This is a genomic window from Nocardioides psychrotolerans (genome assembly GCF_943371775.1).
GTDB lineage: Bacteria > Actinomycetota > Actinomycetes > Propionibacteriales > Nocardioidaceae > Nocardioides > Nocardioides psychrotolerans_A.
Genome location: NZ_CALRWD010000027.1, coordinates 1 through 47,605 on the forward strand (window position 1 = coordinate 1; position 47,605 = coordinate 47,605).

General features: G+C 71.5%; 54 protein-coding genes and 2 tRNA genes. 36 read left to right on the forward strand and 20 right to left on the reverse strand.

Annotation, left to right across the window (positions count from 1 at the left end):
• Positions 1-74: 74 nt before the first annotated feature.
• Positions 75-1,082, forward strand: a complete 1,008-nt coding sequence (locus tag AAG827_RS09790; protein WP_341925750.1) for a DUF3048 domain-containing protein — start codon at positions 75-77, stop codon at positions 1,080-1,082.
• Positions 1,083-1,085: 3 nt separating this feature from the next.
• On the opposite strand, the gene AAG827_RS09795 is transcribed toward AAG827_RS09790, so the two are convergent.
• Positions 1,086-1,793 carry a TetR/AcrR family transcriptional regulator gene (locus AAG827_RS09795; RefSeq protein ID WP_341925751.1) on the reverse strand — a complete coding sequence of 236 codons (708 nt, stop codon included), beginning with the start codon at positions 1,791-1,793 and terminating at the stop codon, positions 1,086-1,088.
• A 140-nt stretch (positions 1,794-1,933) separates the two neighbouring features.
• Here AAG827_RS09795 and AAG827_RS09800 point away from each other — a divergent pair, with 140 nt between their 5' ends.
• The 6 genes from AAG827_RS09800 (at position 1,934) to AAG827_RS09825 (ending at position 6,511) form a co-directional block, all read left to right on the forward strand.
• On the forward strand, positions 1,934-2,461 hold the full coding sequence (locus AAG827_RS09800; protein WP_341925752.1) for a hypothetical protein: 528 nt from the start codon (positions 1,934-1,936) through the stop codon (positions 2,459-2,461).
• A 44-nt stretch (positions 2,462-2,505) separates the two neighbouring features.
• Positions 2,506-3,063, forward strand: coding sequence for a YqgE/AlgH family protein (locus AAG827_RS09805; RefSeq protein WP_341925753.1), 558 nt, complete (start codon positions 2,506-2,508; stop codon positions 3,061-3,063).
• A 123-nt stretch (positions 3,064-3,186) separates the two neighbouring features.
• Positions 3,187-3,741: a M23 family metallopeptidase gene (locus AAG827_RS09810; RefSeq protein ID WP_341925754.1), complete on the forward strand. Its 555-nt coding sequence runs from the start codon at positions 3,187-3,189 to the stop codon at positions 3,739-3,741.
• 52 nt (positions 3,742-3,793) lie between these two features.
• A complete protein-coding gene (locus AAG827_RS09815) occupies positions 3,794-4,042 on the forward strand; it encodes a DUF3039 domain-containing protein (protein WP_309649939.1) in 249 nt (82 codons plus the stop codon).
• A 125-nt stretch (positions 4,043-4,167) separates the two neighbouring features.
• The gene (locus tag AAG827_RS09820) at positions 4,168-5,865 is read left to right on the forward strand and encodes a DEAD/DEAH box helicase (protein ID WP_341925806.1); all 1,698 of its coding nucleotides are present in this window, start codon (positions 4,168-4,170) and stop codon (positions 5,863-5,865) included.
• 10 nt (positions 5,866-5,875) lie between these two features.
• The gene (locus tag AAG827_RS09825; RefSeq protein ID WP_341925755.1) at positions 5,876-6,511 is read left to right on the forward strand and encodes a helix-turn-helix domain-containing protein; all 636 of its coding nucleotides are present in this window, start codon (positions 5,876-5,878) and stop codon (positions 6,509-6,511) included.
• A gap of 40 nt (positions 6,512-6,551) precedes the next feature.
• Here the strand turns inward: AAG827_RS09825 and AAG827_RS09830 are convergent, their stop codons facing one another.
• Positions 6,552-7,028: an Lrp/AsnC family transcriptional regulator gene (locus AAG827_RS09830; protein ID WP_341925756.1), complete on the reverse strand. Its 477-nt coding sequence runs from the start codon at positions 7,026-7,028 to the stop codon at positions 6,552-6,554.
• An 81-nt stretch (positions 7,029-7,109) separates the two neighbouring features.
• On the opposite strand from AAG827_RS09830, the gene hppD reads away from it, so the two are divergent.
• Together hppD and AAG827_RS09840 are read left to right on the forward strand one after the other, a co-directional pair.
• The gene (hppD, locus tag AAG827_RS09835) at positions 7,110-8,327 is read left to right on the forward strand and encodes a 4-hydroxyphenylpyruvate dioxygenase (RefSeq protein ID WP_341925758.1); all 1,218 of its coding nucleotides are present in this window, start codon (positions 7,110-7,112) and stop codon (positions 8,325-8,327) included.
• 60 nt (positions 8,328-8,387) lie between these two features.
• Positions 8,388-9,068: a hypothetical protein gene (locus AAG827_RS09840; protein WP_341925759.1), complete on the forward strand. Its 681-nt coding sequence runs from the start codon at positions 8,388-8,390 to the stop codon at positions 9,066-9,068.
• 88 nt (positions 9,069-9,156) lie between these two features.
• On the opposite strand, the gene AAG827_RS09845 is transcribed toward AAG827_RS09840, so the two are convergent.
• Complete coding sequence (locus AAG827_RS09845) at positions 9,157-9,798, reverse strand: TetR/AcrR family transcriptional regulator (RefSeq protein WP_341925760.1); 642 nt, start codon at positions 9,796-9,798, stop codon at positions 9,157-9,159.
• Positions 9,799-9,871: 73 nt separating this feature from the next.
• Here AAG827_RS09845 and AAG827_RS09850 point away from each other — a divergent pair, with 73 nt between their 5' ends.
• Both AAG827_RS09850 and AAG827_RS09855 read left to right on the forward strand, forming a co-directional pair.
• On the forward strand, positions 9,872-11,227 hold the full coding sequence (locus AAG827_RS09850; RefSeq protein ID WP_341925761.1) for a cytochrome P450: 1,356 nt from the start codon (positions 9,872-9,874) through the stop codon (positions 11,225-11,227).
• A complete protein-coding gene (locus AAG827_RS09855) occupies positions 11,224-12,060 on the forward strand; it encodes an SDR family oxidoreductase (RefSeq protein ID WP_341925762.1) in 837 nt (278 codons plus the stop codon). Before AAG827_RS09850 ends, AAG827_RS09855 begins: the two co-directional genes overlap by 4 nt.
• Positions 12,061-12,070: 10 nt before the next feature.
• Here AAG827_RS09855 and AAG827_RS09860 read toward each other — a convergent pair whose 3' ends face one another.
• Positions 12,071-12,724, reverse strand: a complete 654-nt coding sequence (locus tag AAG827_RS09860; RefSeq protein ID WP_341925764.1) for a TetR/AcrR family transcriptional regulator — start codon at positions 12,722-12,724, stop codon at positions 12,071-12,073.
• 52 nt (positions 12,725-12,776) lie between these two features.
• Here AAG827_RS09860 and AAG827_RS09865 point away from each other — a divergent pair, with 52 nt between their 5' ends.
• Positions 12,777-13,307 carry a DUF1697 domain-containing protein gene (locus tag AAG827_RS09865; protein WP_341925765.1) on the forward strand — a complete coding sequence of 177 codons (531 nt, stop codon included), beginning with the start codon at positions 12,777-12,779 and terminating at the stop codon, positions 13,305-13,307.
• Here the strand turns inward: AAG827_RS09865 and AAG827_RS09870 are convergent.
• Positions 13,270-14,526 (reverse strand): MFS transporter, encoded by a 1,257-nt coding sequence (locus tag AAG827_RS09870; protein WP_341925766.1) that lies wholly within the window; start codon positions 14,524-14,526, stop codon positions 13,270-13,272. The two genes, AAG827_RS09865 and AAG827_RS09870, sit on opposite strands and share 38 nt — an antisense overlap.
• A gap of 40 nt (positions 14,527-14,566) precedes the next feature.
• The gene (locus AAG827_RS09875) at positions 14,567-15,343 is read right to left on the reverse strand and encodes an enoyl-CoA hydratase (protein ID WP_341925768.1); all 777 of its coding nucleotides are present in this window, start codon (positions 15,341-15,343) and stop codon (positions 14,567-14,569) included.
• A 68-nt stretch (positions 15,344-15,411) separates the two neighbouring features.
• On the opposite strand from AAG827_RS09875, the gene clpS reads away from it, so the two are divergent.
• The 8 genes from clpS to AAG827_RS09915 all read left to right on the forward strand — a co-directional run bounded on the left by clpS (position 15,412) and on the right by AAG827_RS09915 (position 20,346).
• On the forward strand, positions 15,412-15,720 hold the full coding sequence (clpS, locus tag AAG827_RS09880; RefSeq protein WP_309649932.1) for an ATP-dependent Clp protease adapter ClpS: 309 nt from the start codon (positions 15,412-15,414) through the stop codon (positions 15,718-15,720).
• A 5-nt stretch (positions 15,721-15,725) separates the two neighbouring features.
• A complete protein-coding gene (locus tag AAG827_RS09885; RefSeq protein ID WP_341925769.1) occupies positions 15,726-16,310 on the forward strand; it encodes a DUF2017 domain-containing protein in 585 nt (194 codons plus the stop codon).
• Positions 16,311-16,338: 28 nt separating this feature from the next.
• Positions 16,339-16,839, forward strand: a complete 501-nt coding sequence (locus AAG827_RS09890; RefSeq protein ID WP_341925770.1) for a hypothetical protein — start codon at positions 16,339-16,341, stop codon at positions 16,837-16,839.
• 43 nt (positions 16,840-16,882) lie between these two features.
• A complete protein-coding gene (locus AAG827_RS09895) occupies positions 16,883-17,317 on the forward strand; it encodes a M67 family metallopeptidase (protein WP_341925772.1) in 435 nt (144 codons plus the stop codon).
• A 23-nt stretch (positions 17,318-17,340) separates the two neighbouring features.
• A complete protein-coding gene (locus AAG827_RS09900) occupies positions 17,341-17,613 on the forward strand; it encodes a MoaD/ThiS family protein (protein ID WP_341925773.1) in 273 nt (90 codons plus the stop codon).
• 5 nt (positions 17,614-17,618) lie between these two features.
• On the forward strand, positions 17,619-18,173 hold the full coding sequence (locus AAG827_RS09905) for an NYN domain-containing protein (RefSeq protein ID WP_309649937.1): 555 nt from the start codon (positions 17,619-17,621) through the stop codon (positions 18,171-18,173).
• Positions 18,174-18,219: 46 nt separating this feature from the next.
• Positions 18,220-19,167, forward strand: coding sequence for a cysteine synthase (locus AAG827_RS09910; protein ID WP_341925775.1), 948 nt, complete (start codon positions 18,220-18,222; stop codon positions 19,165-19,167).
• Positions 19,168-19,248: 81 nt separating this feature from the next.
• The gene (locus tag AAG827_RS09915; protein ID WP_341925776.1) at positions 19,249-20,346 is read left to right on the forward strand and encodes a DUF3152 domain-containing protein; all 1,098 of its coding nucleotides are present in this window, start codon (positions 19,249-19,251) and stop codon (positions 20,344-20,346) included.
• Positions 20,347-20,366: 20 nt separating this feature from the next.
• Here the strand turns inward: AAG827_RS09915 and AAG827_RS09920 are convergent, their stop codons facing one another.
• Positions 20,367-21,413: an alkaline phosphatase family protein gene (locus tag AAG827_RS09920; protein WP_341925777.1), complete on the reverse strand. Its 1,047-nt coding sequence runs from the start codon at positions 21,411-21,413 to the stop codon at positions 20,367-20,369.
• A gap of 30 nt (positions 21,414-21,443) precedes the next feature.
• Here AAG827_RS09920 and murI point away from each other — a divergent pair, with 30 nt between their 5' ends.
• Together murI and AAG827_RS09930 are read left to right on the forward strand one after the other, a co-directional pair.
• Positions 21,444-22,265 (forward strand): glutamate racemase, encoded by an 822-nt coding sequence (gene murI, locus AAG827_RS09925; RefSeq protein ID WP_341925778.1) that lies wholly within the window; start codon positions 21,444-21,446, stop codon positions 22,263-22,265.
• The gene (locus AAG827_RS09930) at positions 22,262-23,017 is read left to right on the forward strand and encodes an MBL fold metallo-hydrolase (protein ID WP_341925779.1); all 756 of its coding nucleotides are present in this window, start codon (positions 22,262-22,264) and stop codon (positions 23,015-23,017) included. Before murI ends, AAG827_RS09930 begins: the two co-directional genes overlap by 4 nt.
• Here the strand turns inward: AAG827_RS09930 and AAG827_RS09935 are convergent.
• Both AAG827_RS09935 and AAG827_RS09940 read right to left on the reverse strand, forming a co-directional pair.
• Positions 23,005-23,697, reverse strand: a complete 693-nt coding sequence (locus AAG827_RS09935) for a response regulator transcription factor (protein ID WP_341925780.1) — start codon at positions 23,695-23,697, stop codon at positions 23,005-23,007. The two genes, AAG827_RS09930 and AAG827_RS09935, sit on opposite strands and share 13 nt — an antisense overlap.
• Entirely contained in the window at positions 23,694-24,860 is a 1,167-nt protein-coding gene (locus tag AAG827_RS09940) for a histidine kinase (RefSeq protein WP_341925781.1), read from the reverse strand. The genes AAG827_RS09935 and AAG827_RS09940 overlap by 4 nt, the downstream gene beginning before the upstream one ends.
• Positions 24,861-24,991: 131 nt before the next feature.
• On the opposite strand from AAG827_RS09940, the gene AAG827_RS09945 reads away from it, so the two are divergent.
• The 4 genes from AAG827_RS09945 to rdgB are packed head-to-tail and all read left to right on the forward strand — an operon-like array spanning position 24,992 to position 28,081.
• The gene (locus AAG827_RS09945; protein WP_341925782.1) at positions 24,992-25,906 is read left to right on the forward strand and encodes an ATP-binding cassette domain-containing protein; all 915 of its coding nucleotides are present in this window, start codon (positions 24,992-24,994) and stop codon (positions 25,904-25,906) included.
• On the forward strand, positions 25,903-26,676 hold the full coding sequence (locus tag AAG827_RS09950) for an ABC transporter permease (RefSeq protein WP_341925784.1): 774 nt from the start codon (positions 25,903-25,905) through the stop codon (positions 26,674-26,676). Before AAG827_RS09945 ends, AAG827_RS09950 begins: the two co-directional genes overlap by 4 nt.
• A gap of 59 nt (positions 26,677-26,735) precedes the next feature.
• Positions 26,736-27,458: a ribonuclease PH gene (gene rph, locus AAG827_RS09955; protein ID WP_341925785.1), complete on the forward strand. Its 723-nt coding sequence runs from the start codon at positions 26,736-26,738 to the stop codon at positions 27,456-27,458.
• On the forward strand, positions 27,455-28,081 hold the full coding sequence (gene rdgB, locus AAG827_RS09960; protein WP_341925786.1) for an RdgB/HAM1 family non-canonical purine NTP pyrophosphatase: 627 nt from the start codon (positions 27,455-27,457) through the stop codon (positions 28,079-28,081). The genes rph and rdgB overlap by 4 nt, the downstream gene beginning before the upstream one ends.
• Here the strand turns inward: rdgB and AAG827_RS09965 are convergent.
• On the reverse strand, positions 28,051-28,929 hold the full coding sequence (locus AAG827_RS09965; protein ID WP_341925787.1) for a bile acid:sodium symporter family protein: 879 nt from the start codon (positions 28,927-28,929) through the stop codon (positions 28,051-28,053). The genes rdgB and AAG827_RS09965 overlap by 31 nt on opposite strands.
• Before the next feature lie 60 nt (positions 28,930-28,989).
• Here AAG827_RS09965 and AAG827_RS09970 point away from each other — a divergent pair, with 60 nt between their 5' ends.
• Positions 28,990-29,580 (forward strand): 1-acyl-sn-glycerol-3-phosphate acyltransferase, encoded by a 591-nt coding sequence (locus AAG827_RS09970; protein ID WP_341925788.1) that lies wholly within the window; start codon positions 28,990-28,992, stop codon positions 29,578-29,580.
• An 11-nt stretch (positions 29,581-29,591) separates the two neighbouring features.
• Here AAG827_RS09970 and AAG827_RS09975 read toward each other — a convergent pair whose 3' ends face one another.
• The 3 genes from AAG827_RS09975 to bcp form a co-directional block, all read right to left on the reverse strand.
• A complete protein-coding gene (locus tag AAG827_RS09975) occupies positions 29,592-30,818 on the reverse strand; it encodes a hypothetical protein (RefSeq protein WP_341925789.1) in 1,227 nt (408 codons plus the stop codon).
• Between the two features lie 30 nt (positions 30,819-30,848).
• Positions 30,849-30,930, reverse strand: a tRNA-Leu gene (locus AAG827_RS09980).
• 10 nt (positions 30,931-30,940) lie between these two features.
• Positions 30,941-31,414, reverse strand: a complete 474-nt coding sequence (gene bcp / locus AAG827_RS09985; protein WP_341925790.1) for a thioredoxin-dependent thiol peroxidase — start codon at positions 31,412-31,414, stop codon at positions 30,941-30,943.
• 79 nt (positions 31,415-31,493) lie between these two features.
• Here bcp and AAG827_RS09990 point away from each other — a divergent pair, with 79 nt between their 5' ends.
• From AAG827_RS09990 to AAG827_RS10020, 7 genes are read left to right on the forward strand one after another with little or no spacing between them, the layout of a single operon-like run.
• Positions 31,494-32,180, forward strand: a complete 687-nt coding sequence (locus tag AAG827_RS09990) for an energy-coupling factor ABC transporter permease (protein ID WP_341925791.1) — start codon at positions 31,494-31,496, stop codon at positions 32,178-32,180.
• The gene (locus tag AAG827_RS09995; RefSeq protein ID WP_341925792.1) at positions 32,177-32,509 is read left to right on the forward strand and encodes a PDGLE domain-containing protein; all 333 of its coding nucleotides are present in this window, start codon (positions 32,177-32,179) and stop codon (positions 32,507-32,509) included. The genes AAG827_RS09990 and AAG827_RS09995 overlap by 4 nt, the downstream gene beginning before the upstream one ends.
• Position 32,510: 1 nt before the next feature.
• Positions 32,511-33,179, forward strand: a complete 669-nt coding sequence (cbiQ, locus tag AAG827_RS10000) for a cobalt ECF transporter T component CbiQ (protein WP_341925793.1) — start codon at positions 32,511-32,513, stop codon at positions 33,177-33,179.
• A 24-nt stretch (positions 33,180-33,203) separates the two neighbouring features.
• Complete coding sequence (locus AAG827_RS10005; RefSeq protein ID WP_341925794.1) at positions 33,204-33,959, forward strand: ABC transporter ATP-binding protein; 756 nt, start codon at positions 33,204-33,206, stop codon at positions 33,957-33,959.
• On the forward strand, positions 33,956-34,204 hold the full coding sequence (locus tag AAG827_RS10010; protein WP_341925796.1) for a DUF3618 domain-containing protein: 249 nt from the start codon (positions 33,956-33,958) through the stop codon (positions 34,202-34,204). The genes AAG827_RS10005 and AAG827_RS10010 overlap by 4 nt, the downstream gene beginning before the upstream one ends.
• Before the next feature lie 40 nt (positions 34,205-34,244).
• A complete protein-coding gene (locus AAG827_RS10015) occupies positions 34,245-34,544 on the forward strand; it encodes a co-chaperone GroES (RefSeq protein ID WP_341925807.1) in 300 nt (99 codons plus the stop codon).
• A gap of 58 nt (positions 34,545-34,602) precedes the next feature.
• Positions 34,603-37,047 (forward strand): penicillin acylase family protein, encoded by a 2,445-nt coding sequence (locus AAG827_RS10020; RefSeq protein WP_341925797.1) that lies wholly within the window; start codon positions 34,603-34,605, stop codon positions 37,045-37,047.
• Here AAG827_RS10020 and AAG827_RS10025 read toward each other — a convergent pair.
• From AAG827_RS10025 to AAG827_RS10040, 4 genes are all read right to left on the reverse strand, one after another.
• A complete protein-coding gene (locus AAG827_RS10025) occupies positions 37,007-38,494 on the reverse strand; it encodes an MFS transporter (RefSeq protein ID WP_341925798.1) in 1,488 nt (495 codons plus the stop codon). The two genes, AAG827_RS10020 and AAG827_RS10025, sit on opposite strands and share 41 nt — an antisense overlap.
• 71 nt (positions 38,495-38,565) lie before the next feature.
• The gene (locus AAG827_RS10030) at positions 38,566-39,189 is read right to left on the reverse strand and encodes a response regulator transcription factor (protein WP_341925799.1); all 624 of its coding nucleotides are present in this window, start codon (positions 39,187-39,189) and stop codon (positions 38,566-38,568) included.
• A complete protein-coding gene (locus AAG827_RS10035; protein ID WP_341925800.1) occupies positions 39,186-40,469 on the reverse strand; it encodes an ATP-binding protein in 1,284 nt (427 codons plus the stop codon). Before AAG827_RS10035 ends, AAG827_RS10030 begins: the two co-directional genes overlap by 4 nt.
• A gap of 34 nt (positions 40,470-40,503) precedes the next feature.
• Complete coding sequence (locus AAG827_RS10040; protein ID WP_341925801.1) at positions 40,504-40,911, reverse strand: hypothetical protein; 408 nt, start codon at positions 40,909-40,911, stop codon at positions 40,504-40,506.
• A 165-nt stretch (positions 40,912-41,076) separates the two neighbouring features.
• Between AAG827_RS10040 and AAG827_RS10045 the strand changes: the two genes are divergently transcribed.
• Positions 41,077-42,651: a SpoIIE family protein phosphatase gene (locus AAG827_RS10045; RefSeq protein ID WP_341925802.1), complete on the forward strand. Its 1,575-nt coding sequence runs from the start codon at positions 41,077-41,079 to the stop codon at positions 42,649-42,651.
• Positions 42,652-42,674: 23 nt separating this feature from the next.
• On the opposite strand, the gene AAG827_RS10050 is transcribed toward AAG827_RS10045, so the two are convergent.
• The 3 genes from AAG827_RS10050 to AAG827_RS10060 form a co-directional block, all read right to left on the reverse strand.
• Positions 42,675-43,508, reverse strand: coding sequence for an SGNH/GDSL hydrolase family protein (locus AAG827_RS10050; protein ID WP_341925803.1), 834 nt, complete (start codon positions 43,506-43,508; stop codon positions 42,675-42,677).
• A gap of 78 nt (positions 43,509-43,586) precedes the next feature.
• Positions 43,587-43,662 (reverse strand) — tRNA-Lys (locus AAG827_RS10055).
• 77 nt (positions 43,663-43,739) lie between these two features.
• Positions 43,740-45,311 carry an NAD(P)/FAD-dependent oxidoreductase gene (locus AAG827_RS10060; RefSeq protein ID WP_341925804.1) on the reverse strand — a complete coding sequence of 524 codons (1,572 nt, stop codon included), beginning with the start codon at positions 45,309-45,311 and terminating at the stop codon, positions 43,740-43,742.
• A gap of 103 nt (positions 45,312-45,414) precedes the next feature.
• On the opposite strand from AAG827_RS10060, the gene AAG827_RS10065 reads away from it, so the two are divergent.
• The gene (locus AAG827_RS10065) at positions 45,415-47,439 is read left to right on the forward strand and encodes an ATP-binding protein (protein ID WP_341925805.1); all 2,025 of its coding nucleotides are present in this window, start codon (positions 45,415-45,417) and stop codon (positions 47,437-47,439) included.
• The last annotated feature ends 166 nt before the right edge of the window (positions 47,440-47,605 follow it).

Genomic DNA, 47,605 nt, shown 5'->3' on the forward strand with positions numbered 1-47,605 from the left:
GAGGTCCCCCCGCGGGGACCTCGGCGCCCGCACACTTGAAGTCGAGTGAATTGCTACACGTAGGGAGTTCCACCGTGCGCTCAACCCGCCTGCTCGCCACCGTCCTCGTCACCGGGAGCCTCGTCCTCGCCGCGTGCGGGGGCGACGAGAAGAGTCCCGCGAGCGACACCCCTGAGGCGCAGGCCGGCGCGGCCGCCGAGGAGCCCCAGACCTGGCCCCTGACCGGCCTCGAGGTCGCCGACGGAAAGAACGCCGAGCAGAAGCACCCGGTGCTCGTGCTGAAGATGGACAACACGCCCTCCAGCGCTCCCCAGGTCGGGCTCGGTGAGGCCGACCTGGTCGTGGAGGAGCTCGTCGAGGGCGGGGTGACCCGCCTGGCGGCGTTCTACTACTCGCAGGTGCCCGGCGACGTCGGCCCCGTGCGGTCGATGCGCGCCAGCGACATCGGCATCGTCAGCCCGGTCGGGGCCGCCATGGTCACCAGCGGCGCTGCCCCGGTGACCATCAGCCGCATCAAGGACGCCGGCATCACGTTCTTCGCCGAGGGCGCCAAGGGGTTCTACCGCGAGAGCAGCCGGTCGGCGCCCTACAACCTCTTCACCAACCTCGCCGACACCGCCTCCCTCATCCAGCAGGGCGCCGAGCGACCCCAGGACTACCTCCCCTGGGGCGACCCGGAGGACCTGCCCGCGGGGCAGCCGGCCACCGAGATCTCCGCGAGCTTCTCCGGCGGCCACACGACGACCTGGTCGTTCCGCGACGGTGGCTACGTCAACGACAACTCCTTCGCCGCCGAGGGCGACCGCTTCCCGGCCGACACCGTGCTCGCGCTCCGGGTCGAGGTCGGCGACGCGGGCTACCGCGACCCGGCCGGCAACCCGGTGCCCGAGACGATCTTCGAGGGCAAGGGCGACGCGATGCTCTTCCACGACGGGCGCCTCGTGCGGGGCACCTGGTCCAAGAGCTCCTTGAAGGCCCCGATCGAGCTGTCGACGCAGGCCGGTCCGCTCACCGTGCCCGCCGGCCGGGTCTGGATCGAGCTGGTGCCGCGCGACGGCGGGGACGTCACGTTCACGCGGTGAGCGCTAGGACGTCGCCGCGTCACCCTCGGTGAAGGCGTTGGGCAAGGTGACGTCGTTCTCGACGAGCACCTGGAAGCCCGAGAGGATGAAGCCGATCGCGGTCTCCACGCGCACGGCGGCCGCGATCGGGTCGTCGGCGCTGGAGACGGCCTCGCCGGCCGACGACATCGCCCCGAAGAAGATCCGCGCGAAGGTCTGCTGCATCTCCTCGTCGAGCTCCCAGTCGCCTGCCGTCAGCACCGACTTGACGATCTCGAGCACGTTGGCGAACGTCGAGCGCTCCTCCTGCTCGCGGTAGCGCTCGTAGCCGAGCACCGCGGGTCCCTCCTGGATCACGATCCGCCGGTAGCGCGGCTCCTGGACCACCTCGAGGAACGCGCGCAGCCCTGCCAGGGCCTTCTCCCACGGGTCGGCCCGGTGGCCCTTGAGCGCCTTCTTGACCGCTTTCGAGGCGTCGCTCTCGACGCGCTCGAAGACGGCCTCGAACAGTGCCTGCTTGCCGCTGAAGTGGTGGTAGAGCGCGCCCTTGGTGACCTGCGCGCCCGCGACGATCTGGTCCAGCGACGCCGCGGCGTAGCCGTGATCGGTGAACAGCTGCTCGGCGACGTCGATCAGGGCGCGCTTGGTCGAGGCGGAGTAGGCGGCGCGCCTGCTGGCGCCCGGGACGCTGGGCACCTTGGGGACGAGCTTGGAGACCGAGGACTTGCTCATTGGACGAAGCATAGGTGTGACGGTCGGCACTGGTGGTCAGGATCACCCGCCGCGCGCTTGGAATACCGACGGTCGGCTCCATACTCTGGGTACGTACTCGCAGTATGTGAGTGCCGCAGACACACAGAAGAGGCCTGACCATGACCTGGACGACCTTTCACAACCGGGGCGAGCTCCTCCGCCTCGTCACCACGACCGTCGACGCGCGCCGCGACGGCATCCTCCCGATGGACCTCGAGGGTGTCGCCGACTCCTTCGGCGACGAGCTCACCCTGCTCGCCGCCCTCCAGCTGAAGTGGCACACCCGCCTGGCCGGCGCCATCGAGCGCGCACTCGCCGACCAGCCGATGGACCTCGACGACGCCATCGAGCGCGCCTGGGGCGAGACCGCCGACAGGCTGCCCGGCATCCGCCTGGTCCTTGACCACTACCGCGCCGAGCCCCTCGACGACGCCATGGCCACCGCCATGACGAAGGCGACCGGCAAGGAGCACGTGATGCTGGCCGTGATGGCCGGACGCTCCAGCGTCGGCGACCCCACCTCGGCCAGCGTCGGTGCCTGCCTCGAGGAGGCGGCCCGCCTGCGTCACCGCGGCGCGCCCGCCGTGGTCCTGCACCCCGCCCGCCCCAGCCTCCTCGAGCGGCTCAAGGCGGTCGTCGCGGCCTGACGGTCGACCACCCGGCGCAGCCGGGGCTGGTGCATGATGGCGAGGTGACCGACGTGCAGGCAGGGATGCTGCTCGTGGCCACGCCTGCCCTGCTGGACCCCAACTTCGCCTCGACGGTCGTCCTGATGCTCGACGTGGACGACAGCGGCGCCCTGGGCGTGGTGCTCAACCGCCCCTCGGGGCTGCCGGTGGCCGAGGTGCTCGAGCCGTGGCGCGACGTCGTGGCCGAGCCCGAGGTGCTCTTCCAGGGTGGCCCGGTCGGCACCGAGGGCGCCCTGGCCGTCGCGCTCCTGCGAGCCGCCATCGCCGCACCGGTGGGCTTCCGCGAGGTGACCGGACAGCTCGGCCTGGTCGACCTCGACACCCCGGTCGAGCTGCTCGAGGGCAGCGTGGCGGAGATGCGGATCTTCGCCGGATACGCCGGCTGGGGTGCCGACCAGCTCGCCGGCGAGATCGAGGAGGGCAGCTGGTACGTCGTGCCTGCGCGGGCCGACGACATCTTCCGCGATGACCCCAGCGACCTGTGGCGTGACGTCCTGCGCCGCCAGCCGGGCGACCTGGCGTGGCACTCGACGCGCCCGGCGGACCCCGACCTCAACTGACGTGATCTGCCTCGCGTGGCTTTACCGTCCTGAGCGTGCGGCCGCTCGTGACCATGTGACCCCCGTCATCCGGGCCCGCCTGGGGATTTGAGTCCGCTCCGGCGCCTCTGCCTCACTGGATCGATGCCCACCCGACATCGACTGGCCGCGATGGCCCTGACCGTGGCCGCAGCTTCTGCCGGAGCGCTGCAGGCGACGCCCTCCGACGCCGTGGCCCACGGTCCCGCGACGCCGCAGGTCGCGCCCCTCCTCGTGCGCGAGGGGGAGCGACTCGAGCCGCGGCCCTGGGTCGCGCCCGTGGCGGACTACCGCCTGACGGGCCGCTTCGGCGCCTCCGACCCGCTGTGGGCCTCGCGCCACACCGGGCTCGACTTCGCGGCGCCGGAGGGTGCCCCGATCCGCGCCGTCGCTCCCGGCGTCGTCACCTCCGTGTCGTACGACGGGGCTTACGGCTACAAGACCGTCCTCGCCCTGCGCGACGGCACGCAGCTGTGGTTCTGCCACCAGTCCGAGCAGCACGTCGCCGTCGGCGACCGGGTCGGTGCCGGTCAGGTGATCGGCCTGGTGGGGTCCACGGGCAACGTCACCGGCCCCCACCTGCACCTCGAGGTCCGTCCGGCCGGCGGTGCTCCCGTCGATCCCCAGCAGGCACTGGCCGCTCACGGTCGCCGGGTGTGAGTCGATCTGACCTGGGACCCGAAGTCGTCGTAGAGTTGGAGCCGTGACCACCATCGGCTTCTCGACCACCACGGACGCAGGCGTCGAGCAGGACCGTCGCACGGTCCCGACCGACGAGGGTGACCACGAGCGCTTCTCGCACTTCGTCGAGAAGGAGAAGCTCACCGAGGCGATGGTGATGGGCACCCCCGTCGTCGCGCTCTGCGGCAAGGTCTGGGTCCCCAGTCGCGCACCCGAGAAGTTCCCCGTGTGCCCCGACTGCAAGGACGTCTGGGAGAACCTCAAGGACGACAAGGAGTGACCGGCGGCGACCAGTCTGCCGCCGCCTCGCCTCCGCACGGTCCCGACACCGGCCTCGACGCCGGGCTCGCCCCCGGGCTCACGCCTGCCTGGCCGGACCGCGCGGCCTGGGGCACGGCACCCTCGCTGCGCGCGTGGCAGACCGCTGCGATGCGCGACTACCTCACCCGGATGCCACGCGACTACCTCGCGGTGGCCACGCCCGGCGCCGGCAAGACGACCTTCGCGCTGTCCCTGGCTGCGGAGCTGATCGGTCGCCGGATCGTCGACCGGGTCGTCGTGGTCGCCCCGACCGAGCACCTCAAGCTCCAGTGGGCGGAGGCGGCTGCCAAGGCGGGCATCCCCATCGACCCGACGTACTCCGCCGGCAAGGGCAAGATCTCCAGCGACTTCCTCGGCGTCGCGGTCACCTACGCCGGGGTCGCGGTCAACCCGCTCGCGATGCGCATCCGCACGGAGCGCTTCAAGACCCTGGTCATCCTCGACGAGGTGCACCACGCCGGTGACGCCCTGTCCTGGGGTGAGGGCGTGCGTGAGGCCTTCCAGCCCGCCGCCCGGCGCGTGGCGCTGACCGGCACGCCGTTCCGCTCCGACGTCAACCCGATCCCGTTCGTCACCTACGCACCGGGCGACGACGGCATCCCGCGATCGCTCGCCGACTACACCTACGGCTATGCCCAGGCCCTGGCCGACCACGTCGTGCGGCCGGTGCTCTTCCTCGCCTACTCCGGCGAGATGCAGTGGCGCACGCGCGCCGGCGACGAGATCGTCGCCCGGCTCGGCGAGCCGCTCACCAAGGACCTGACCTCCCAGGCGCTGCGCACGGCGCTCGACCCGGCCGGGTCCTGGATCCCCTCGGTGCTCGAGGCCGCCGACCGTCGCCTCTCGGAGGTGCGTCGCCACGTGCCCGACGCCGGCGGGCTGGTCATCTGCACCGACCAGGAGTCCGCGCGCGCCTATGCCAAGGTGCTGCGGCGCATCAGCGGCGAGGCGCCGGTCGTGGTGCTCTCCGACGAGAAGGCGGCGTCGAAGAAGATCTCGGAGTTCTCCACCAGCCAGGCACGGTGGATGGTCGCGGTGCGGATGGTCTCCGAGGGCGTCGACGTGCCCCGCCTGGCCGTCGGTGTCTACGCCACGACCACCTCGACGCCGCTGTTCTTCGCCCAGGCTGTCGGTCGGTTCGTCCGGGCGCGCTCCCGCGGCGAGAGCGCCTCGGTGTTCGTGCCGTCGGTCCCCGCCCTGCTCGGCTTCGCCTCCGAGATGGAGGTCGAGCGCGACCACGTCCTGGGCCGCAAGGTCAGCGACGAGGGCGACATCTTCGCCGCCGAGAAGGAGCTGATGGCGGCCGCCGAGGCCACCCAGAGCGAGGGCGACGACGAGGGCCTGCCCTTCGAGGCGCTCGGCTCCGAGGCGCGCTTCGACCGGGTCCTCTACGACGGCGGTGAGTTCGGCCACGCCGGCGAGGTCCACGTCGGGTCCGACGAGGAGATGGACTTCCTCGGCATCCCCGGCCTGCTCGAGCCGGGCCAGATGCGCGAGCTGCTCCAGCAGCGCCAGAGCGACCGCGCCAAGAAGCAGAAGAGCGCCACGCCGGAGCCCGACACCGTCGCCGAGGTCTCCACGCACGAGCAGCTCGCGGTGCTGCGCCGCGAGCTCAACGGGCTGGTCGCCGCCTGGCACCACCGCACCGGCAAGGCCCACGGGATCACCCACGCCGCGCTGCGCAAGGAGTGCGGCGGGCCGGCGGCGGCCGTGGCCAACGCCGAGCAGCTGCACCTGCGCATCGACCGCATCCGCGAGTGGGCCGCCCGCAAGTCCTCCTAGACTCGCGGGCATGCCCACCGAGACGTCGCAGACCCTCGACCGGGGCCTGCGCGTGCTCGAGGTGCTCGCGTCGTCACCCGGGGGTCTGACGATCACCGAGCTCTCGGGGCGGCTCGAGGTCAACCGCACGGTGGTCTACCGGCTCGTCACCACCCTCGAGCAGCACGCGTTCCTGCGCCGCGACGCCCGCGGGCGCCTGCACGTGGGCCTCGGTCTGCTGCACCTCGCCTCGGCCGTCCACCCGCTCGTGCGCGACGTCGCGGTGCCGGTGCTCCGCGAGCTCGCGGAGGGCGTCGGCTGCACGGCCCACCTCACGGTCACCGAGGGCGAGGAGGCGGTGGCCCTCGCGGTGGTCGAGCCCTCGTGGACGGACTTCCACGTGGGCTACCGCGTCGGGTCGCGACACCCCCTCAGCAGCGGTGCCGCCGGCAAGGCGATCCTGCTGGGACGCGAGGTCGACCCGGCGCCGTACGTCCTGACCTCGGGGGAGCTGCAGGCCGGAGCCCGGGGGCTCGCGGCCCCGGTGCTCGGGGTCGGCGGTCTCGAGGCGAGCGTCGGTGTCGTGACGTTGGGCGACCTGGATGCGACGGTGCTCGGGCCCCGGGTCGCCGCAGCGGCGGCGCAGATCGCCGAGCGGCTGCGCTGACCGGGGAGACCCGGCCGGGCGCGACCCGGCTCGAAGCCAGCTAGGCCCGAGCCAGCGGCAGCGTGCGGAACGGCACCTGCTCGGCCAGGGCGATCACCGTCGAGCAGCGCTCGACCCGCTCGTCGTCGAGCACCCGGTCGATGACCCGCTGGAGGTCGGCGTTGGAGCGGGCGACGACGCGCACCCACATGTCGCCCGAGCCGGTGATGGTGTGCGCCTCCAGCACCTCGGCGATCGCGGCGAGGTGACGCCCGACCGCGTCGTGCGCGCCCTCGTGGGTGATCGCGTCGCCGGCGTCCTGGCGGATCTCGAGGGTCAGGAACCCCGTGACGGGATAGCCGAGGGCCTCGGGGGACAGGTCCGGGCCCCAGCCGGTGATGACACCCGAGGAGCTGAGCTTGTCGAGGCGGGCCTGCACGGTGCCGCGGGCGACACCGAGCCGGCGCGAGGCCTCGAGGACCCCGACGCGGGGCTCCTCGGCGAAGAGGTCGATCACTCTGCGGTCGAGATCGTCCACCAGGACCTCCAGAACTGGACAGGTTGTGCAGAAATCCGTGCCAGTGTTGCACACACTGTCGTGCGTCGACACGCTGACGCCATGACGACGACGCAATCGACCGGCGGTGCCCTGACCGCCGACGAGCTCAAGGCCGACCTCACCCTCGAGCAGCTCAAGGAGCTCGTGGGCCTCGTGGAGTACGACGCCAGCGCCGACGTCTTCCCGGTGACCGCCATGGACGCGGTCTGCTTCGTCGTGGGCAACGCCACGCAGACCGCGACCTTCTACCAGCTCGCGCTGGGGATGGAGCTCGAGGCCTACCGCGGACCGGAGACCGGCACCCGCGACTCCAAGTCCTTCGTCCTGCGCTCGGGCAGCGCCCGCTTCGTCTTCACCGGGGGAGTGACGCCCGACAGTCCCGTCCTCGAGCACCACCGCCGCCACGGCGACGGTGTCGTCGACCTGGCCCTGGAGGTGCCCGACGTCGACCGCTGCATCGACCACGCCCGGTCCGTCGGTGCGACGATCCTCGAGGAGCCGCACGACGTGACCGACGAGCACGGCACGGTGCGCATCGCCGCCATCGCGACCTACGGCGAGACCCGGCACACGCTGGTCGACCGCAGCCGCTACACGGGGCCCTACCTGCCCGGCTACGTCGCGCGCGCGACGACCGTCACGCGGCGCGAGGGTCACCCCAAGCGGCTCTTCCAGGCCGTCGACCACTGCGTCGGCAACGTCGAGATCGGTCACATGGACGAGTGGGTGACGTTCTACAACAAGGTCATGGGCTTCACGAACATGGCGGAGTTCATCGGCGACGACATCGCCACCGACTACTCCGCGCTCATGTCCAAGGTCGTGGCCAGCGGCAACCACCGCGTGAAGTTCCCCCTCAACGAGCCGGCGGTCGCGAAGAAGAAGTCGCAGATCGACGAGTACCTCGAGTTCTACGCCGGTGCCGGCTGCCAGCACATCGCCCTGGCGACCAACGACATCCTGCGCTCGGTCGACATACTGCGCGACAACGGCATCGAGTTCCTCGAGACCCCCGACTCCTACTACGACGACCCCGAGCTGCGTGCGCGCATCGGCGAGGTCCGGGTGCCGATCGAGGAGCTCAAGAAGCGCAAGATCCTCGTCGACCGCGACGAGGACGGCTATCTCCTCCAGATCTTCACCAAGCCCATGGGCGACCGGCCCACGGTCTTCTTCGAGTTCATCGAGCGCCACGGCTCCCTCGGGTTCGGCAAGGGCAACTTCAAGGCGCTCTTCGAGGCGATCGAGCGCGAGCAGGACGCCCGCGGCAACCTCTAGGGACCCCGGTCTGGACCGCCGGACCAATCCGGTGAGCGCCTGGTGCCGAAGACCAGGCACATGCTCCCCACCGATTGGAACCCCATGCGCACCCACAAGCCCAGCCGCAAGACCATCGCCGGAATCGCGGGTCTCCTGCTCCTGGCCGCCCCCCTCGCCGCCTGTGGCGAGGACGAGGCCGGCAGTGGCAACGCGCCCACCCCCGTCGCCGAGATCGTCGACCTCAAGGGTGGCGAGACCACGGCCATTAAGCTCGACACCGGCTTCACCGACGCGCTCACCTCCCTCAAGCTCACCCCGGGCGTGCTCGGCAGCGCCAAGCTGACCGACGGCTCGCTGATCTTCCCGATCACCGGCGGCAACGTCTCGGTCTTCACGCCCGGCGAGGTCCCCAACTACGTCGTCGGCCAGATCCAGCACGAGTCCTCGGGCCTGTCGCTGAAGGCCGGCGGCACCACCGTCGAGCTGCGCAACTTCAACGTCGACCCGGGCGTCTCCCGCGTCTACGGCGACGTGGTCGTCAACGGCGACGTCGCGGCGACCTCGGCCTACCTGTTCCGCCTCAACGGCAGCACGCTGAAGGACCTGCAGACGGAGGGCGACACCGCCATCCTCGAGGGCACCAAGGTCTTCATCTCCGACGTGGCCGCGGGCCTGCTCAACGACACCTTCGGCACCGACGCGGTGACCGACCAGCTCCTGGTCGGCGTCGCCAAGATCACCGTCAAGGTCCCCAGCTGACCTGACCGCTCCCTCCGCGAACGACGCCGTCCTGCTCCTCCAGGGCGGCGTCGTTCCACGTCCGGACCTCCCCGGCCGCGCCGGGCCCTCAGGTCGGACGGCGTACGACGGCCGCCAGCAGGTCGGCACCCAGGTCGACGACCTGGTCCCGGTCGAGCGCCACGTCGCCGTCGAGCCAGGAGCCGACCAGCTCGGCATAGCCGGCCACGAAGACGATCGCGTGGTGGCCGGCCCTCGCGCCGCTCCACGCCTGGTCGCCGAACAGGCTGGAGGACTGGGTCGCCACGAAGTCGGCGAACCAGCCGACCAAGGCCTGCCGGCGAGCACGCAGGGCCGCGTTGGCGCTGGACTCCCGGGTGAGGAGGCGGCCCTTGGCGGGGTCCGTGGACAGCACGTCGACGACCGCGCCGAGCGCCGCGCGCACGCGGGCCTGGGGTGAGCCGTCGCTGGCCCGGACCGCGGCCAGCGCCGCGTCCGCGATCTCGGTGGACACCGCGTCCAGCGCGGCCGTGAGTGCCTCGTCGCGCCCCCGGAAGCTCTCGTAGAAGTAGCGCTCGGTCAGCCCGGCCTCCGCGCAGACGGCCGTCATCGTGGTGCGCGCCTCGCCCTGGGTGCCCAGCAGCGCGATGGTGGCGGCGACGAGCCGCTCGCGGCGCTCGGCGGCACGCTCGGCCTTGCTGCGCCCGCCGTAGGGCCGACCGGGCGGATCCTGCTGATCTGGCTGGACCACTTGACACTCCTTCTCGTCGGGGACAAAACTGACAGACGTCCCTGTCAGATGTCCAGCGAACCGAGGTGAGGTCGTGCTCCGACCATCGATCGCCCCGCATGTCCTGTCCCGCATCCCCCTGGTGGGGCACACCCTCGCCTACGTCTCCGACCCGCTCGGCTTCATGCGTCGTCAGCACGCGCTCGGGCCCGTCACGGAGCGACGGATGATGGGCCTGAGGTGGACGCTGCTGACCGGTCCCGATGCCTGCGAGGCCGCCCTGCGCAACGCCGACAAGGCCTTCGCCAACGGACCCGGCTGGGGCTTCCTGGTCGGCCCCTTCTTCGACCGGGGCCTGATGCTGCTCGACTTCGCCGAGCACCACCGCCACCGCCTGCTCCTCCAGCAGGCCTTCACCCGCCCCCGCATCGAGGGGTACGTCGAGCAGCTGGCGCCGGCGATCGGCCGCGGCCTGGACGCGTGGGAAGCGAAGGGCGCAGCGGACAACCGGGAGCCGTTCCTGGCCTACCCGGCGCTGAAGGAGCTCACCCTCGACCTCGCCACCCAGATCTTCATGGGGGGCGCCGACCTGGCCGACGACGCCGAGCTCGACGCGCTCAACGACGCGTTCATCGCCTGCGTCCAGGCAGGCGGTGCGCTGGTCCGGCTGGACCTCCCGGGCAACCGCTGGCGCCGGGCCCACCGGGGTCGCCGGCTGCTCGAGGACTTCCTGCGTCGCCACCTGCCCGCCAAGCGGGCGACCGAGGGCGGCGACCTCTTCTCGGTGCTGTGCCACCTGCGCACCGACGACGGCGACACGTTCAGCGACGACGACGTCGTCAACCACATGATCTTCCTGCTGATGGCCGCCCACGACACCTCGACGATCACGGTCACCACGGCCCTGCAGCACCTCGGCCAGCACCCCGAGTGGCAGCAGCGCTGCCGCGAGGAGTCGTTGGCGCTCCCCGAGCACCCGACCTTCGCCGAGCTGGAGTCGCTGACCTCGCTCGACCTGGTGATCAAGGAGAGCCTGCGCCTGGTGCCGCCGGTGCCGGCGCTGGCACGGCGCACCGTCAAGGACACCGAGGTGCTCGGTGTCGCGATCCCGCAGGGCCGGCTGACCGCGGTGATGGTGCACCTCTCGCACCACCTGCCCGAGCTCTGGACCGACCCCGACCGTTTCGACCCCGAGCGGTTCGCCGAGCACCGGCGCGAGGACAAGTCGCACCGCTACGCCTGGGAGCCGTTCGGCGGCGGGGTGCACAAGTGCCTCGGCATGGCCTTCGCCGGCGCGGAGGTGTCGCTGATCCTGCACCAGCTGCTGCGCCGCTTCGAGTGGCGCATCGACCCCGACTACCGCGCCCCTCTCGACTACCACTCGCTGCCGTTCCCCGCGGACGGTCTCCCCATCGAGCTGCACCCCTACCACGCAAGGACCTCCGCATGAAGCGCACGCCCGTCGACCTCTCCGCCCTCACCCTCGTCGTGACCGGCGGCGCCCGCGGCATCGGTCAGGCCACCGTCGACCGCTTCGCCCGCCAAGGGGCCACGGTGGTCATCGGCGACCTCGACCTCGCCCTGGCCCAGCAGGTCGCCGACACCTACGACGACCGGGTCACCGCGGCCCGGCTGGACGTGACGGACCCGGCGTCGTGGCAGGAGTTCCTCGCCGAGACCGCCGAGGCCGGGCCGATCGACGTGCTGGTCAACAACGCCGGGATCATGCCGCTCGGCTCGGTGCTCAAGGAGCCCGACGCGGTGACCCGCCGCATCGTCGACATCAACCTGCACGGGGTCATCAACGGCACCAAGGCGGTCGTGCCGGGCATGATCGAGCGCGGCAGCGGTCACGTGGTCAACGTCGCGTCTGCCGTCGGGCGGCTGGCGCTGGCCGACGGGGCGACGTACTCCGCCTCGAAGTTCGCCGCCGTGGGCTTCAGCGAGGCCACGCGCGCCGAGCTGCGTCCGCACGGGATCGACGTGACCGTGGTGCTGCCGACCGTCGTGCTCACCGAGCTCTCCGCCGGTGTCCCGGCCACGCGCGGGGTCCGTCCCGTCACCGCTGACGACGTCGCCAAGGTCATCGAGCAGGCCGTGCGCAAGCCCAAGCCCGAGCTCTGGGTGCCGCGCTGGTCCCAGGGCCTGACCAAGGTCAGCCAGCTGCTCCCGCGCGGTGCCCAGGAGGCCATCGCCCATGCGTTCAAGGCCGACTCCGCGCTGGCCGAGGCCGACCAGGGTGCCCGCGCGGCCTACGAGGCACGGGTGCGCGGCTCGGCCTGACGCCGGTCGATCAGGACACGTCGAGCGCCGAGAGGGGCACGCCGAGCTCCGTGGCCGGCCCCTCGAGGGAGTGCCAGACGAAGGCGCTGAGGTAGCCGCTGATCGCGGCGCGGGGCATCGTCCGCTTCTCCAGCCACCACTCACCGGTGGCGAGACCGAGTCCGACGATGCCCTGCGCCCACGGCTCGGCGCCCCCGGGATCGACCCCCAGGCCGCGCATCGTCTCGGAGAGGAAGCGGCTCAGCGTCGCCGCGATGCGCGCCTTGCCGTCGGCGAGAGGATCGCCCGCAGCACCGTCGCCGCTGGCTCGGTGGCGCACCAGCAGGAAGAACACCTGGGGGTGCTCCTCGATGACGCGCAGGTAGGCGTCGACGGCCGCCTCGATGCGGGTGCGCACGGGGGCGTCGACGAGGAGCGCGGGCACGACACCGGCCAGGACCTCGTCGGCACCCCACTGGCCCACCGCGGCGTGCAGCTCGTCCTTGTCGGCGAAGTAGCGGTAGAGCACCGGCTTGCTCACCCCGGCCGCGCCGGCGATGTCGGTCATGTTGACCTCGGGACCCTGCTCGTCGATGGCGCGCACGGCGGCCGCGATCAGCTCGGTGCGGCGCTCCTCGCGGTGGGCGTCCCAGCGGGAGGAGCGGCCGTCGGTCTCCGTCGACATGGTGTGAGCGTAGACGCCGAGGTGATGGCGAGACGCTGGCATCATCGGGCCCATGGCGACCTACGTGGCTTTCCTCCGGGCGATCAACCTCGGCGCGAAGCGGAAGTTCCCCCAGGACGCCATCGCCGCGGCGACCGAGGCGGCCGGCTTCACCGGCGTCGCGACGCACATCAACACCGGCAACGTGCGCGTCGAGACCCCGATGCGCTCACGGACGCGGATCGAGGCGGCGCTCGAGCAGTCCTACCTCGCCGACCGCGGCTTCGAGGTGCCCACGATCGTCCTCACCCCGGCCGAGCTCCGGGCGGTCGTCGAGGAGGCGGCGAGGCTGGCTCCCGACCACGCCGGTCGCCACTACGTCTCCCTGCTCAAGGACGAGCCGGAAGCCTCGGTCGCCGCCGCCCTCGAGGCGCGCTCCACCCCGGACGAGCGCGTCCACGTCGCGGGCCGCGGCGTGCACCTCGTGCTGGGGGAGAGCTATCACGAGGCCACGCTGAGCAACGCCGTCGTCGAGAAGCACCTCGGCGTGGCCACCAACCGCAACCTCACGGTCCTGCGGGCGCTGGTGCAGAAGTGGTGCTGATGCCGCTCGCCCTCGGCAGGGTGCGCACCGAGCGCGAGGCCAGCGTCAGCAGGGCGATGCCGACGTAGGCGATGCCGCCCACCAGGATCACCCGCTGGATGCCGAACGCCGCGCCGAGCGGCCCGAAGAGCAGCTGGCCGACGGGGATGGCGACGAACGAGCCGAGCGCGTCGTAGGAGTAGGCGCGCGAGAGCATCTCGTCGGGCACGTTCTCCTGCATCGCGAGGTTCCAGCCCAGGTTGAAGACCTCGACCCCGGCGCCGGCCAGCAGGGCCACCGCCATCACCGCCAGGGTCTGGGGATAGAGGCCGAGCATCAGCATCGGCGCGCCGAGCAGGCCGACGCCGAGCATGCCCCAGAGCAGCGGGCGCTCCAGACGCACCCGGATCATCACGAAGGTCATCAGCAGCAGGCCGATCGCCTCCGCGGACAGGATCAGGCCCCAGCCTCGCTCGCCGATGTCGCTCTGTTTCGCGAGCACCGGTCCCAGCGTCGTGATGGCGCCCGAGTGGATCGCGTTGAGGACAGCGAAGGAGGCGACGACGACCCAGAGCCAGGTCGTGCCACGGAAGACCGTCCAGCCCTCGCGCAGCTCCGCGAGCATGCCCGGCGTCTCGGTCCCACGCTCGCGACGTGGGATGTGCACGGGAAGGAGCAGCAGGGCGGCGCCGAGGTAGGACACGCCGTCGACCACGAGCGCCCAGCCCGGACCGACGGTCACGACCAGGATGCCCGCGACCGACGGGCCGATGACCGTCAGCGCGCCACGCATCATCGACATCAGCACGTTGGCCTGCTGGAGCTGCTCGCGCGGCACCAGCTGCGGCATCACGCTGGCGAGCGCGGGGAAGCTGAGCGCCGACGCCGTCCCGATGAGGGCGGCGAGCACCACCAGCTGCCAGATTCGGGCGTGACCGCTGAGCACGAGCACGGCGATGGCGAGCTGGCTGAGGCCGGCCACCACGTTGGAGGCCTGGATGACCAGCGTCCGGCCGAAGCGGTCGGCGACGACGCCGCCGGCCAGCAGGAAGACCACCATCGGGATGCTGATCGCCGCCAGGACCGTGCCGAGCGCGCTGGGGGAGTCGCTGACCTCGAGCACCGCGAACGCCAGTGCGACGCTCGCCATCGTGCCGCCGGCCATGTTGACGAGCCGGGAGGCGGCGTACCACCGGAAGTTGCGCTCGCGCAGCGGCGCGAGCGCGTCGCTCCTGATCACGACGGCGTCCCGGTCGGGCCGAGCGCCGCGGATCCGCTCCTCACTCGCCCGTGAAGACGGGCCGCCGGCGCTCGCCGAAGGCACGCATGCCCTCGGCGACGTCGGTGGTCCGCAGCAGCAGGCTCTGCCCGGTGCGCTCGCGCTCCAGGGCGTCCTCGAGCTGGTGGAGGGTCGCCGCGTTGATCGCCCGCTTGGTGGCCGCGAAGGCGAGCGGCGGCCCGGCCGCGAGCCGGCCGACGACCTTGTCCACCGTCGTGGCGAAGTCGGCGTCCGAGACGACGTGGGTGACCAGGCCGGCGTCGTACGCCTCCTGCGCGGTGAGCGGCTCCGCGAGCAGGCCCATGCGCATCGCCCGCGCCCGCCCGATCGACGCGGCGACGGTCGCCGACGCCCCGCCGTCGGGCATCAGCCCGATCCGGGCGAAGGCCAGCAGGAAGCTGGCGGACTCGGCGGCCACGATGATGTCCGCCGCCAGCGCGGCCGAGCAGCCGACGCCGGCCGCGATGCCGTTGACAGCAGCGACGACCGGCTTGTCGAGCGCCACGATCGCCCGGATGATCCGGTTGGCCGCGTCGAGCGCGCGCACGTCGAAGTTCTCGTGGGCGTCGGCGCCGGAGATGTCGGCACCGGTGCTGAAGGCTGCGCCGGTCCCGGTGAGGACCACGACGCGGACCTCGTCGCGCGCGACCGCCTCCTCGGTGAGCCGGGCGATGTCGACGGCCATCTGCGGACTGAGCGCGTTGAACACCTCGGGCCGGTTGAGGGTGAGCCACAGGGCGCCACCCTCGAGCCGTACGTCGAGCTCCGGGTCGGTCATGCGGGCAGGCTACCGGCGTGCCCGGGGAGAGTCGTGGGACGCGCGTGGCGATGTGCCACCATGGAGCCGTGTCCGCTCCTAGTCCTGTCGAGGTCGAGCCAGACACCGAGAAGGACCTCGTCCCCGACGAGGTCACGGTCCTGGCCACACCCTGGGTGACCATCGTCTGGAACGACCCGGTCAACCTGATGTCCTACGTCACCTACGTCTTCCAGACCCACTTCGGCTACGCCAAGAAGAAGGCCGAGAAGCTGATGATGGAGGTGCACGAGGACGGCCGCTCCGTGGTCAGCACCGGGTCGCGCGAGGAGATGGAGCGCGACGTGCAGGCCATGCACGAGTACGGCCTGTGGGCGACGCTCCAGAAGGCGGACTGAGCGGCTTGAGCGGCTTCGCACGACACCGGCGCAGCAAGCGCATCATCGCCAACTTCACCGGCTTCGAGGCCGACCTGCTGCGGTCCCTGGCCTCCCAGCTGGTCGAGCTGCTGCGCAACGAGGCGGCCGTCCCGCGCGAGGACCAGGACCCCTTCGAGGCGATGATGGACTTCTCCGGGCCGACGACCGAGCCGGAGGACCCGGTCCTCGCCCGGTTGTTCCCCACCGCCTACCCCCAGGACGACGAGGCGGCGTCGGAGTTCCGTCGCTTCACCGAGGGCGGTCTGCGTGACGGCAAGGCCGCCGCCGCCATCACGATCATCGACACCCTCGAGGAGGCCGGGCTGCCCGAGCAGCTCACCGAGGACGGGCTGATGATCGACGTCGAGCTCGACGAGCCCACGGCCGTGACCTGGATGCGCTCCTTCACCGACCTGCGGCTCGCGCTGGCGACGCGCCTCGAGATCGAGGACGGCGACGAGGCCTTCTGGGCGTCCCTGCCCGACGAGGACCCCCGCTCCCAGGCCCACGACATCTACGAGTGGGTCGGCTACCTCCAGGAGACGATCGTCGGGGCCCTCAGCCGCTGAGCGATCGCCGGATGATTGACTCGGCGCCATGCGCTCCCCACGACTGCTGCTCACCGCACTGGCCCTGACCGCGGCCCTCACCGCGTGCAGCGGTGACGACTCCTCCGAGAGCGACGCCCCCGCCGGCGACGCCGCCTCGCAGGCGACCGACGCCCCCGCGGAGGAGGAGACGCAGGTGCCGGGGGAGGAGCGCGGCTGCCGGGCCACGGTGTCCGTGACGGGCACGGTCGAGGCGTCGTGGGAGGGCAAGGCGACGGTGCGGGGCGAGGAGGCCGGGCCGAGTGCGGTCTACCTGACGGCCGACGGCAAGCAGACGGTCACGGCGTACGCCAAGGGCGAGGACTTCCCGCCGTCGGTCAACTTCTACGACGGCACGCAGGTCTTCGCGACCCAGCCGGGCAACGCGACCGGTCTGGACATCCGCCCCAACGGCAAGGTCGCCGAGATCGACGCGGAGGCGTTCAACGTCCAGGGCGAGACCGTCCAGGTCGTCGCCTCCTTCGACTGCGCGACGAAGAAGAAGGGCTGAGACCGCCCGGGGCCGCTGCGGGCCGACGCCCTAGGCTGGAGCCGTGCTGACCATCGACCAGGCGACCCACGACGGCATCGTCGCGCACGCCAAGCGCGACCACCCCGACGAGGCCTGCGGCATCGTCGCCGGCCCCGAGGGCAGCGACCGTCCGGAGCGGCTGGTCGAGATGGTCAACGCGGCGGGCAGCCCCACGTTCTACGAGTTCGACTCCACCGACCTGCTCCAGCTCTACAAGCAGATGGATGCGAACGACGAGGAACCCGTCGTGATCTACCACTCCCACACGGCCACCGAGGCCTACCCGAGTCGCACCGACATCGGCCTCGCGCAGGAGCCCAACGCGCACTACGTGCTGGTCAGCACACGTGAGCACGGGAATAACGAGGGCCCTGTGGAGTTCAGGTCCTACAGAATCATCGACGGCGTGGTGACCGAGGAAGAGGTCACCGTCGTCGCCCAGCTGAGCACCGACTGAGCATCGACCTAGGAGTTCTACACATGGCCATCGAGGTCCGGATCCCGACCATCCTGCGCACCTACACCGGCGGCGAGAAGGCCGTCAGTGGCGACGGCGCGAGCCTGAGCGCCCTGATCGACGACCTCGAGGCCAGCCACCCCGGCATCAAGGAGCGCCTCATCCAGGACGGCGACCTGCGCCGCTTCGTCAACGTCTACATCAACGACGAGGACGTCCGCTTCATGGGTGGGCTCGAGGCCACGCTCAGCGACGGTGACCAGGTCGTCGTCCTCCCCGCGGTCGCCGGGGGCTGACCGCCATGTCGGGCCGGCGCACGTTCGTCCTCGTCGACGGCGAGAACATCGACGCCACGCTCGGCAACTCCCTCCTCGGGCGCCGACCGCTGCCCGAGGAGCGCCCGCGCTGGGAGCGGGTCACCCAGTACGCCGAGGCGATCTGGGGGCAGCCCGTCGTCGGGCTGTTCTTCCTCAACGCCTCCAACGGCCAGCTGCCCAGCAGCTTCATCCAGGCCCTGCTGGCCATGGACTACCGCCCGATCCCGCTCGCCGGGCGCAGCGACGAGAAGGTCGTCGACGTCGGCATCCAGCGCACGCTCGACGCGCTGATCGGCCACGACGACGACGTGATGCTGGTCAGCCACGACGCCGACTTCGCGCCCCACATGGAGCGGCTGCTCGGGACCGAGCGCCGCATCGGCATCGTCGGTCTGCACGAATACGTCAGCATCCAGTTCAGCGACCTGGACATCAAGATCCACGACCTCGAGGACGACGTCCGCGCGTTCAACGTCCCGCTGCCGCGCGTGCGCATCATCGACCTGGACGACTTCGACCCCGAGCGCTACCTGCGCTGAGCCGGCTCCGGCTGGCCCCTCCCGACCGAATGGCATCCTGATAACCATGCGCTACGACAACCTGCTGGCCTCGGTCGGCAACACGCCGCTCATCGGCCTCCCACGGCTGTCGCCGAGCCCCGACGTGCGGCTGTGGGCCAAGCTCGAGGACCGCAACCCGACCGGCTCGATCAAGGACCGCCCCGCGCTGAAGATGATCGAGGAGGCGGAGAAGGACGGCACGCTGCGCCCCGGGTGCACCATCCTCGAGCCGACCTCCGGCAACACCGGTATCTCGCTGGCCATGGCCGCCAAGCTCAAGGGCTACCGGATCGTCTGCGTCATGCCGGAGAACACCTCCGAGGAGCGTCGCCAGCTGCTGCGCATGTGGGGCGCCGAGATCATCTCCTCGCCCGCCGCCGGAGGCTCCAACGAGGCCGTGCGGGTCGCCAAGCAGGTCGCCTCCGAGCACCCCGACTGGGTGATGCTCTACCAGTACGGCAACGCCGCCAACGCGCTCTCCCACGAGCAGGGCACCGGCCCCGAGCTCCTCGCCGACCTTCCCGGCATCACCCACTTCGTCGCCGGTCTCGGCACCACCGGCACGCTCATGGGCGTCAGCCGCTACTTCCGCACGGCCAAGCCCGAGGTCAAGATCGTCGCCGCCGAGCCCCGCTACGGTGAGCTCGTCTACGGCCTGCGCAACCTCGACGAGGGCTTCGTCCCCGAGCTCTACGACGCCTCGCTGATCGACTCGCGCTTCTCCGTCGGCCCGCGCGACGCCGTCCGCCGCGTGCGTGAGCTCCTCGAGCTCGAGGGCATCTTCGCCGGCATCTCCACCGGCGCCATCCTGCACGCGGCGCTGGGCCAGGCCGCCAAGGCCGTCAAGGCCGGCGAGTCCGCCGACATCGCCTTCATCGTCTGCGACGGCGGCTGGAAGTACCTCTCCACCGGCGCCTACGAAGGCACCATCGACGAGGCCGAGGACCGCCTCGAGGGCCAGCTCTGGGCTTAGTCCCGTTCGCCTGGGGTCTCGACGCCTCGTCGCTGGCGCTCCTCGGGCTCGACCAGCGAGGAGCCGGGCTATCGTGACGCGGTGCTGACTCGCGGTCTCGTCCTCGCCCTGTGCGCCGTGCTCTCGTTCGCCGCGCCGGCGAGGGCGGAGGGTGAGCCCGTGAGCACGTCGGCGCCCCAGGTGACCGGCCAGGCGACCGTGGGGGAGCCGCTGAAGGCCGGGCGAGGTGGGTGGGACCCCGCCGAGGTCGAGGTGACGTTCCAGTGGCTGCGGGACGGTCGCGCGATCGCCGGCGCCACGTCGCGGACCTACCGCGTCGACCCGGCGGACCTGCGCCACCGGCTCTCGGTGGCCGCGACCGCCACCGACGCCCAGGGGGCGAGCGCGACCGCGGCCTCCGACGAGACGGCAGTGGTCGGACGCGGGACGTTGCGGGTGAAGCGAGCCCCCGCGGTGGTGGGGACGAGCCGCTTCGGTCGCACCGTGCGCGCCGATCCCGGCCGGTGGTCGAGCGCGCCGCGACGGACGACGTACCAGTGGTTCCGCGGCCTTCGGCCGATCGACGGCGCCACGGGCCGGCGCTACACCTTCGTCCCCGACGACGTCGGGCGGCACGTGCGCGTCCGGGTCAGTGTCAAGGCCCCCGGCTACCACCCCGCCACGGCGACCTCTCCGCGCGCCGACCGGGTCGGGCACCGCGTGGACCTGCGACGCACCGTGACCTACCACGTCGAGACGCGCGGTCGGATCACCACGAGCCTGCGCGACTTCAGGCGCCTCGCGCAGCAGACGTACGACGATCCCCGCGGCTGGCGCGGCAAGGGCGTGCGGTTCGTCCGGGTCGAGCGCCGCGGCTCGTTCACCCTCGTCCTGGCCGAGGCATCCACGGTGCCGGGCTTCTCCTCGGGCTGCAGCAGCACGTACAGCTGCCGGGTGGGTCGCTACGTGATCATCAACCAGACCCGGTGGAACAGGGCGACGCCGCCGTGGAACGCGGCCGGCGGGTCGCTGCGCGACTACCGCCACATGGTCCTCAACCACGAGACCGGGCACTGGCTCGGCAAGGATCACGCCGGGTGTCCGGGGCGGGGCAGGCCCGCGCCGGTGATGATGCAGCAGAGCAAGGGCCTCGACGGCTGCCGCTTCAATCCGTGGCCGACGGTGCGGGAGCTGGGCTGACGCGCTCCGGAGCCGTGCGCTCAGTCGGTGGTGACGTCCAGCCGTTGCCGCACGTCGAAGCGGCTGCCCGACACCGGGCCCAGCCCGAGGAGGTCCAGCGAGAGGTTGGCGAGGTCGCCGTTGCGGATCGGCTGGGGTCCGGTGAGACCGGGCCTCGAGCTGCCCGGGTCGGTGTAGGTCGCGTTCATCGCGTAGAGGTCTCCGTGGTCGACCCCGGGCCCCCAGACCACGAAGGGCACGCGGTAGTTGGCCAGCTTCGTCGGGTCCGAGTGGCTCTCCCCCGACCCGCCGTGGTCGGCGGTCAGGACGACGACCACGTCGCTGAGGTCGGGGTGGTTGTCGATGGCGGCCAGCATCTTCCCGACCAGGGCGTCGGCGGTCTCCACGGCGCGCAGGTAGGCGGGCGACATGAAGCCCGAGGCGTGACCGGTCTGGTCCGCGATGCCCAGGTGGAGGAAGGTGAACGCCCGGTCGCGCTGCACGAGGTCGGCCCGCGCGGCCTTGACGAGGGCGGCGTCCTGCTCCTCCTTGATCAGGCTGCGGTCGAGACCCACGGGCCACGACCGGTCGAAGAGGCTGAACTTGGTCTTGGTCGAGAAGAGCGCGGTCGTGCCACCGGCCTCGTGGACGACGGTGAACACCGAGGACACCGGGTGTCCCGCGGCCGCCTGGACGGTGGTGCCGGGGCGGTCGTCGTTCCACGTCACGCCGTGACCGCCCTTGCTCGCGGTGATGCGTCGTCCGGTGACCATGCCGGTGTGGTTGGGCAGCGTGAGCGTCATCTCCAGCTCGCTGCGGGCGTTGAGGGTGCCGGCGCCCTCGTCGAGCAGGCGCCACAGGTGGGGGACGGAGTCACGGCCCAGCTTGGTCAGGGCCCGGGGGTTGAGGGCGTCGATCGAGATCGCGAGCACCTGCGCGGGGAAGGCGCGTGCCGCGGCTGTCGTGACAGGCGCGGGTGCCGTCGTCGGTGTCTCGGCTGCTGGCATCGACCCGCAGCCCGTGGCCGCGAGGAGCGGCGCCAGGCACAGGGCGGCGGTGCGAGCACGCATCGTGAGGGTCCGGGACATGCTCCGACCCTACCGATAGGCTTGCTCGTCGTGCCGCCTCTCCGCGATGTCGACCTCGATGCCCCGATCGGCATCTTCGACTCGGGCTTCGGCGGCCTGACGGTCGCCCGCTCGGTCATCGACCAGCTGCCGCACGAGTCGATCCGCTACGTCGGCGACACCGCCCGCCAGCCCTACGGCCCCAAGCCGATCGGCGAGGTCCGTGAATATGCCCTCGAGTGCCTCGACCACCTGGTGGAGGAGGGCGTCAAGGCGCTGGTCATCGCCTGCAACTCCGCCAGCGCGGCGATGCTCCGCGACGCCCGCGAGAGGTACGACGTCCCGGTGGTCGAGGTCATCTATCCCGCCACCCGCCGCGCGGTGGCGGCCACCCGCTCGGGCCGCATCGGCGTCATCTGCACCGCGGCGACCGCCGAGTCGATGGCCTACGACGACGCGTTCGCCGCCGCCCCGCAGGTCGAGCTGACGACCCAGGCGTGCCCGCGCTTCGTCGACTTCGTCGAGGCCGGGGTGACCGGCGGTGACGAGCTGCTCGCGGTCGCCCACGACTACCTCGACCCGCTCAGCCGAGCGGGCGTCGACACCCTGATCCTCGGCTGCACGCACTACCCGCTCCTGACCGGTGTCATCTCCTACGTGATGGGAGACGACGTCACGCTGGTGAGCAGTGCCGAGGAATGCGCCAAGGACGTCTACAAGATGCTCGTGCGCTCCGAGCTGATGCGCCCGACCGGCGAGCCCACCTACACCTTCGTGACGACCGGGTCGCCCGACGAGTTCGAGACCATCGGTCGCCGCTTCCTGGGTCCCGAGATGGTGAGTGCCAGCCAGTTCGCCGGAGGACTGGCATGAGGCTGACGGTCGTCGGCTGCTCCGGGTCCTACCCCGGCCCCGACTCCGCGGCCAGCTGCTACCTGCTCGAGGCCGATCACGACGGTCGGACCTGGCGGCTCCTGCTCGAGCTCGGCAACGGGGCGCTGGGCCAGCTCCACCGCTATGTCGATCCGCTCACCGTCGACGCGGTGCTGGTCAGCCACCTGCACGCCGACCACTGCCTGGACCTCTGCGGCTACTACGTGATGCGCAAGTACCACCCCACCGGCGCCCAGCCGCGGATCCAGGTCTGGGGACCGTCGGGCACGGCCGACCGCCTGGCGCTCGCCTACGGCCTGCCGCTGGACCCGGGGATGCACGAGGAGTTCGACTTCCGGGTCTACGACGGTCCCTTCCGGGTGGGTCCCTTCGCGATCACCCCGGTGCCGGTCGACCACCCCGTCGACGCCTTCGGGCTGCGGGTGGAGGCCGACGGTCGCGCGATCGGCTACAGCGGCGACACCGGCCCCTGCGCGGGCCTCGACACCGTGGCGACCGACGCCGACCTGCTGCTGGCCGAGGCGTCGTTCCGCTCGCAGGACACCAACCCGCCGCACCTGCACCTCACCGGCACCGACTGCGGTGAGGCCGCCACCCGAGCCGGTGCGCGCCGGCTGGTGCTCACCCACGTCCCGCCGTGGTTCGACACGCAGACCGCCGTCGACGAGGCCCGCGCGGTCTACGACGGCCCGCTCGATCTGGCCGTCGCCGGGGCGGTCTACGAGCTCTGAGGGCCGGGGCGCGGCTCGTCGAGCGCTCCCGCGTCGTGCACGCAGATCGCGATCTGCACCCGGTTGGTCACGCCGAGCTTCTCGAAGAGCCGTGACACGTGGGCCTTGACGGTCGGCACCGAGAGGAAGAGCGCCCGCGCTATCTCGGCGTTGCTGAGCCCCCCTCCGACGGCCAATGCCACCTCGCGCTCGCGGTCGGTGAGCAGTGCCAGCCGGTCGCGGGCCTCGCTGGCGCGGTCGTCGCCGGACTCGGCGCGGACCCGGTTGATGAGCGTGCGCGTCGCCGAGGCGGACAGCATCGGCTCGCCGCCCGCGACCCGGCGGATCGCCTCGAGGATCTGGGCCGGCGGGGTGTCCTTGAGCAGGAAGCCGTCGGCCCCGGCGGCGACGGCCCCGAGCACGTGGTCGTCGGCGTCGAAGGTCGTCAGCACGATGATCCGCGGCGGGTCCGGCTCCTCGTGCAGGAGTTGGGTTGCCTCGAGGCCGTTGAGCCGGGGCATCCGGATGTCCATCAGCACCACGTCGGGCGCCAGGCGACGGGCCAGGTCGATCCCGTCGCGTCCGTCGCCTGCCTCCCCGACGACCTCCACGTCGTCCTGCCCGCCGAGCATCAGGGTGAGCGCCGAGCGGACCAGCGGGTCGTCGTCGACGATCAGGACGCGCACGGTCGAGGTCGTCATGCCGCCCACGGTATCCACGCCTGGACCACGAACGTCGACCCGTCGCGCCGGTGGTGCAGGCGTCCGCCCCGCAGCTGGGTCCGCTCCGTGAGCCCGACCAGGCCGAGGCCGGCGCCGGGAGTGCCGCTCGAGCGGAAGCCGAGCGGGTTGCGCAGGAGCACGTCGATGCCGTCGTCGGGGGAGCCCGCGACCTCGATCGTGAGCAGGGCGCCCGGGGCGTGCTTGCGGGCGTTGGTCATGCCCTCCTGGATGATCCGGTAGACCGTGCGTCCGACCACCTCGGGCACGGGCCCGTGGTCGAGTGCCTGCAGGTCGTCGTGGAACTCGACGTTGAGGCCCGCCGACCGGGCCTCGTCCAGCAGCGCCGGGAGGTCGGCGTACGTCGGCTGCGGGGTGTCGAGCAGCTCGCCGCTCTCGTCGCGCAGCACTCCCAGCACGCCGCGCAGGTCGGTGAGGGCCTCGTGCGCCTTGGCCTGGATGACGCTCGCACTGGTGCGGACCTCCTCGGCGGTCAGGTCCTCGCGGAAGCTCAGCGCACCGGCATGCAGCGAGATCTGGGAGATCCGGTGCGCCAGCACGTCGTGCATCTCCCGGGCGATGCGGGCCCGCTCGTTGCCGCGGGCCTGGGTGATCCGCAGGTCCTGCTCGGCCTCGGCGCGCTCCGCCCGGTTGCGCAGCGTCCACAGCAGCTCGCGGCGCGAGCCGATGAACATGCCCCAGCCCATGGAGGCGGCGATGGCGAGCACGGCCGAGAAGAACTCGATCCACGCGGGCTCGGACGTCGGGTTGGGTTGGGTCTCGGTGTAGAGGGTCGAGGCGCCCAGGGCGAGCACGGCGACGAGCAGCACGTGCGGGAGCCGACGCCGGGTCGCGAGCGACACCGAGGTCAGCGTCGCCGGGCCGGCCGCGACCCCGGACACCGCCCCCATCAGGTTGGTGACCACCGCGATCGCCAGGGGCCAGCGCCGACGGAAGAACATGAGGACGTAGGCGGCCACGCCCACGACGAGGTCGACCCAGAACAGCACCGGCACGTCCGAGGCCTGGTGGTCGGCGTAGCCGGACCAGACGAGGGCACTGATGCCCAGGCACAGCAGGACCCGCCACGCCTGGCCCCACCGGCTCAGCGTCGGCTGGTAGGTCTCGGGGGAGGGGTGGTCCACGTGAGCAGGTTAGGACCACCGGCGGAGCACGTGCAGGCTGCCGGGGTCCCGGCGTACCCCCTACTTAGGTCTGCTCGACCCCCTCCGCGTGGCCGATGGGAACCGACCGCGACGTGGGGCAGGCTGGAGCCATGATCCACGTCGAAGGACTCACCAGGACGTACGGCGGTTTCACCGCCGTCGACGACATCAGCTTCGTGGCCCAACCCGGCCGCGTCACCGGCTTCCTCGGCCCCAACGGGGCCGGCAAGACCACGACCATGCGCATCATGGTCGGGCTCACCCCGCCGTCGCGGGGCCGGGTCACGATCGGTGGTCACCTCTACCACGACATCCCCAACCCCGGTCGTCACGTCGGCGTGCTGCTCGACGCCTCGGCCCAGCACGCCGGTCGCAGCGGTCGCGAGATCCTCACCATCGGTGCCCGCACCATGGGGCTGCCCGACTCGCGCGTCGACGAGATGCTCGCGCTGGTCTCGCTGAGCCCCGACGAGTCCAAGCGCCGGCTGCGCAACTACTCGCTCGGCATGAAGCAGCGCCTCGGCATCGCCCACGCGCTGCTCGGGGACCCGTCGGTGCTCATCCTCGACGAGCCGGCCAACGGCCTCGACCCGGCCGGCATCCGCTGGATGCGCGGCCTGCTCAAGGGCTACGCCGACCGCGGCGGCACGGTGCTCCTCTCGAGCCACCTGCTCCACGAGGTCGAGATGATCGCCGACGAGATGATCCTCATCGGGCGCGGCAAGATCGTGGCCCAGGGCGACAAGAAGACGCTGCTCGAGCGCGGCGGTGCACCCTCCAGCCTGGTCACCTCGCTCGACAACACCTCGCTCGCCACCGCCCTGCAGGGCAAGGGCTTCAGCGTCACCGCCGCGGGCGAGGGGCTGAAGGTCGAGGCGCCCGCCGTCGAGATCGGCCGCACTGCCCTCGAGGCCGGGATCGTGCTGACCGACCTGCGCTTCGGAGGCGCCGGGCTCGAGGACCTCTTCCTCGAGCTGACCTCCGACACCCAACGTGAAGGCCACATCGAAGGAGCCTCGGCATGAGCATGACCCTGGACGTCTCCGGGACCGCGCAGATCCCCTTCACCCGCCTCGTCTCCGTCGAGCTGCGCAAGACCGCCGACACCCGCGCCGGTCGCTGGCTGCTCGGCGCGATCGTCGGCATCACCGCGCTGTTCATGATCATCTTCTTCCTGGTCGCCGACGCGGACGAGCGGATCTTCGGCAACTTCATCGGCATCGCCTCGACGCCCCAGGGCTTCCTGCTCCCGGTGCTCGGGATCCTGCTGGTGACCAGCGAGTGGAGCCAGCGCACCGCGATGGTCACCTTCGCCCTGGCGCCCTCGCGCACCAAGGTGATCGCGGCCAAGACCGTCGCTGCCCTGATCCTCGGCCTGGCCGCCTTCGTCGCGGCGATCGTGATCGCCGCGCTCGCGACGGTCCTGGGTGGTGCCAGCGAGGGCTTCGAGGGACTCTCGGCGAAGATCTTCCTGCTCTTCCTCGCGCTCCAGCTGCTCACGGTCCTCCAAGGGCTGGCCTACGGCCTGATCCTGCTCAACACCCCGGCCGCCATCGTGACGTTCTTCGTGCTGCCCATCGCCTCGTCGATCGTCTTCGCGCTGGTGCCGTTCCTCCGCGACGTCGCTCCGTGGTTCGACCTCGGGACGGCGCAGCAGCCGCTCTTCAACTCCTTCGGGGGCGACCAGGGGCTGACCGGCGAGGAGTACGCCCAGCTCCTCACCACGTCCCTGATCTGGATCGTGGTGCCGTTCATGGCGGGGTGGGCGCGTGTGATGCGCGCCGAGGTGAAGTAGGTCCCACCCCGCAGCAGCCGATCACCGTCGTGCGCCCGACCCCCACTAGGGTCGGGCGCATGACGTCTCTTGAGCGCACCCCCCGCGAGGACGGCCGGGCCGACGACGAGCTCCGGTCCGTGACCATCACCCGCAACTGGCTCGACCACGCGGCCGGGTCGGTGCTGATCGAGTTCGGGAAGACCAAGGTGCTCTGCGCCGCGTCGGCCTCGACCGGCGTCCCGCGCTGGCGCAAGGGCTCCGGCCTGGGCTGGGTCACCGCGGAGTACGCCATGCTCCCCGCCTCCACCAACACCCGCTCCGACCGCGAGTCGGTCAAGGGCCGCATCGGCGGCCGCACCCACGAGATCAGCCGCCTGATCGGCCGCTCGCTGCGTGCGGTCATCGACTACCAGGCGCTGGGGGAGAACACCATCCAGCTCGACTGCGACGTGCTCCAGGCCGACGGCGGCACCCGCACCGCGGCGATCACCGGCGCCTACATCGCTCTCGCCGACGCCTGCGCCCACCTCGGCGTGCCGCAGGCCCTCACCGGCTCCGTGGCGGCCATCAGCGTCGGGATCATCGACGGCGTGCCGCGCCTCGACCTGCCCTACGTCGAGGACGTCCGCGCCGAGACCGACATGAACGTCGTGATGACCGGCGACAACAAGTTCGTCGAGGTCCAGGGCACCGCCGAGGGCGCGGCCTTCGACCGCGCCGAGCTCGACGCGCTGCTCGCCCTGGCCGAGAAGGGCTGCGCCGACCTGACCCTCATGCAGCACGAGGCACTGGCCCGTTGACCGGCGGCTCCGCGACCCGCGTCTTCCTGGCCTCGCGCAACGCCAAGAAGCTCGCCGAGATGGACCGGATCCTGCGCGAGCAGGTGCCCGACATCGAGGTGGTCGGCCTCGACGACGTGCCGTCGTACGACGAGCCGGTCGAGGACGCCCCGACCTTCGTCGGCAACGCGCTGCTCAAGGCGCGCGCGGGTGCCGAGGTCACGGGACTGCCGACGTTGGCCGACGACAGCGGCCTGTGCGTCGACGCGCTCAACGGCATGCCGGGCGTGCTGTCGGCGCGCTGGTCGGGCCCGCCCAAGGACGACGACCGCAACAACACGCTGCTGCTGTCCCAGCTGTCCGACGTCCCCGAGGAGCGGCGCACCGGCCACTTCGCCTGTGCCGTCGCGTTCTGCCACCCCGACGGTCGCGAGATCGTGGTCGAGGGCCGCATGGACGGCACCGTGCTGCGCGAGGAGCGCGGTGACGGAGGCTTCGGCTACGACGTGCTGTTCGTCGCCGACGACCGCCCGGGCCTCACGACGGCCGAGCTGAGCCGCGAGGACAAGGACGCGATCTCCCACCGGGGCAAGGCGTTGCGCGAGATCGCCCCTCAGGTCGCGGCGTTGCTCGGCTCTCCCTGACCGACCCGCCTGCTGATGATCGCGCCCCAGCCGGCGGCCATGACGAACATGATGATCGAGTAGACCGCAGCGGGGACGGCGATCTCGTTGACCTCCAGGACGTTCTCGGCGACGAAGATCGCCAGGGTCCCGTTGTGGACCCCGATCTCGAAGGACGAGGCGATGGCCTGTCCCTCGCGCACGCCGAAGGCGCGTGGCACGGCGTAGCCGACGACGAGGCTGATCGCGCAGAACAGGGCTGCCACGATCCCGACGTCGGCGAGGTAGCCGCCGACCCGCTCCCGCTCGCCGAGCAGGATGCCGAGCACCAGGATGGCCAGGATGACGGCCGACGCGATGCGCACCGGCTTGTCCATGGCCGCGGCGAACGACGCCTTCCTGGCGCGCACGAGCATGCCGATGCCCACCGGCACCAGGATGAGGGCGAACACCTTGACGACCTCGGCCAGCGGCATCGAGACCGACTCGGACTTGTCGAAGTAGGCGATCGCCAGGTTGGTGATCAACGGCAGCGTCGCGATCGCGACGATGGAGTTGATGGCGGTCAGGGTGATGTTGAGCGCCACGTCGCCGCGGAAGAGGTGGCTGAACAGGTTGGCGGTCGTGCCACCGGGGGAGGCCGCGAGCAGCAGCATGCCGATGCCCAGCAGGGGCGGGAGGTCGAAGAGGACCACCAGCCCGAAGCAGACGATCGGCAGCAGCACCAGCTGGCAGGCCAGCGCGACGACGACCGCCTTCGGCTGGGTGCCCACTCGCCGGAAGTCGGCCAGGGTCAGGTCCAGTCCGAGGCCGAACATGATGATGGCGAGGGCGACGGGCAGCCCGATCTCGGTCAACGCGGAGTCCATGGCCGGACCCTAGTCGAGGGTGACCCCGGTCACACGGAGGAAGCGCGATAGGTTCGCGCGATGGCCCGACACTTCCTCCTCCGCAGAACCTTCGCGCGCGTCGCTCTGAAGCTCGCCCGCTGGCGCACCACCGGCGAGGTGCCCAGCAAGGGCATCCTGGTCGGCGCTCCGCACACCTCCAACTGGGACTGGGTCCTGACGATCCTGCTCGCGTGGGACAGCAACGTGCAGATCCGGCTGCTGGTCAAGGAGTCGTTCTTCAAGGGGCCGGTGGGCTACGTCATGCGCGCCACGGGCGCGGTCCCGCTCGACCGGGCCAACCCGGGCGGCACGATCCGGGCGCTGCTGGCCGACGCGGAGACCGACGAGACGTTCCTGCTGGGCCTGGCGGCCGAGGGCACCCGGAGCAAGGTGGACTACTGGAAGTCCGGCTTCTACCGGATCTCCCAGCAGACCGGCCTGCCGATCACGCTGGCGTTCGTCGACGGCCCGACGCGGGTCGTCGGCTGGGGGCCGACGTTCCCCGTCACCGGCGACGTCGGAGCCGACATGGACAAGGTGCGCGCCTTCTACGCCGACAAGCGCGGCATCCGCCCCGAGCTGGCGACGACGCCGCGACTGCGCGAGGAAGATCCGGTCGAGCCGGCCTGACCGCCCCCCGACTACTGCCAGGTCCAGCTCTCGACGATGTCGGCGTAGGTGTCCTGGGCCTTCTGGTCACCCTCCTGGGTCGACAGGATGATGGAGTAGAGGTCGCCGTCGTGGATCGTCAGGTAGCCGTACTGCTCGATCGCGACACCGTTCTCGTTGACCCGGGAGATCAGCACCGACACGGCCTTCTCGCCGTCGATGGTGGTGTCACCGTTGTCGACCGGGGTGGCCCCGGTGGCGCCGACCATGTTGTTCTCCCAGGTCGGGCGGATGACCTCGGGGTCGGTCTCGCCGCCGGCGAAGCCGGTCTCGATGATCAGGTTGGCCCGGGCGCCCTCGAAGCTCTGCCCCCAGGCGATCGCCTTGTCGGTCGCGCCTGACTGACCGCCCGAGAGGATCTCCTCGGTGATGTCGGTCCACGCGTCGGGCAAGGTGAACGCGTAGCCGCTGCCGATCAGCGGGTTGGGCGGGATCGTCGGCAGCGGGGTGGGGCTCGGGGTCACGGGCGACTCCGACTCGTTGGGCGGCGTCGGCGGCGTCGGGGCGGTGGGTGCCGAGGTCGAGGGGTCGTCGGTCGCGGTCTCGACGGTGTCGTCGCCGCCCGACAGGATGGCGAACAGCCCGCCGACGACGGCGATCAGCACGACGGCGGCCACCGCGGCCAGGATCCAGGGTGTCCTGCTCTTCCCCGAGGCGGTCGGTCCGGAGGCGTACGCCGGCGGGTAGCCCCCGGCGTACTGCGGCTGTGAGGGCGGCGGCCACGAGCCCGGCGGCGGCGAGGAGGGCGGGGGGCCGGTGGGCGACTGCACCGGCCAGGGCGCCTGGGTCGGGGGAGCGGGCGGCTGCTGGGTCGTCGCCGGCGGGAAGGCCGGGGGTCGGGGCTGGGTGATGGTCCGGTCGAAGCGGCGGACGTCGGTGGCGCTCACCTTGCCGACCGCGAAGCCGAGCACCGCGCAGGCCCAGCGGGCGGCGGCGACGTCGGAGGTGCCGCGATCGCGGGCGAGCATGTCGCCGGCCGACTCGACGGCCCGTGCCGGCTCGGCCCCGCTGTCGATCGTGCTCTGCATCATCCGGAAGGCGCCCAGTCGCACGGCGTCGACGAGCAGGTTGATGTCACCCGTCGACGCGGCAGCCTCGTCGAGGTAGTCGTCGAGCGCGGCGCGCAGCAGGTCGGCGTCGTCGAAGACACCGCGGCCCGAGGTGAGACCGAGCTCGTAGAGGTTCTCGTGCAGCTCCATGGTGCCTTCCGGAAGTGTCGGTCACAGCAGTGCCGAAGGGGGGACTCGAACCCCCATGCCCGAAGGCACAGGTACCTAAAACCTGCGTGTCTGCCAATTCCACCACTCCGGCGAGCGAGGGCTCAGTCTAGGCCGAGGTCGCGGCGCAGCTTGGCCACGTGACCGGTGGCCTTCACGTTGTACTGCGCGAGCTCGACCGCGCCTCCCTCGGCGACGACGAAGGTCGAGCGGATGACCCCCTCCACGACCTTGCCGTAGAGCTTCTTCTCCCCGAAGGCGCCATAGCTCTTCATGACCGCTTTGTCGGGGTCGGAGAGCAGGGTGATGCCCAGGCCGTCCTTCTCGCGGAACTTCGCGAGCTTCTCGGGCTTGTCCGGCGAGATTCCCAGGACCTCGAAGCCGGCGGCCTTCAGCGACTCCAAGGAGTCGGTGAAGTCGCAGGCCTGCTTGGTGCAGCCGGGGGTCATGGCGGCGGGGTAGAAGTAGACGATCACCCGACGGTCGCGCAGGTCCGAGAGCGTGACCTCGGCGCCGGTGTCGTCGGCGAGGGTGAAGTCGGGGGCGGCGTCGCCGGGGGCGAGGCGGGCATCGGACACGACGTGCTCCTTGTTGCGAGTTATGTGCAATAACGTACGGTGGGCTTGACCGCCAACCTATCGAGTCCGGAGAAGTGCCATGCACGTGCCTGACGGCTTCCTCGACGCACCGACGTCGATCGCGACCGGCGTGGTCGCGGCTGGTGGGGTGGCCTTCGCCCTGCGCAAGGCCCGCACCGAGCTCGACGACCGTACGGCCCCGATGGCCGGTCTCGTGGCAGCGTTCATCTTCGCGGGCCAGATGATCAACTTCCCCGTCGGCGCCGGCACCAGCGGCCACCTCCTCGGTGGTGCGCTCGCGGCGGTGCTGGTCGGGCCGTGGACCGGGGCGCTGTGCATCAGCGTGGTCCTGCTGGTCCAGGCCCTCTTCATGGCCGACGGCGGGATCACCGCGCTCGGCACCAACATCGTGCTGATGGCCCTGGTCGGCTGCTTCGCCGGCTACCTCGTCTTCCGCCTCGTGGCCGCGGTCCTGCCCAAGCGGCTCTCCTCCATCGCGCCCGCCGCCGCGATCGGTGCCCTGATGTCGGTGCCCGTCGCCGCCACCGTCTTCACGCTGCTCTTCGCCGTCGGCGGCACGGCCCCGGTCGAGACCTCCGACGTGCTCGTGGCCATGCTCGGCTGGCACACCGTCATCGGGATCGGCGAGGCGATCGTGACCGGCCTGGTCGTGGCCTCGGTCGTGGCCGTGCGCCCCGACCTGGTGCACGGCGCCCGGACGCTGGTGCCCGCGGCCGAGCTGGAGATCCGGACGGTGGCGGCATGAGGACCCGCACCTTCGTCATCACCGGGGTGCTCGTCGCCCTGCTCGTCGCCGGGTTCGGCAGCTACTACGCCAGCAGCCACCCCGACGGCCTCGAGTACGTCGCCGGCAAGACCGGCTTCCTCGACTCCGCCGAGGACTCACCGACCTCCGACAGCCCGTTCGCGGACTACCAGACCGCCGGGGTCGACGACGAGCGTCTCGGTGGCGGACTGGCCGGCGTGATCGGCGTGCTGCTGACGCTGGTCATCGCGGGCGGGGTCGCCTACGCCGTACGACGCCGCACGCCCGCCGACGACCCAGCCAACGACTCCGTCGAAGCCGGGCGCTGACGTGGGCGCCGGTCACGGCCACCGGCTGCACTTCCACGGCCACAGCCCGGTCCACCGGGCGCCGGCGCACCTGAAGATCCTGCTCCTGGTGGGCTTCATGCTCACCGTCGTGGCCACGCCCCGCGACTGGTTCCCCGTCTTCGGTGGCTACGTCCTCGTGGTGGTGGCCGTGATCCTGACGGCACGGGTGCCGGTGCTCTACGTCGTGCGCCGGATGGTCATCGAGGTGCCCTTCCTGGTCTTCGCCGCGCTCATCCCGTTCATCGCCACCGGCCCGCAGGTCGACGTGCTCGGGGTCAGCGTCTCCGAGCCCGGGCTGCTGGCTGCCTGGGGCCTGGCCGTGAAGGGCTCGCTCGGCGTCATGGCCTCGCTGACGCTGGCCGCGACGACCGAGCCGGCCGACGTGCTGGTCGGGCTGCGCCGGTTGCGGATGCCCGACCTGATCGTGCAGATCATGGGCTTCATGATCCGCTACCTCGACGTCGTCACCGCCGACCTGGGGCGGATGATGGTCTCCATGCGCTCGCGAGGGATGGACCCGCGGTCCCCGCGCAGCTGGCCCACGCTGGCTCGCACGCTCGGCTCGTTGTTCATCCGCTCCTACGAGCGCGGCGAGCGGGTCCACCTCGCGATGCTCTCGCGGGGCTACACCGGGGAGCTTCCCAGATGAGAGTGCCCAGATGAGAGTGGTCAGATGAGCGTGCCCGTCCTCGACGTCCAGGGCCTGGCCTACGCCTACCCCGACGGCCACCAGGCGCTCTTCGGCGTCGACCTCCACGTCCACCAGGGCGAGCGGGTCGCGCTGCTCGGGCCCAACGGCGCCGGCAAGACGACCCTGGTGCTGCACCTCAACGGCATCCTCACCGCGGGCGTCGGCTCGGTCAGCGTCAGCGGGCTGCCGGTGGCGAAGGAGAACCTCCAGGAGATCCGGCGCCGCGTCGGCGTGGTCTTCCAGGACCCCGACGACCAGCTCTTCATGGGCTCGGTCCGCGCCGACGTCGCGTTCGGTCCGGCCAACCTCGGCCTCAAGGGGGCCGCCCTCGAGGCGCGGGTCATGACCGCGCTCGACCTGGTCGGCATGGCCGACTTCGCCGCCCGTCCACCGCACCACCTCTCCTTCGGCCAGCGCCGGCGGGTCGCGGTGGCCACGGTGCTGGCGATGGAGCCGGAGATCCTGGTGCTCGACGAGCCGTCCTCCAACCTCGACCCGGCCTCGCGGCGCGAGCTCGCCGACATCATCCGCTCCCTCGACGTGACGGTCCTGATGGTCACCCACGACCTGCCCTACGCCCTCGAGCTGTGCCCCCGAGCGGTCGTCCTCAGCGACGGGCACGTGGTCGCCGACGGTCGGACCTACGACGTCCTGACCGACGACACCCTGATGCGTGCCCACCGTCTCGAGCTCCCGTTCGGCTTCGACCCTCGCGGCATTGATACCCTCCCGCAGTGAGCAAAGAGCTGTCTGACCTCGAGGCCGAGATCGAAGCGACCCGCGAGCGGCTGGCGGTCACCATCGACCAGCTCCTCTACCGCTCGAGCCCCAAGACGATCGCGAGCCGCGAGGTGGCCCAGATCAAGGGTCACTACGTCGACGCCGCGACCGGCGAGCCCCGCACCGACAACATCCTCAAGACCGTCGGCGGTGTCGTCGGGGTGATCGTGCTCTTCGTCGTGATCCGCAAGGTCGTCAACTGACCTGCAGGAGCCGCTCGTGAGCGACAAGCGACCCATCAAGATGCTGCACGACCGGGTCCTCTGCGAGATCGACAAGGAGGCCGGGGAGCGACGCTCCTCCGGCGGCATCGTCATCCCCGCCACGGCCGCCATGGGCGGACGTCGCCTGGCGTGGTCCCAGGTCGTCGCCGTCGGCCCGCACGCGCGCGCCGTCGAGGTCGGTGACCGAGTCCTCTTCGACCCCGAGGACAAGGCCGAGGTCGAGGTCCACGGCGAGGTCTACGTCGTCATGCGCGAGCGCGACGTGCACGCGGTGGCCGCCGACCGCCTCGGCGACGAGCCGACCGGTCTCTACCTCTAGCCTGCAACACGTTGCAGTTCTGGCCGTAACCCCCGTCACACGGTGGCGTTGAGCCGTCATGCTCCGACACCGCGTCACCCGCCCGATCGTCGGCCTGCTGGCTGCCTGCACCCTGGTGCCGGGAGGTGCGGTCGTCGCCACGAGCGCCGGCGCTGCCCCCAGCGCACCGGCCCCGGTGGCCGCCGCCGCGGTCCAGGTGCAGCGGCAGGCGCCGTCGTACGAGGCCAAGATCCGGATCACGAAGCACGGCATCCCCCACATCACGGCCCAGGACTTCGGCTCGCTCGGCTTCGGCAGCGGCTACGCCGCGGCGTCGGCGTCGATCTGCACGCTGGCCGACACGCTGGTCACCGGCCGTGGCCAGAGGTCGCTCTTCTTCGGACCGCAGGGGCGCTACGACGACCAGGTGACGCTCGAGGCGTCCAACCTCCAGGTCGACGCGTTCGTGACCGACCTGCGCAACCGGCGTGTCGTGGAGAAGCTGCTCGCCTCGAAGGCCGGACCCGGGCGTGAGTCGCGCCAGATGGTCGACGGCTACGTCGCCGGCATCAACAAGTACCTCCGCACGAACACCGTCACCGACCCGGCCTGCCGCAAGGCGGCCTACCTCACGCCGAACGCCACCGCGATCGACCTCTGGTACGGCGTCTACCTCGCCAACCTGCTCGCCTCCGCGGGCGTGTTCGTCAAGGAGATCGTCGACGCCGACCCGCCGTCGGCCACCGACCCTGGCCTTCCCGAGCTGCCGGTGCGCGCCTCCGCGGTCGACCGCGCGGCGCTGCTCAAGGGCCTGGGTCGCGACCCCGAGGCACCCTTCGGCTCCAACGCGACCGCCGTCGGCGGGGCCGAGACGTCGACGGGGCGCGGGATGCTGCTCGGCAACCCGCACTTCCCGTGGCGCGGCCGATACCACTTCACCCAGCAGCACCTCACCATCCCCGGCTCCTACGACGTGGCGGGCGCCTCGTTGATCGGCTCGCCGGCGGTCAACATCGGGTGGAACAAGGACGTCGCCTGGAGCCACACCGTCTCCACGGCCTACCGCTTCACGCCCTACGAGTACAAGACGGTCGGCCCCACGACCTACCTCACCGACGCCGGCCCGCAACAGCTCCAGCGGCGCACCGTCAAGGTGCGCGTGAAGCGGGCCGACGGCTCGGTCGGCACGGTGACCGAGGACCTCTACCGCACACCGCAGGGCTACGTGATCGACGCACCGGCGCTGCTGATGCCCTGGGGCCCGGGCAGCGTCTGGGCGATCCGCGACGCCAACGGCGAGCAGCTGCGCACGGTCGACACGTTCCTCGACATGGGCAAGGCCCGCACCGTGCGCGACCTGTTGCGGCGTCAGGACGCCGGCGGCGGGATGCCCTGGGTCAACACGACGGCGGCCGACCGCTTCGGTGACGTCCTCTACGCCGACCACTCGGTCGTCCCGCACGTGACCAACGAGATGGCCCAGCGGTGCATGACCCCGGTCGGGCGGGTGCTCAACCAGGTCGCCGGCCTGCCGGGCCTCGACGGCACTTTCGCCGACTCCTCGTGCGCCTGGGGGCGCGACGCCGACGCGCAGCGCCCGGGCATCTTCGGCCCGAGGAACCTGCCGTCGGTGGTGCGTCGCGACTGGGTGATGAACGCCAACGACTCCTACTGGCTGCCCAACCCGGCCTCGCGGCTCGAGGGCTACGACCAGATCATCGGCTGCGAGCGCTGCGTCCGGACGATGCGCACCCGGATGGTGTCGCAATACGTCATCGACCGGCTGCGCGGCAACCGCAAGGAGACTCCGCTGAGCTTCCGGAGCCACCAGCACGAGAATCGCCTGCGTGCGGCGGAGGTCATGCGCGCCGGCGGTGCGCTGGACGACGTCTGCGCGCAGACCGGCGAGACCCGGGCCTGCGCCGTGCTGAAGAAGTGGGACGGACGCTCGGAGACGACATCGGTCGGCACGCACATCTTCGAGGAGTTCGTGTCGCGGCTGCCCACGGTGCCCCTCGGCCTGGCCGACACCGTGTGGACCGTGCCGTTCTCGCCCGCCGACCCGCTCAACACACCGCGGGGACTCGCCAGCGACAACCCGCAGGTGGTCCAGGCGATGAGCGACGCGATCGCCTCGCTGCGAGCGCGCAAGATCCCGTTCGACGCCACGTGGGGCTCGCTCCAGGTCGCGGGCGACCGCGGCGCACCGCCGCTCCCGCTGGGTGGTGGCACGGGTGACTCGGTCGGCAACGCCAACGCCCTGGCGTCGCGCACGCCGGTGCAGAACCGCGGGAAGTATCGCGCGATCACCTACGGCTCGTCGCACATCCAGGCGATCTCGTTCCTCGACGGTGGTCGGGTCGACGCCCGCACGATCCTGACCTACAGCCAGGACGAGAACCCGCGCTCACGCTGGTCCAGCGACCAGACCAGGCTCTTCTCCCAGGGGCGCTGGGTGCGCTTCGCGTGGACCGACGCCCAGATCAGGAAGGACCTGGTGCGGTCCTTCGTGGTGCGGGGCTGACGCCCGGGATGCTCGGGGCGCCGGGCAGGAAGGCCAGCTCGGCGTTGTCGGCGTCCTGCAGCGGCCCCGAGGTCGGCTGGTCGCGCAGGTCCGGGATGAAGAGCGCGGCGACGGCGGCGAGGAGCATGCCGGCACCCAGCACGAAGAAGCCGATCGTGTAGCCGCTCTCGTCGGGGATCCCGGTGGGCCCCACCTGGGCCGTGACGATGCCGGCCATCACCGCGGCGCCGACCGAGCCGCCGATGGTGCGGATGTTGGCGTTCATGCCGCTCGCCACCCCGGTCTGCTCCTGGGGCACCGAGGCGATCACGACCCCGGCGAGGCTGGAGAAGATCAGGCCCGAGCCCAGGCCCTGGACCGTGGTGGCGGCATAGAGCTGCCAGGTGGTGTCGTGCCACAGCGCGATCGAGACGAACGACGCCGCTGTCGTCAGGGTGCCGGTCACGATCACGGTGCGGGCGCCGACCGCGTGGATCAGCCGTGCGGTGAAGAAGCCGACCAGGAAGCTCGCGATCGCGGAGGGCACGAGCAGGAGCCCGGACTCCGAGATCGAGGCGTCGAAGCCGTAGCCGGCCGCCTCCGGGGTCTGGAGGAGCTGGGGCAGGAAGCCGAAGGCCGCGAAGATGCCGAAGCCGACGAAGGCCGCCACCAGGTTGGTCGTCCAGACGCCGCGCAGGCGCATCATCCGCATGTCGATCATCGGCACCGGCACCCGGGTCTCGACGGCGACCCAGGTGACGAGGCCGACCGCGGCGAGGGCGAGGAGCCCCAGGATCCGCGGTGACGACCAGCCCCACACGTTGCCCTCGGAGAGCGCCAGCAGCAGGGCGACCAGCCACACCGAGAGGAGCACGGCGGGCAGGATCGGCAGGCGTGCGGGCGTCCGCACGGGCGACTCGGGCACGAACAGCCGGGCGGCGACCGCGGCCAGTGCCACCACGCCCATCGGGATCCAGAAGAGCCCGCGGAAGCCGAAGACCTCCACGATCGGGCCGGCGATCACGATCCCGACGCCGAAGCCGACCGCCGTGAGCGAGGCGAGCACGCTCAGGGCCGTGGCGACGTTGTCGTGGAACTCGTCGCGGGCGATGCCGAAGGCGAGCGGGAGCACGCCGCCACCGGCGCCCTGCACCACCCGCGCGAAGATCAGCCACCCGATGCTGGGCGCCAGTGCGGCGAGCAGCGACCCCAGCACGAGGGCGCTCAGCGTGATGACGAGCATCCGCGTCTTGCCGACGACGTCGCCGATCCGCCCGAGCAACGGGGTGGCGATGGAGGCGCTCAGGAGGTAGCCGGTCAGCACCCAGGTGACAGTGGTCTGGTCGGTGTCGAACTCCGTCTGGATGGTCGCGAGCACCGGGACGATCATCGACTGGAGCAAGGAGAACGACGACACCGAGACCGCGAGGACGGTGAAGGTGATGGCTCCGCGGCCGGGCCTGGACATGGGACGCTCCTCGACGGTTGGTTGCCGAGTGCAACCAACCGCTGAGTGTAGGGGAGTGGTGGTGATCCGCCTCAGTCGTCGCCGAGGCCGTTGCGCTCCGCCCAGACAGCCGCCTGCGTCCTGTCCTGCACCCCGATCCGGTTGAAGACCGAGGTGAGGTGCGACTTGACCGTGCGGTCGGTGATCCCGAGCCTGCGGGCGATCTGCTTGTTGACCAGGCCCCGGCGCACCAGCACGAGCACCTCGATCTCGCGGGGGCTGAGGTTGACCGAGGTGGGAGAGGCGGGTCGGGCGCCGAGCAGCTGACGTGCGGCTCGCGGGTGGATCGGCGACTCGCCGCGGCTCACCTGGCGCAGACCCTCCACCACCTCGTCGGGCTCGGCGTCCTTGAGGAGGTAGCCCAGTGCCCCGGCGTCGAGGGCGGCCACGATCCGCTCGGAGTCGGAGAAGGAGGTGAGCACCAGGACGTCGGTGCCGCCCTGCGCGACGATCTCGCGGGTCGCCGTGACGCCGTCCATGCCGGGCATCTGCAGGTCCATCAGCACGATGTCGGGGTGCAGCTCGGCGACGAGGTCGACCGCGCCCTGTCCGTCGGCGGCCGTGCCGACCACCTCGATGTCCTCGACGCCGGCGAGGTAGCCGGCGAGGGCGCCGCGCAGCACGGCGTGGTCGTCGGCGAGCACGACGGTGATCACACGCCCACCTCGAGGTGGACCGTCGTGCCGGTGCCGGGGGAGGAGCGCACCTCGAGGGAGCCGCCGCTGTCGTGGGCCAGGCTCTGGAGGCCGCGCAGCCCGTAGCGTGTCTCCTCGCGCACCTCCTCCGGGTCGAAGCCCCGCCCGTCGTCGGCCACCTCCAGCACCACCCGGTCCCCGGTGCGCAGGACCTCGATGCGCAGGGTCGACGCGGCAGCGTGGCGCAGGGCGTTGCGCACGGCCTCCTGTGCGACGCGCCAGACCAGGGCGGCGCTCTGCTCGCTGACGCCGTCGAGCGGCGCCACGTGGACCGACGCCTCGACGCCGGCGGCTGCGGCCGGGGCGCAGAGGTCCTGGAGGGCGGCGTCGAGCGTCGTGACCGACAGGTCCGGGGGATGGATCTCCACCAGCAAGGAGCGCAGCCCGCGCATGCTGCTGCGCAGCGAGCCGGCGGTGGTGAGCAGGGTCTCGCGGTGCTCGGGCGAGGCGTCACGCGCGACGGTCGCCACGGCGTACGCCGACGCGGCGAGGTCCTGCACGACTCCGTCGTGGAGGTCCCGGGCGATGCGCCGGCGCTCGGCGTCGGAGGCGGTCGCGGCGTTGCGCAGCAGCCGCTCACGCTCGGCGGCGGCTCGTGCCTCGCGCCGCGTCATGACCCACAGCATGGCGGTGGCGATCGCCACGAGCAGCACCAGCCCGCCGATGGTGATGCGTCGGAAGGGGGCGATGACCTCCGCCTGCCGGGCGTCGATGCGGTCGGCGGAGAAGTAGGTCTCGAAGAGGAGGGGCTGGCCCTCGGGACTGACGATCTGCGTGTAGACCTCGACCAGTCCCTCGCCCGGTGGCTCGAACCGGTTCTCCGGCTCGCCGAGGTCGGACACGTCGGCCTCCGAGCCACCGTCGCGCAGGATCGCGAGCTCCTCGGGGCCGAGCTCGAAGCGGTCTCCGATCAGGCGCACCTCGTCGGAGTAGAGGATGGTGCCGTCCTCCGCCCAGATCTTGATGCGCCGGACGTCCTCGACGAGCAGCCGGTCCAGCGCGACCCGGTCGAAGCGGTCGACAGCGCTGATCCGCCCGGCCACGAGACCGCGCGGGAGCGCCGGCTCCGCGACGGAGAGTGCCAGCACCTCGGTGGTGGCCCGCGCGTCGTCGAGCGCCTCGTCACGGGCAGCCCGCCCGGAGAGGGTCTGCGTCGCCACGACGATCGCAGCAAGGGCCAGCAGCCCGATGGCGAGGTACTGCGCCACCGGGCTGCTGACGAGTCGCCGTGGTCCGGTCATGACGGACCAGTATGGCGACCCGAAGCGTCGCCGGTCAGAGGGCGACCTTGGCGACGCAGACTTCGTCCGTCGCGGGGTTGACCGCGCGGAAGGTGAATCGGTCGGTGCCGTCGGCGTCGACGGTGCGGCGCTCGATGGAGAACGACCCGCTGCGACCGCGCGTGACCGAGGTGCCCCGGGCGGTCACGCCGCCGTCGTGGAGCAGGACCCAGTCCCAGCTCTGGCCGGTCCGGTTGCTGTCGATCTCGGCCTCGACCTCGATCCGGCCGTCGTCGGGCTTCGCCTTGATCTTCCAGCTGGTCGAGCCCGAGCAGGAGCCGGTCTTGATGACGCGGCCGTCGGACCCGCTGGCCTGGGCGCTCCCGGCGACGGCGAGGGGGAGGGTGGCTGCCAGGAGGGCAGCCGCGGCGATGGCTGCGGGTGTCGTGCTTCGGATCTTCATCGGGTTCTCCTCGGTGTCGGCGGTGCTGGGGATGTGACTCCAGGCTCCGGCGGTCGCGGTGGCACCGGCCACTGGTCGCGGGTACTACGACCAGCGGACGGAGACCGTTGCGCGAGTCCGTGCGCATTGCCTTCTGAGGCGCTCTCGCTCCGCTAGATTGCGCCAGTGAGACCCCATCCCTTCGCCCAGGCGGGCGCGCTGAGTGCGGCGTACGACGCGGTCGACTGGGCGAGCACCCCGCTCGGTCCGGTGGACGGTTGGAGCCCGGCCCTGCGCAGTGCGGTGGACCTGACCCTGAGCACCCGCTTCCCCGTGACCCTGATCTGGGGACCGGAGATGGTGCTCGTCTACAACCAGGGCTACGCCGACCTGATCGCCGCCAAGCACCCGCAGGCACTGGGCAGCCGGTGCGAGGACGTGTTCCCCGAAGCCTGGGACGTGGTCGGCCCGATGCTGCACTCGGTGCTGGAGACGGGCGTGCCCACCTGGGTGGAGGACACCTACCTCCCGCTGCAGCGCTCGTCCTACCTCGAGGAGTGCTACTTCACCTTCTCCTACTCGCCCGTGCGGGGGGACGACGGTCGCATCGAGGGCATCCTCGACATCTCGGTGGAGACCACCGGTTACGTCATCACCCGGCGTCGTCTCGCGATGCTGGCCCAGCTCTCCGACACGCTGTCCTCCGCCGAGGACGACGACACGGTGGCCGCCCGGGCTGCGGCGGTCCTGGCGACCGACCCGGCCGACCTCCCGCAGGTCGAGATCCGGCTGCCAGGAGGGCCGGTGCGCGAGACCTCGCCGTTCGGCCCGGCTCCGGCGATCGCCGAGGGCGTCGACCTGCACCTCGACAGCGAGGGCGCGAGCACGGTGGCGTGGCTGCCGCTGAGCCTGGGCGGGATGCTCGTGGTGCGGCTCAGCGAGCAGCTGGAGCCGACGGGCCTCTACCTCGACTTCCTGCGCCTGATCGCGGCCAACCTGGGCCAGACCCTCACCCGGGTCCGCAGCCTCGAGGCCGAGCGGGGCCTGTCGGAGGCGCTGCAGAAGGCACTCCTGACCCGACCTGCCGGCTCCCTCGAGCTCGACGTGGCCGTGCGCTACGTGCCCGCGTCCGACCTCGCCCAGGTCGGCGGTGACTGGTACGACGCGTTCCTGCTGCCCGACGGCAGCCAGATGCTCGCGATCGGCGACGTCGCCGGCCACGACCAGCGTGCCGCGGCCGCGATGGCGCAGCTGCGCAACCTCGTGCGCGGCGTGGCCTACACCTTGCCCAACGCGACCCCCGCAGCCGTGCTCTCCGGGCTCGACCGCGCCATCGACGGGCTCGAGGTCGACGCCGTCGCCACGGCCCTGCTGGTGCGGGTGGATCGCTCGGCCACGGCCGACCAGGCGCTCGGTCTGACCTGGTCCAACGCCGGCCACCCACCTCCGCTGATGCTGGAGGCGGACGGCAGCGTGCGCGTCGTCGACTCCCAGCACGACCTGCTGCTCGGCGCGGAGCCGACGGCCGCGCGCCGTGACCAGCAGTGCTCGCTCGCGCCCGGCGCCAGCCTGTTGCTCTACACCGACGGCCTCGTCGAGCGACGCGAGGCCTCCTTCGACGCGGGCCTCGCCTGGCTGCGCGACACCGTCGCCGGTCAGCAGGAGCTCGGCGCCGCTCAGCTGGCCGAGCACATCATCGGTCAGCTCGGGGAGCGCTTCTCCGACGACATCGCGTTGCTGGTGGTGCGCGCGCCGCAGTGAGTCAGGCGGGAGTCAGGCGGGAGTCAGGCGGGACTCAGGCGGGACTCGTCCGCCGGACCGTGGTGCCCCCACGGCAGCTCGTGGGTCGCGCCCAGGGCCGCGAGCACGCTGGGCAGCAACGCCTTGGCCGTGCGGCGGTAGCCCGCGCTCGAGGGGTGGAACCGGTCGACCGCGAACATCTCGTCGGGCTGGGCGATGAAGAACGGGCCGACCACGTCGGCGAGGCTGACGGCGATGCCGCCCAGCTCGGTCGTCACCTCGCGCTGCGCGCTCGCCAGCTGCCGCGACGCGCGGCTGCCCAGGGAGCGCAACGGCTGGGGCACGGCGGTGAGCATCCCGAGGTCCGGGCAGGTGCCGACGACCACGGGGGTGCCGCGCTCGCGCAGCGCCCCCACGACCTCGGCGAGGTGGCGACGTGACTCGGAGGTCTTCACCCGGTGGGTGATGTCGTTGCCGCCGACCACGATCACCGCGACGTCCGGACGGTAGTGCCGCGGCAGCGAGGTGAGCTGGGCGCGCAGCATCGAGCTCTCGGCACCCACGAAGGCTGCTGTGTGCAGCCGCACGGCGCGGCGCGTGCTCTTCGCCAGTCGCCGGGCCAGCTGGGCACCGAGGGTCTGCTTCGCCGTCTCGGCCCCGAGACCGGCCGCGATCGAGTCACCCAGCAGCAGCAGCTCGAGCGGGTCGCCGTAGGCCTTCTTGTAGGTGCGGTCCGCCGAGTGCGGGTCCTCGCCCAGCGGCTTGCCGATCACCCGGCGCGCGATGCGGGCCTGGTGGCGGAAGCCTTCGCGCAGTGCGAGGAGCACGCCGGCCACGGAGGCCAGGCCGAGCGCCAGGGTCAGAGCGATGCGGCGCATGGACCCACCATGCACCCCCGCGGTGAACGGACGTGAAATGGCACCGGGCCGGACATCGAGGATGTCCGGCCCGGTGGGTGGTACGGCATCAGGGACTCGAACCCCGAACCCGCTGATTAAGAGTCAGCTGCTCTGCCAATTGAGCTAATGCCGCGCGGTGAAGCGACGCAGACATTACCAGCGGACGGCGGTCGGGAAAAATCGGGGCCGAGTCGGCGCGATGTGCACGCGTCAACGCGATGCGAGCACGGCCTGGGCGGCGTTGTGGCCACCGAGGCCGGACACGGCGCCGCCGCGGCGGGCGCCGGATCCGCACAGCAGGACGTGCGGGTGCTCGGTCTGCACCCCCCACTGCTGGGCGGGGGTGTCGAGACGCGCGCGGTTGGCCGCCCAGGGCCACTCGAGGTCGCCGTGGAAGATGTGGCCGCCGGGCATGGCGAGGTCGCGCTCGACGTCCTGGGGGATCTTGGCCTCGATGCACGGCTCGCCGTGGGCGTCGCGGGCGACGCAGCCCATGATCGGCTCGACGAGGTGCTCGTCGAGGGCGGCGATCGCCCGCTCGACGGCCAGCGCCTTGGCGCCCTCGGGGTCCTGGACGAAGAGCGACGCGGGCGTGTGAAGCCCGAAGTAGGTCAGTGTGTGGGTGCCGGCCGGCACGTCGCCGAGGATCGAGGGATCGGTCAGCGAGTGGCAGTAGACCTCGCCGGGCATCGTCGTGGGCACCCGCCCCGCGGCCGCGTCGTCGTACGCCGTCTCGAGCTGCGTGAAGTCCTCGCCGAGGTGGAGGGTCCCCGAGAAGGCGACGGCGGGGTCGATGCCCGACTTCAGCGCCGGCAGCCGGTCGAGCAGGAAGTTGATCTTGAGCTGGGCACCTTCGGGCTTGGTGGCCGGGTCCTCCTGCTCGCCGAGGAGGATCTTGAGCACCCAGGGGGCGACGTTGGCCAGGACCGTGCCGCCCATGACGGTGTGGGCGCCGGCCGCGTCGTGCCAGGTGACGTAGCCGCCCTGGTCGACGGGCTGGATCCGGCTCACCCCGGCGTCGACGAGGATCTCGGCCCCGGCGTCGACGGCCGCGCGGTGCAGCTCGGTGGTGACCGCACCCATGCCACCGATCGGCACCCGCCACTCGCCGGTGCCGTTGCCGATCAGGTGGTAGAGGAAGCAGCGGTTCTGGATGAGTGAGGGGTCGTGGAGCGAGGCGAAGGTGCCGATGAGGCCGTCGGTGCCGACGACGCCGCGCACGGTGTCGTCGCGGAAACGCTCCTGGATCGTCGCGCCGAGCGGGTTGACGACCAGGTCGCGCCAGATGCCGGGGTCGACGCGGTCGCGGACGGCGCGCTCGACGGGCAGGGGCTCGGTCAGCGTGGGGGAGACGACGTGGGCCAGCTCGGCGACGTCGGCGTAGAACTCCCGCCAGGCTTCGTACTCCGTCTCCGAGCCGGTCAGCTCGCGGAAGGAGCGCTGCGTCGCCTCGCCCTCCTCGTGCTCGATGAACAGGCCGCCGGCGCGGCCGTCTCGGACGACCGGGGTGTAGGACGCGGTGGCGCGCGAGGCGAGCGCGAGGTCGAGACCGAGGTCCTCGATGATCCGCGTGGGGAGCAACGAGACGAGGTAGGAGTAGCGGGAGAGGCGGGTCTCGCGACCCGGGAAGGCGGCCGCTGAGACGGCTGCGCCCCCGGTGTGCGCGAGCCGCTCGAGGACCAGGACCGACAGCCCCGCGCGGGCGAGGTAGGCCGCGGAGACCAGGCCGTTGTGGCCGCCCCCGACGATGACGGCGTCGTAGTGCTTGCGTGCTGAGCTCACCGCAAGAACCTACGGCACCGGTGCGGCGTGGCCGAGTTCGCCCACGTCGGGGGCCGTCGTGCGCTTTGATGGCAGAGGGAGCTACGGGGGAGGGATGTCACCGGTGCCGACGTCCTGGGTGGTGCGGCTGTGGATCGTGGCCGCGTTGATGGCCCTCTTCGGGTTCATCGCGGTGTGGGGTGCGCCCGAGGGCGGCCGGGTCACGGGCATCTGGCCCGCGGGCCTGGCGACCGGCTGCCTGCTGGTGGCCCGACGCCGCCACACGGCGGCGATCGTCGTCGGCATCGCCGCCGTCGCCTTCCTCACCATCTGGCTCGGGGGCCGTCCGTTGGACGTCGCCGCCGGCTTCGCCCTGGGCAGCGCGCTCGAGGCGCTGGTGGTCTCGCGCCTGTTCACCGACGGCGCGGGCGAGAAGCCCGACCTGCGCTCCGACACCGACCTGCGGGCCTACTTCGCCTCGGCTGTGGCCGGCGGCGTGGTGGCAGCAGCGATCGGCTGTGCGACCTCCGCGGTCACCGACTGGGGCAGCCCCGGGCTCGTGGCGGCATCGATCGGCACCGCCCACCTGGCCTCCAACCTGACGCTAATCCCGTTCTTCTGTCGCCTCCCCAACCAGGAGTCGGTGGCCGGGCCCGGCGAGCGACTGCTCCAGTGGTTGTCGATCCTCGTCGTGACCCCCGTGGTGTTCCTTCCCCAGGACTTCCCGTCGGTCGTGTTCGTGGCGATCCCGGTGCTGGCCTGGGGCGCGCTGCGGATCAGCCCGCGTGAGGCCCTCGGCCAGCTGGTGGCCGTGGTGGCGTTCGCGATCTTCATGACGACCGCTGGCAACGGTCCCTTCGCGGACGTCCCGGTCCGCTACGGCCTCCCGGTCGACGCCCGCGGCGTGCTGCTGGCCTCCTTCGCCATCACCTGCGTGATCATCGTGGTGCCGTTGATGATCCGGGTCGGTGAGCAGATCGCGAGCGCCCGCATCGCCGCGGCCGAGCGCGACAAGGTGCAGCGCATCGTCGACGGCGCGACCGGCGTCGCGATCATCGGCACCGACGAGCGCGGCCGCGTCACCCTGTTCAACCCCGGCGCCCAGCTCCTGCTCGGCTACGACCTGGACGACGTGCTCGGGCGCACGACACGGATGCTCCACACGCAGGCGTCGATCAGCGCGAAGGCGCTCGAGGTCGGTGTGGCCGACGACTTCGACCTGGTCGCGCAGGCGCTCATCGGTCCGGAGCATGCCGGCACCCTGCTGGGCTTCGTGCGCAAGGACGGGGTCGAGCGGATGCACGCGATGACGCTGTCGCGGATCGTCGACGACCGGGGACGCACGACCGGCTACGTCAGCACGTCCGAGGACGTCACTGACCAGGTCGAGGCCCGCCGCGCGCTCGAGGAGGCGTTGGAGTCAGAGCGGCAGGCGGCCGACCGGCTGCGTGACGTCGATGCCGTCAAGGACGCCTTCGTCTCGAGCGTCAGCCACGAGCTGCGCACGCCCATGACCAGCATCCTGGGCTACCTCGAGATGCTGGGCGAGGGCGACTACGGCGAGCTCACCGAGGGCCAGGTCAACGCCGTGCACCGGGTCTCGGACAACACGACGCGGCTGCTCGGCCTCATCGACGACCTGCTGACGCTCTCGAGGGTCGACAGCGACGGCTTCGTCCACTCCGACCGCGTCTTCGACCTGACCGAGGCGGTGCGCGCCTCCTTCGAGGTCGTGGCGCCCGGCTGGAGCGCCCGCGACCTCGACGTGGGGCTGGTGCTCCCCGACGAGCCGGTCCCGCTGCTGGGGGAGCGGGACATGATCGAGCGGGTCGTGCTCAACCTGCTCAGCAACGCCGTGAAGTTCACCCCCGACGGAGGTGCGATCCGGCTCTCGCTCGCCGTCGACGGCGACGAGGCGGAGATCCTGGTGAGGGACACCGGCATCGGGGTGCCGGCGCAGGAGCAGGACCGGTTGTTCACCCGCTTCTTCCGCTCGACCCTGGCCCAGAAGCAGGCCATCCCCGGCAGCGGCCTCGGGCTCTCGATCACCCGCGCCATCGTCGAGCAGCACGGCGGGCGCATCGACTTCACCAGCGGCGAGTCCGGCAGCGGCACGACATTCCGCGTGCGGCTGCCGGTCGTCACCTAGGAATATTCAACTTTCAACTACTGTTGGGCCAGATGACTCGTGAAGGAGGTGGGCGCCGTGCCCGCAATCACCGTTGACGACCTGACCGTGCTCGATCGCCTGCGCCCGCCCGGGCTCGGCGACCAGCCCCGGCCGGTGTGGCAGGTCAGCACCGCCCCGCAGGGCT

Coding starts and splice junctions, on each gene's coding strand:
- AAG827_RS09825 (WP_341925755.1), top strand. CDS start 5,876: ATGCCCACCGAGACGTCGCAGACCCTCGACCGGGGCCTGCGCGTGCTC.
- AAG827_RS09965 (WP_341925787.1), bottom strand. CDS start 28,929: ATGGACTCCGCGTTGACCGAGATCGGGCTGCCCGTCGCCCTCGCCATC.
- AAG827_RS09930 (WP_341925779.1), top strand. CDS start 22,262: ATGAGGCTGACGGTCGTCGGCTGCTCCGGGTCCTACCCCGGCCCCGAC.
- AAG827_RS09975 (WP_341925789.1), bottom strand. CDS start 30,818: ATGGAGCTGCACGAGAACCTCTACGAGCTCGGTCTCACCTCGGGCCGC.
- AAG827_RS09800 (WP_341925752.1), top strand. CDS start 1,934: ATGACCTGGACGACCTTTCACAACCGGGGCGAGCTCCTCCGCCTCGTC.
- rph (WP_341925785.1), top strand. CDS start 26,736: ATGACGTCTCTTGAGCGCACCCCCCGCGAGGACGGCCGGGCCGACGAC.
- AAG827_RS09900 (WP_341925773.1), top strand. CDS start 17,341: ATGGCCATCGAGGTCCGGATCCCGACCATCCTGCGCACCTACACCGGC.
- AAG827_RS09875 (WP_341925768.1), bottom strand. CDS start 15,343: ATGACCGACCCGGAGCTCGACGTACGGCTCGAGGGTGGCGCCCTGTGG.
- AAG827_RS09890 (WP_341925770.1), top strand. CDS start 16,339: ATGCGCTCCCCACGACTGCTGCTCACCGCACTGGCCCTGACCGCGGCC.
- AAG827_RS09950 (WP_341925784.1), top strand. CDS start 25,903: ATGAGCATGACCCTGGACGTCTCCGGGACCGCGCAGATCCCCTTCACC.
- AAG827_RS10020 (WP_341925797.1), top strand. CDS start 34,603: ATGCTCCGACACCGCGTCACCCGCCCGATCGTCGGCCTGCTGGCTGCC.
- AAG827_RS10040 (WP_341925801.1), bottom strand. CDS start 40,911: ATGAAGATCCGAAGCACGACACCCGCAGCCATCGCCGCGGCTGCCCTC.
- AAG827_RS09810 (WP_341925754.1), top strand. CDS start 3,187: ATGCCCACCCGACATCGACTGGCCGCGATGGCCCTGACCGTGGCCGCA.
- AAG827_RS10005 (WP_341925794.1), top strand. CDS start 33,204: ATGAGCGTGCCCGTCCTCGACGTCCAGGGCCTGGCCTACGCCTACCCC.
- AAG827_RS09905 (WP_309649937.1), top strand. CDS start 17,619: ATGTCGGGCCGGCGCACGTTCGTCCTCGTCGACGGCGAGAACATCGAC.
- AAG827_RS09865 (WP_341925765.1), top strand. CDS start 12,777: ATGGCGACCTACGTGGCTTTCCTCCGGGCGATCAACCTCGGCGCGAAG.
- AAG827_RS10015 (WP_341925807.1), top strand. CDS start 34,245: ATGCTGCACGACCGGGTCCTCTGCGAGATCGACAAGGAGGCCGGGGAG.
- AAG827_RS09945 (WP_341925782.1), top strand. CDS start 24,992: ATGATCCACGTCGAAGGACTCACCAGGACGTACGGCGGTTTCACCGCC.
- AAG827_RS09795 (WP_341925751.1), bottom strand. CDS start 1,793: ATGAGCAAGTCCTCGGTCTCCAAGCTCGTCCCCAAGGTGCCCAGCGTC.
- hppD (WP_341925758.1), top strand. CDS start 7,110: ATGACGACGACGCAATCGACCGGCGGTGCCCTGACCGCCGACGAGCTC.
- AAG827_RS09840 (WP_341925759.1), top strand. CDS start 8,388: ATGCTCCCCACCGATTGGAACCCCATGCGCACCCACAAGCCCAGCCGC.
- AAG827_RS10025 (WP_341925798.1), bottom strand. CDS start 38,494: ATGTCCAGGCCCGGCCGCGGAGCCATCACCTTCACCGTCCTCGCGGTC.
- AAG827_RS09990 (WP_341925791.1), top strand. CDS start 31,494: ATGCACGTGCCTGACGGCTTCCTCGACGCACCGACGTCGATCGCGACC.
- AAG827_RS09920 (WP_341925777.1), bottom strand. CDS start 21,413: ATGTCCCGGACCCTCACGATGCGTGCTCGCACCGCCGCCCTGTGCCTG.
- AAG827_RS10050 (WP_341925803.1), bottom strand. CDS start 43,508: ATGCGCCGCATCGCTCTGACCCTGGCGCTCGGCCTGGCCTCCGTGGCC.
- AAG827_RS09860 (WP_341925764.1), bottom strand. CDS start 12,724: ATGTCGACGGAGACCGACGGCCGCTCCTCCCGCTGGGACGCCCACCGC.
- AAG827_RS09910 (WP_341925775.1), top strand. CDS start 18,220: ATGCGCTACGACAACCTGCTGGCCTCGGTCGGCAACACGCCGCTCATC.
- AAG827_RS09935 (WP_341925780.1), bottom strand. CDS start 23,697: ATGACGACCTCGACCGTGCGCGTCCTGATCGTCGACGACGACCCGCTG.
- AAG827_RS09970 (WP_341925788.1), top strand. CDS start 28,990: ATGGCCCGACACTTCCTCCTCCGCAGAACCTTCGCGCGCGTCGCTCTG.
- AAG827_RS10035 (WP_341925800.1), bottom strand. CDS start 40,469: ATGACCGGACCACGGCGACTCGTCAGCAGCCCGGTGGCGCAGTACCTC.
- AAG827_RS09995 (WP_341925792.1), top strand. CDS start 32,177: ATGAGGACCCGCACCTTCGTCATCACCGGGGTGCTCGTCGCCCTGCTC.
- AAG827_RS09855 (WP_341925762.1), top strand. CDS start 11,224: ATGAAGCGCACGCCCGTCGACCTCTCCGCCCTCACCCTCGTCGTGACC.